This window comes from Ruegeria sp. CL3, assembly GCF_056536505.1.
Genome location: NZ_JBQFPT010000009.1, coordinates 109,348 through 165,882 on the forward strand (window position 1 = coordinate 109,348; position 56,535 = coordinate 165,882).

53 protein-coding genes (2 of these 53 cut by a window edge) are annotated in these 56,535 nt (G+C 58.1%); 29 read left to right on the forward strand and 24 right to left on the reverse strand.

Going from position 1 to position 56,535, the window contains the following annotated elements:
- The 3 genes from ACR0NO_RS14745 to yaaA all read left to right on the forward strand — a co-directional run.
- A protein-coding gene (locus ACR0NO_RS14745) for a YggT family protein (protein WP_170472916.1) crosses the window boundary here: on the forward strand, positions 1–272 show its 3' portion. The gene continues 16 nt to the left of window position 1, outside the view; 272 of the gene's 288 nt are visible here — the last part of the coding sequence; its start codon lies beyond the left edge, outside the window; the stop codon is at positions 270–272.
- Positions 273–350: 78 nt separating this feature from the next.
- Complete coding sequence (gene recQ / locus ACR0NO_RS14750) at positions 351–2,390, forward strand: DNA helicase RecQ (RefSeq protein WP_480724489.1); 2,040 nt, start codon at positions 351–353, stop codon at positions 2,388–2,390.
- A gap of 33 nt (positions 2,391–2,423) precedes the next feature.
- On the forward strand, positions 2,424–3,194 hold the full coding sequence (gene yaaA / locus ACR0NO_RS14755; protein WP_480724490.1) for a peroxide stress protein YaaA: 771 nt from the start codon (positions 2,424–2,426) through the stop codon (positions 3,192–3,194).
- A gap of 73 nt (positions 3,195–3,267) precedes the next feature.
- Here the strand turns inward: yaaA and ACR0NO_RS14760 are convergent, their stop codons facing one another.
- Positions 3,268–5,475: a response regulator gene (locus ACR0NO_RS14760; protein WP_480724491.1), complete on the reverse strand. Its 2,208-nt coding sequence runs from the start codon at positions 5,473–5,475 to the stop codon at positions 3,268–3,270.
- A 116-nt stretch (positions 5,476–5,591) separates the two neighbouring features.
- On the opposite strand from ACR0NO_RS14760, the gene ACR0NO_RS14765 reads away from it, so the two are divergent.
- A complete protein-coding gene (locus tag ACR0NO_RS14765) occupies positions 5,592–11,015 on the forward strand; it encodes an alpha-2-macroglobulin family protein (protein ID WP_480724492.1) in 5,424 nt (1,807 codons plus the stop codon).
- On the forward strand, positions 11,012–13,072 hold the full coding sequence (gene pbpC, locus ACR0NO_RS14770) for a penicillin-binding protein 1C (protein ID WP_480724493.1): 2,061 nt from the start codon (positions 11,012–11,014) through the stop codon (positions 13,070–13,072). The genes ACR0NO_RS14765 and pbpC overlap by 4 nt, the downstream gene beginning before the upstream one ends.
- Before the next feature lie 84 nt (positions 13,073–13,156).
- On the opposite strand, the gene ACR0NO_RS14775 is transcribed toward pbpC, so the two are convergent.
- Genes ACR0NO_RS14775 through ACR0NO_RS14790 form a run of 4 tightly spaced genes read right to left on the reverse strand, consistent with a single transcriptional unit; the run spans position 13,157 to position 19,834 of the window.
- Positions 13,157–15,199 (reverse strand): hypothetical protein, encoded by a 2,043-nt coding sequence (locus ACR0NO_RS14775; RefSeq protein ID WP_480724494.1) that lies wholly within the window; start codon positions 15,197–15,199, stop codon positions 13,157–13,159.
- Positions 15,196–17,958: a DUF4159 domain-containing protein gene (locus ACR0NO_RS14780; RefSeq protein ID WP_480724495.1), complete on the reverse strand. Its 2,763-nt coding sequence runs from the start codon at positions 17,956–17,958 to the stop codon at positions 15,196–15,198. Before ACR0NO_RS14780 ends, ACR0NO_RS14775 begins: the two co-directional genes overlap by 4 nt.
- Complete coding sequence (locus tag ACR0NO_RS14785) at positions 17,955–18,830, reverse strand: DUF58 domain-containing protein (protein WP_480541985.1); 876 nt, start codon at positions 18,828–18,830, stop codon at positions 17,955–17,957. The genes ACR0NO_RS14780 and ACR0NO_RS14785 overlap by 4 nt, the downstream gene beginning before the upstream one ends.
- Complete coding sequence (locus ACR0NO_RS14790) at positions 18,827–19,834, reverse strand: AAA family ATPase (protein WP_170379521.1); 1,008 nt, start codon at positions 19,832–19,834, stop codon at positions 18,827–18,829. The genes ACR0NO_RS14785 and ACR0NO_RS14790 overlap by 4 nt, the downstream gene beginning before the upstream one ends.
- 64 nt (positions 19,835–19,898) lie before the next feature.
- Between ACR0NO_RS14790 and ACR0NO_RS14795 the strand changes: the two genes are divergently transcribed.
- Positions 19,899–20,477, forward strand: coding sequence for a DUF1285 domain-containing protein (locus ACR0NO_RS14795; RefSeq protein WP_480724496.1), 579 nt, complete (start codon positions 19,899–19,901; stop codon positions 20,475–20,477).
- Here the strand turns inward: ACR0NO_RS14795 and ACR0NO_RS14800 are convergent.
- Positions 20,474–21,409 carry a DMT family transporter gene (locus ACR0NO_RS14800; RefSeq protein ID WP_480724497.1) on the reverse strand — a complete coding sequence of 312 codons (936 nt, stop codon included), beginning with the start codon at positions 21,407–21,409 and terminating at the stop codon, positions 20,474–20,476. The two genes, ACR0NO_RS14795 and ACR0NO_RS14800, sit on opposite strands and share 4 nt — an antisense overlap.
- Positions 21,410–21,590: 181 nt before the next feature.
- Between ACR0NO_RS14800 and ACR0NO_RS14805 the strand changes: the two genes are divergently transcribed.
- Positions 21,591–22,370, forward strand: coding sequence for a hydroxypyruvate isomerase family protein (locus tag ACR0NO_RS14805; protein WP_419740218.1), 780 nt, complete (start codon positions 21,591–21,593; stop codon positions 22,368–22,370).
- Between the two features lie 49 nt (positions 22,371–22,419).
- Positions 22,420–22,650, forward strand: coding sequence for a DUF2798 domain-containing protein (locus tag ACR0NO_RS14810; protein ID WP_170379529.1), 231 nt, complete (start codon positions 22,420–22,422; stop codon positions 22,648–22,650).
- 43 nt (positions 22,651–22,693) lie between these two features.
- Here the strand turns inward: ACR0NO_RS14810 and polA are convergent, their stop codons facing one another.
- The 4 genes from polA to ACR0NO_RS14830 all read right to left on the reverse strand — a co-directional run bounded on the left by polA (position 22,694) and on the right by ACR0NO_RS14830 (position 27,120).
- A complete protein-coding gene (gene polA, locus ACR0NO_RS14815; protein WP_480724498.1) occupies positions 22,694–25,492 on the reverse strand; it encodes a DNA polymerase I in 2,799 nt (932 codons plus the stop codon).
- 70 nt (positions 25,493–25,562) lie between these two features.
- Positions 25,563–26,033: a hypothetical protein gene (locus ACR0NO_RS14820; protein WP_480724499.1), complete on the reverse strand. Its 471-nt coding sequence runs from the start codon at positions 26,031–26,033 to the stop codon at positions 25,563–25,565.
- Between the two features lie 154 nt (positions 26,034–26,187).
- Positions 26,188–26,850, reverse strand: a complete 663-nt coding sequence (locus ACR0NO_RS14825; protein ID WP_170640614.1) for a YrbL family protein — start codon at positions 26,848–26,850, stop codon at positions 26,188–26,190.
- 90 nt (positions 26,851–26,940) lie between these two features.
- Positions 26,941–27,120 carry a zinc-finger domain-containing protein gene (locus ACR0NO_RS14830; protein ID WP_170379537.1) on the reverse strand — a complete coding sequence of 60 codons (180 nt, stop codon included), beginning with the start codon at positions 27,118–27,120 and terminating at the stop codon, positions 26,941–26,943.
- A gap of 87 nt (positions 27,121–27,207) precedes the next feature.
- On the opposite strand from ACR0NO_RS14830, the gene ACR0NO_RS14835 reads away from it, so the two are divergent.
- Positions 27,208–28,200 carry an ABC transporter ATP-binding protein gene (locus ACR0NO_RS14835; RefSeq protein ID WP_480676462.1) on the forward strand — a complete coding sequence of 331 codons (993 nt, stop codon included), beginning with the start codon at positions 27,208–27,210 and terminating at the stop codon, positions 28,198–28,200.
- On the opposite strand, the gene ACR0NO_RS14840 is transcribed toward ACR0NO_RS14835, so the two are convergent.
- Positions 28,197–28,661, reverse strand: coding sequence for a DUF1203 domain-containing protein (locus tag ACR0NO_RS14840; RefSeq protein ID WP_480724500.1), 465 nt, complete (start codon positions 28,659–28,661; stop codon positions 28,197–28,199). The two genes, ACR0NO_RS14835 and ACR0NO_RS14840, sit on opposite strands and share 4 nt — an antisense overlap.
- A gap of 111 nt (positions 28,662–28,772) precedes the next feature.
- On the opposite strand from ACR0NO_RS14840, the gene ACR0NO_RS14845 reads away from it, so the two are divergent.
- From ACR0NO_RS14845 to ACR0NO_RS14855, 3 genes are all read left to right on the forward strand, one after another.
- A complete protein-coding gene (locus ACR0NO_RS14845; RefSeq protein ID WP_480724501.1) occupies positions 28,773–31,691 on the forward strand; it encodes an error-prone DNA polymerase in 2,919 nt (972 codons plus the stop codon).
- Positions 31,692–31,739: 48 nt separating this feature from the next.
- A complete protein-coding gene (locus tag ACR0NO_RS14850; protein WP_480724502.1) occupies positions 31,740–32,153 on the forward strand; it encodes a group III truncated hemoglobin in 414 nt (137 codons plus the stop codon).
- A 142-nt stretch (positions 32,154–32,295) separates the two neighbouring features.
- Complete coding sequence (locus ACR0NO_RS14855) at positions 32,296–33,234, forward strand: DMT family transporter (protein WP_480724503.1); 939 nt, start codon at positions 32,296–32,298, stop codon at positions 33,232–33,234.
- A gap of 54 nt (positions 33,235–33,288) precedes the next feature.
- Here the strand turns inward: ACR0NO_RS14855 and ACR0NO_RS14860 are convergent, their stop codons facing one another.
- Positions 33,289–34,401, reverse strand: a complete 1,113-nt coding sequence (locus ACR0NO_RS14860) for an S-(hydroxymethyl)glutathione dehydrogenase/class III alcohol dehydrogenase (RefSeq protein ID WP_170379545.1) — start codon at positions 34,399–34,401, stop codon at positions 33,289–33,291.
- A gap of 130 nt (positions 34,402–34,531) precedes the next feature.
- Here ACR0NO_RS14860 and ACR0NO_RS14865 point away from each other — a divergent pair, with 130 nt between their 5' ends.
- On the forward strand, positions 34,532–34,819 hold the full coding sequence (locus ACR0NO_RS14865; protein WP_419740210.1) for an I78 family peptidase inhibitor: 288 nt from the start codon (positions 34,532–34,534) through the stop codon (positions 34,817–34,819).
- A 61-nt stretch (positions 34,820–34,880) separates the two neighbouring features.
- On the forward strand, positions 34,881–36,533 hold the full coding sequence (locus ACR0NO_RS14870) for a DUF6504 family protein (RefSeq protein ID WP_480724504.1): 1,653 nt from the start codon (positions 34,881–34,883) through the stop codon (positions 36,531–36,533).
- A gap of 16 nt (positions 36,534–36,549) precedes the next feature.
- On the opposite strand, the gene ACR0NO_RS14875 is transcribed toward ACR0NO_RS14870, so the two are convergent.
- Complete coding sequence (locus ACR0NO_RS14875) at positions 36,550–37,275, reverse strand: SDR family NAD(P)-dependent oxidoreductase (protein WP_480724505.1); 726 nt, start codon at positions 37,273–37,275, stop codon at positions 36,550–36,552.
- A 228-nt stretch (positions 37,276–37,503) separates the two neighbouring features.
- Here ACR0NO_RS14875 and ACR0NO_RS14880 point away from each other — a divergent pair, with 228 nt between their 5' ends.
- The 5 genes from ACR0NO_RS14880 to ACR0NO_RS14900 all read left to right on the forward strand — a co-directional run bounded on the left by ACR0NO_RS14880 (position 37,504) and on the right by ACR0NO_RS14900 (position 41,710).
- The gene (locus tag ACR0NO_RS14880; RefSeq protein WP_480724506.1) at positions 37,504–38,835 is read left to right on the forward strand and encodes an NAD(P)/FAD-dependent oxidoreductase; all 1,332 of its coding nucleotides are present in this window, start codon (positions 37,504–37,506) and stop codon (positions 38,833–38,835) included.
- 121 nt (positions 38,836–38,956) lie between these two features.
- Positions 38,957–39,334, forward strand: coding sequence for a hypothetical protein (locus tag ACR0NO_RS14885; RefSeq protein WP_480676247.1), 378 nt, complete (start codon positions 38,957–38,959; stop codon positions 39,332–39,334).
- On the forward strand, positions 39,334–40,557 hold the full coding sequence (locus ACR0NO_RS14890; RefSeq protein ID WP_480676245.1) for an MFS transporter: 1,224 nt from the start codon (positions 39,334–39,336) through the stop codon (positions 40,555–40,557). Before ACR0NO_RS14885 ends, ACR0NO_RS14890 begins: the two co-directional genes overlap by 1 nt.
- Positions 40,554–41,171 (forward strand): DUF3833 domain-containing protein, encoded by a 618-nt coding sequence (locus ACR0NO_RS14895; RefSeq protein WP_480676243.1) that lies wholly within the window; start codon positions 40,554–40,556, stop codon positions 41,169–41,171. Before ACR0NO_RS14890 ends, ACR0NO_RS14895 begins: the two co-directional genes overlap by 4 nt.
- Entirely contained in the window at positions 41,168–41,710 is a 543-nt protein-coding gene (locus ACR0NO_RS14900; RefSeq protein ID WP_480676241.1) for a DUF3833 domain-containing protein, read from the forward strand. Before ACR0NO_RS14895 ends, ACR0NO_RS14900 begins: the two co-directional genes overlap by 4 nt.
- On the opposite strand, the gene ACR0NO_RS14905 is transcribed toward ACR0NO_RS14900, so the two are convergent.
- The 5 genes from ACR0NO_RS14905 to ACR0NO_RS14925 all read right to left on the reverse strand — a co-directional run bounded on the left by ACR0NO_RS14905 (position 41,650) and on the right by ACR0NO_RS14925 (position 44,808).
- Positions 41,650–42,081, reverse strand: a complete 432-nt coding sequence (locus tag ACR0NO_RS14905) for a hypothetical protein (protein ID WP_480724507.1) — start codon at positions 42,079–42,081, stop codon at positions 41,650–41,652. The two genes, ACR0NO_RS14900 and ACR0NO_RS14905, sit on opposite strands and share 61 nt — an antisense overlap.
- Before the next feature lie 647 nt (positions 42,082–42,728).
- Positions 42,729–43,109 carry a hypothetical protein gene (locus tag ACR0NO_RS14910; RefSeq protein ID WP_480724508.1) on the reverse strand — a complete coding sequence of 127 codons (381 nt, stop codon included), beginning with the start codon at positions 43,107–43,109 and terminating at the stop codon, positions 42,729–42,731.
- Between the two features lie 52 nt (positions 43,110–43,161).
- Positions 43,162–43,839, reverse strand: coding sequence for a hypothetical protein (locus tag ACR0NO_RS14915; RefSeq protein WP_480724509.1), 678 nt, complete (start codon positions 43,837–43,839; stop codon positions 43,162–43,164).
- A gap of 269 nt (positions 43,840–44,108) precedes the next feature.
- Positions 44,109–44,351: a glycine zipper 2TM domain-containing protein gene (locus ACR0NO_RS14920; protein ID WP_480724510.1), complete on the reverse strand. Its 243-nt coding sequence runs from the start codon at positions 44,349–44,351 to the stop codon at positions 44,109–44,111.
- A gap of 202 nt (positions 44,352–44,553) precedes the next feature.
- Positions 44,554–44,808, reverse strand: a complete 255-nt coding sequence (locus tag ACR0NO_RS14925; protein ID WP_170555276.1) for a helix-turn-helix domain-containing protein — start codon at positions 44,806–44,808, stop codon at positions 44,554–44,556.
- A gap of 228 nt (positions 44,809–45,036) precedes the next feature.
- Between ACR0NO_RS14925 and ACR0NO_RS14930 the strand changes: the two genes are divergently transcribed.
- From ACR0NO_RS14930 to ACR0NO_RS14945, 4 genes are all read left to right on the forward strand, one after another.
- A complete protein-coding gene (locus ACR0NO_RS14930) occupies positions 45,037–45,294 on the forward strand; it encodes a hypothetical protein (RefSeq protein ID WP_170555274.1) in 258 nt (85 codons plus the stop codon).
- 1,491 nt (positions 45,295–46,785) lie between these two features.
- On the forward strand, positions 46,786–47,130 hold the full coding sequence (locus ACR0NO_RS14935; protein WP_480724511.1) for a hypothetical protein: 345 nt from the start codon (positions 46,786–46,788) through the stop codon (positions 47,128–47,130).
- Positions 47,131–47,153: 23 nt separating this feature from the next.
- The gene (locus tag ACR0NO_RS14940) at positions 47,154–47,456 is read left to right on the forward strand and encodes a hypothetical protein (RefSeq protein ID WP_480724512.1); all 303 of its coding nucleotides are present in this window, start codon (positions 47,154–47,156) and stop codon (positions 47,454–47,456) included.
- Between the two features lie 37 nt (positions 47,457–47,493).
- Complete coding sequence (locus tag ACR0NO_RS14945; protein ID WP_480724513.1) at positions 47,494–47,814, forward strand: hypothetical protein; 321 nt, start codon at positions 47,494–47,496, stop codon at positions 47,812–47,814.
- Positions 47,815–47,832: 18 nt separating this feature from the next.
- Here the strand turns inward: ACR0NO_RS14945 and ACR0NO_RS14950 are convergent, their stop codons facing one another.
- The 3 genes from ACR0NO_RS14950 to ACR0NO_RS14960 form a co-directional block, all read right to left on the reverse strand.
- Positions 47,833–47,982 (reverse strand): hypothetical protein, encoded by a 150-nt coding sequence (locus ACR0NO_RS14950; protein WP_480724514.1) that lies wholly within the window; start codon positions 47,980–47,982, stop codon positions 47,833–47,835.
- Positions 47,983–48,029: 47 nt separating this feature from the next.
- Positions 48,030–48,191, reverse strand: coding sequence for a hypothetical protein (locus ACR0NO_RS14955; protein ID WP_480724515.1), 162 nt, complete (start codon positions 48,189–48,191; stop codon positions 48,030–48,032).
- 198 nt (positions 48,192–48,389) lie between these two features.
- Positions 48,390–48,635 carry a hypothetical protein gene (locus ACR0NO_RS14960; protein ID WP_480724516.1) on the reverse strand — a complete coding sequence of 82 codons (246 nt, stop codon included), beginning with the start codon at positions 48,633–48,635 and terminating at the stop codon, positions 48,390–48,392.
- Between the two features lie 315 nt (positions 48,636–48,950).
- On the opposite strand from ACR0NO_RS14960, the gene ACR0NO_RS14965 reads away from it, so the two are divergent.
- From ACR0NO_RS14965 to ACR0NO_RS14985, 5 genes are all read left to right on the forward strand, one after another.
- Positions 48,951–49,358 (forward strand): plasmid mobilization protein, encoded by a 408-nt coding sequence (locus tag ACR0NO_RS14965; protein WP_480724517.1) that lies wholly within the window; start codon positions 48,951–48,953, stop codon positions 49,356–49,358.
- A complete protein-coding gene (locus tag ACR0NO_RS14970) occupies positions 49,355–50,608 on the forward strand; it encodes a hypothetical protein (RefSeq protein WP_480724518.1) in 1,254 nt (417 codons plus the stop codon). The genes ACR0NO_RS14965 and ACR0NO_RS14970 overlap by 4 nt, the downstream gene beginning before the upstream one ends.
- A 135-nt stretch (positions 50,609–50,743) precedes the next feature.
- On the forward strand, positions 50,744–50,992 hold the full coding sequence (locus ACR0NO_RS14975; RefSeq protein ID WP_480724519.1) for a helix-turn-helix domain-containing protein: 249 nt from the start codon (positions 50,744–50,746) through the stop codon (positions 50,990–50,992).
- 1 nt (position 50,993) lies between these two features.
- A complete protein-coding gene (locus tag ACR0NO_RS14980) occupies positions 50,994–52,706 on the forward strand; it encodes a hypothetical protein (protein WP_480724520.1) in 1,713 nt (570 codons plus the stop codon).
- Complete coding sequence (locus tag ACR0NO_RS14985) at positions 52,699–53,733, forward strand: 4Fe-4S dicluster domain-containing protein (RefSeq protein WP_480724521.1); 1,035 nt, start codon at positions 52,699–52,701, stop codon at positions 53,731–53,733. The genes ACR0NO_RS14980 and ACR0NO_RS14985 overlap by 8 nt, the downstream gene beginning before the upstream one ends.
- Here ACR0NO_RS14985 and ACR0NO_RS14990 read toward each other — a convergent pair.
- From ACR0NO_RS14990 to ACR0NO_RS15000, 3 genes are read right to left on the reverse strand one after another with little or no spacing between them, the layout of a single operon-like run.
- Positions 53,726–54,505 carry a DNA-methyltransferase gene (locus ACR0NO_RS14990; RefSeq protein ID WP_480724522.1) on the reverse strand — a complete coding sequence of 260 codons (780 nt, stop codon included), beginning with the start codon at positions 54,503–54,505 and terminating at the stop codon, positions 53,726–53,728. The genes ACR0NO_RS14985 and ACR0NO_RS14990 overlap by 8 nt on opposite strands.
- Positions 54,505–55,482: a DNA methyltransferase gene (locus ACR0NO_RS14995; RefSeq protein ID WP_480724523.1), complete on the reverse strand. Its 978-nt coding sequence runs from the start codon at positions 55,480–55,482 to the stop codon at positions 54,505–54,507. The genes ACR0NO_RS14990 and ACR0NO_RS14995 overlap by 1 nt, the downstream gene beginning before the upstream one ends.
- Positions 55,482–55,700: a hypothetical protein gene (locus ACR0NO_RS15000; protein ID WP_480724524.1), complete on the reverse strand. Its 219-nt coding sequence runs from the start codon at positions 55,698–55,700 to the stop codon at positions 55,482–55,484. The genes ACR0NO_RS14995 and ACR0NO_RS15000 overlap by 1 nt, the downstream gene beginning before the upstream one ends.
- A gap of 735 nt (positions 55,701–56,435) precedes the next feature.
- Between ACR0NO_RS15000 and ACR0NO_RS15005 the strand changes: the two genes are divergently transcribed.
- Positions 56,436–56,535, forward strand: partial view of a recombinase family protein gene (locus tag ACR0NO_RS15005; protein ID WP_480724525.1) — the beginning only. 473 nt of this gene lie beyond the right edge of the window; only the first 100 of its 573 coding nucleotides appear in the window; it begins with the start codon at positions 56,436–56,438; the stop codon falls past the right edge of the window.

Below are 56,535 nucleotides of genomic sequence, written 5' to 3' on the forward strand. Positions count from 1 at the left end.
AAATCCTGCTGCTGATCCTGGACATTGTCTGGTTCATCATCCTCGCCCACGTGATCATGAGCTGGCTGATCAATTTCCAGGTGCTGAATCTGCACCAACAGCTGGTCGCGCAAATCTGGTACGGCCTGAACCGCATACTCGAACCGATCTACGGCCCGATCCGCCGTATCCTGCCGAATATGGGCGGGCTGGATCTGACCCCTCTGGTCGTGCTGATCGGGGTCTATGCGGCGCGGATCATCCTGATCAACAATGCAGGCTATTTTGTCTGACCTCTTGTTCACCGAATCTTAGTATGTGATTGTCCTGTCTTAAGAGCAGATAAACCTTAAAACAGGGCAACCCCGCACATGTTCGACGCCGCACCCCTGCTGCGAGATGTCTTTGGATTCGACGACTTCCGTCCCGGTCAGGAAGAGATCGTCGATGCTGTAACTGCAGGTGAAAACGTATTGGCAATCATGCCAACGGGCGGCGGTAAATCTCTGTGTTTTCAATTGCCTGCGTTGCTGCGCGATGGTGTGACGGTAGTGATCTCCCCTTTGATCGCTTTGATGCGCGATCAGGTCCGAGGCCTGCAAGAGGCCGGGGTTGAAGCCGGCGCGTTGACCTCGGGCAATACACCCGAAGAAACCGACGCGGTGTGGGAGGCGTTGGAGTCCGGACGGCTCAAACTCCTCTACATGGCGCCCGAGCGTCTGGCGGCCGGATCCGCGCTGGGCATGTTGCGCCGGATCAATGTCAGCCTGATCGCTGTGGACGAGGCGCATTGCGTCAGCCAATGGGGCCATGATTTCCGACCCGACTATCTGCGGATCGGAGAGCTGCGGCGCGCTCTGAACGTGCCTCTGGCAGCGTTCACCGCCACGGCGGATGCCGAAACGCAAGATGAGATCGTCGAGAAACTGTTCGACGGCACAACCCCGCGCAAATTCCTGCGCGGCTTTGATCGGCCCAACATCCATCTGGCCTTTGCCGCCAAAGATGGTCCGCGCAAGCAGATCCTCGATTTCGCCGCCGCGCGTAAAACCCAATCCGGCATCGTCTATTGTGGCACCCGCAACAAGACCGAAGTTCTGGCCAAGGCTCTGCGCGACGAAGGACATTCAGCCTGTCACTATCACGGCGGCATGGACCCCGAGGACCGGCGCATCGTCGAAACGCGGTTTGCCCGCGAGGACGGGCTGATCGTCGTCGCCACCGTGGCCTTCGGGATGGGCATAGACAAACCCGATATCCGCTGGGTCGCCCATGCGGACCTGCCGAAATCCATCGAAGCCTATTATCAAGAGATCGGCCGCGCCGGGCGCGACGGCGGCCCGGCTGAAACCCTGACTCTATTCGGCCCCGATGACATTCGATTGCGTCGATCGCAGGTGGATGAAGGGCTCGCCCCGCCCGAACGGCGCATGGCGGATCATGCGCGTCTGAACGCTCTGCTGGGTCTGGCCGAGGCGCTGGTGTGCCGTCGCCAGACTCTGCTGGGCTATTTCGGAGAAACGGCCGAGCCCTGTGGCAAGTGCGATCTCTGCGACACCCCGCCCGAGGTTTTTGATGGCACAACCCCCGTCCGCATGGCGCTGTCGGCGATCCTGCGGACCGAGGAATGGTTTGGCAGTGGCCATCTGATCGACATCCTGCTCGCCAATGAAACCGACAAGATCCGCGCGCGCCGCCATGATACGCTGTCGACCTGGGGTATCGGCAAAGACTGGTCGCGCCCGCAATGGCAGGCGATCTTTCGGCAGATGATGGGCCATGATCTGGTCCGCCCCGACCCCGAACGCCATGGTGCCCTGCGCATGACTGAGGCTGCTAAGCCTATCCTCAAGGGTGAGGCGCAGATCAACCTGCGCAAGGATACGATCCGCAAAGCCACGCGCCGCCCCGCAGTCAAGGCGATGGTAGCCGAAGAAGACGCGCCGCTGCTCTCTGCCCTCAAGGCCAAGCGCCGCGCTTTGGCCGAAGCCGCGCGTGTGCCTGCCTATGTCATCTTCCCGGACCGCACCCTGATCGAAATGGCCGAGAAACGTCCACATACGCTGGACGACATGGCCCGCATCGGAGGGGTCGGGGCCAAGAAGCTTGAACGCTATGGCGACACCTTCCTTGAGGTCATTGCTGGGGCCGTAGAAGCGGTCCACCCTGCGCGGCGCAAGCTGGCCGGGCGCGGGCAGGGCGAGATCTATGATCGCCTGCTTGAGGTGCAGTCACAATTGTCCCGCGGGCCAGAGGGGATCGACAAACCGCTTAGCTGCACGGCCTCGCAACTAGCGAAGGTGGCGCAGTTGCGACCCGATGACTCGCGCGGGGTCGAACAGGTGTTGGGCGATCGTCGTCACGAGAGGTTTGGTGCAGCCTTTCTGGACGTGCTGCGGCAAGAGGGCTAAATACGCCCTATCAGGCAAGGAACGAGGGCGGATATGCTGGTAGTGATTTCCCCGGCCAAGCGGCTGGACTGGGCAGAGCGGGATGTTGAGGCCACGCAACCCGACTTTCAGGACGATGCGATCCGCCTGTCTAAGACCGCGCGCAACCTGACGCTGGGCGACCTCAAGAAACTGATGGACCTCAGCGATGATCTGGCCCGGCTGAACCGCGACCGCTATCGCGCTTTCGCCGACGCGCCCAAGCTTGAGGCGACACGCCCCGCCGCACTGGCCTTTGCCGGTGACACCTATCAGGGGCTGGAGGCAACCTCACTGGACGCTGATGAGATGGCATGGGCGCAGGACCATCTGCGCATTCTGTCCGGTCTTTACGGTGTGCTGCGCCCTCTGGACGCGATTCAGCCCTATCGGTTGGAAATGGGCAGCAAGCTAAAAACCCGGCGCGGCAAGAACCTGTATGAATATTGGCGCGATCAGCTTAGCAAAGCACTGAACGCGCAAGGGGCTGAGGTTGGTAGCGAGGTCCTGGTGAACTGCGCCAGTCAGGAGTACTTCGGGGCGGTCGACCTGAAAGCACTGAACCTGAAGGTCATCACTCCGGTCTTCATGGAAGACAAAGCAGGCACGCCCAAAATCGTCAGCTTTTTCGCCAAGAAAGCGCGTGGCGCGATGGCACGGTACATTATTCAGCATCGCCTGACAGGTTCGGCCGGGTTGCTGGATTTTGACAGCGGCGGCTATGAATACCGCCCCGATCTGTCCGAGGACGACAAGCCCGTTTTCGTACGCCCTTACGCAGCATAGAGGGCAGGAAGCGAGGGGCCAGCCCCTCGCGCTCCCCGAGATATTTTTGGCCAGATGAAGGTGGGATCCCTTTTCAAGGTTCTTGTACCTGATCACTGCCTCCAGGCGTGATAGGTTTGGCGTCCTCGGGGCAATGGTCCAAGATCATTTGCTGGATGAGGGTCTTGTGCAACGGTTTGGTCAGGTAGTGATCCAGACCGGCCTCCAGAATGCCTTGATCATCCCCCGCCATGGCATGCGCCGTCAAAGCGACGATTGGTACGTGACGACCGGTTTCAACCTCGCGGCGGCGGATTTCGGCGGTGGCTTGTTTGCCATCCATCCGGGGCATCGAAATGTCCATGAAGATCAAATCGGGTGAAAACTCCTGATAGAGGTCGACTGCCTCTTGCCCGTTGCCGGCGAAACGCATGTCGATGTTCAGATCCTTGACCATTTTATTCAGGATCAACTGGTTGGTCCGGTTGTCCTCAGCCGCCAGAACGCGCATCACGCGGTTCCCGATTGGGTGGGTCTCAGGCGTAGGTTGAGGCGAGGTATCTGGCTGAGATACGGGATCCCCCAAAGCGATCAGTCGACTGTAAAGCTCGGACCGGGGGATAGGCTTTTGCAAGACGCCTTCGATCAAATGCCGCGCGGGGCTGGCGTGAATGACGCCCGGATTGGTGGACATGATGACCACTGGCAATTCAGTCCAGCCGCGGTCGTGCAGGATGGTCGCAAGCTCCATCCCGTCCATGTCGGGCAGGTCATGATCGCATAGCAACAGATCAATCGAGGGGTCTAGTTTCGACAGCGCTTCGCCTCCGGAAGCGCAGACCGTGACCTTTGCCCCAAGGCGCCCCAGTTGCTTGGCGAGGATGGCCCGGTTGGCGGCCATATCCTCGACCAGCATCACGTGTTTCAGGCACCCTTGCGGGTCAGGCGGAGAGGGTTGCGGCCCCTCGGCGGTGGGCAGAGACACCCGGAAGCCAAAGCACGACCCTTGCCCAACTTCGCTTTCGACCCAAACATTGCCCCCCATCATGGTGATCAGGCGTTTGGTGATCGCGAGGCCCAACCCCGTCCCTTCGAATTGGCGATTGCGTTCATCTTCGACCTGATTGAACTCACCAAAGATGTGGTTGATCTTGTCGTCCTCAATCCCGATGCCGGTGTCTTCGATGGCGATGTGGACATCGCAATTCTGTCGGTCCGGGTGGGGTACACCGGTCACCCGAATCAATACATGTCCCTCGCTGGTGAACTTGACGGCGTTGCCCACAAGATTGGTCAAAACCTGCCGCACACGGCCCGGATCCCCCACGAACAGCGTCGGCAGGAAGAGGTCATAATCCACTAGCAGGGTCAGGCCCTTGTCGCGCACGCTGGGCTGCAGCGACATCGCAACCTCAAGGATGCAGCGTTCGAGGTCAAATTGCTCGGGGTGCAGGATCAGCTTGTCCGCTTCGATTTTGGAATAGTCCAGCACGTCGTTGATGATGACCAGAAGCGCCTCACCCGAGTTGCGGATCGTATTGACATAGAGGCGCTGTTCTTCGTCCATCGGCGTTTCGGACAGCAGTTCGGTCATGCCGACGATGCCATTCATGGGCGTCCGGATTTCATGGCTCATATTCGCGAGAAAGGCCGATTTGGCGCGGTTTGCGGCCTCGGCCCGGTCGCGTGCCGCCTGCAATTCCGCCTCATGCCGGACGGATGCGGTGATGTTCAGGGCGAGGCTGACCATATCGCCGCCGCTGCCACGCTGGTCGATCAGGCGGACGTATTGACCATTCCACAATTGGATCACTTCGGGTGGCGGATTGGCCCGTGCCCAGCGTCTTTGCATGCGGGCCTGCCAGTCCCCAGCCTTTTCCACGCCGGTGTCGACGATGCCTTCGTTGGTCAGCAATTCAAGAATGCGCGTATACGAGATACCCGGCGCGACCTCATCGAGACCCTTAAACACGCTCAGATAGGCGGTATTGGCCCCGATCAGTCGGCTGTCACCGTCGAAAAAGGCAAAGCCGTCCTGAATGGTCTGGATCGAATGCCACAGCCGACGCTCGGCCACTTCGACCTTGGCATGGGCCTCGGTCAGATCGGATTTGACCTTTTCATTCTCGTCCCGGACGGTCTCAACTTCAGCTTGGGTTTCGCCAATGCGCTTGGTCAACGCCATCGCATGGCGGCCCAATTTGCGGTTGGCCGAGGACAGTTCAGCCTGTTTCAGCGCCAACATCCGTTCCGCCGCCAGGCGCGCGCGCCGTTCCTGTGCCAATTTTTGTGCAAGGCTCATGATGAGTAATTCCGGTCTGCTCTGCCGTCAGCATCCGGGCAATCGGTGAAAAAGTGTTTAAGCCGTTGCCTGACGGGCACCGCACGTGTCAAATTGACCCCAAACAGGAGGTCACAATGCACCGCTTTGTATTTTTTTCAATAACTTACATCATTTCCACTTTCGCCCTGACCTTGGGCGCTCTGGCCCAGACTGCCGTGCCCGAGTTCCGCTATATCACGACCCGAGATGCGGATTTTTATGGCTCGGATCTGGATGCGCTGTTCGATACGGATCTGAAGTCCTGTATCCGCGCGTGTTCGGCCAATCAAAGCTGCACGGCCTTTACCTACAACACCCGCTCAGATGCCTGTTTTCCCAAAAGCGGTGTGAACCGGCAGGAGCCATATCAAGGCGCGGTGTCGGCACAAAAAGTGTTCACGCCGGAACAGACCCTATTACTGGGGAAAACGCGCGCTAAGTCCCTCATATTCCTTCGCCAGAAAGACCTGAACGAAGCGTTTCAACAAGCGCGCGATCTTGGGTTTCGTCACTCTGCCGGAGGGCGTGACCTGCAGACTTTGCTGGAGTCAGCACGGAACGCAGATACAGACCGGCTTGCAATGTTGTGGACTGGGGCGGCCGTGACCCTCAGCGATGCGTCCGACCTATGGGTTGAATATGCCCGGCTGCTGCTGCGCCTGAACCCGAATGGATATCAGGAGCAGCAGGAATTCCGCACTCGCGCGTTGAACGCCGCCATCAACGGATATCTACGCGCGGACACACCGGGGGCGCAAATCGCGGCGCTGATAGTGATGTCGGACGCGCTGGAAGCGGTCGAACGCGGGCGAGACATGGTGTCGGCACTGCGGCTGGCCGAACAGGTCCAACCGCGTGAGGATGTCCTGGCGGCTTTGGATGATGCCATCGGAAAATACGGCTTCCGCATCATCGACAGCACGGTGGAAAGCAACGCCGCTGCGCCGCGTATCTGCGTTGAGTTCTCGGAACCCTTGGTCAAGGCGGGGGTCGATTACGACCCGTTTGTGCAACGCAGTGACGATGGGCTGGTGGTACAGGTCGATGGCAAAAGCATTTGCCTGGACGGCGTTGCGCATGGTCAACGCTATCGCTTTTCCCTGCGCGAAGGGCTTCCGGCGGCCTCGGGTGAGGCCCTGAATCGTACTGTCGAGCTGACGCACTACGTGCGTGATCGTGCTCCGTCGGTCCGGTTTCCGGGGCGCAGCTATGTGCTACCGAAATCGGCAGATGCGGCCTTGCCGGTTGAGACGGTCAATACCGGCTCTCTGGAGCTGACCTTGCGACGCGTCAGCGACCGCAACCTGATCAGGGCCGTCCAGCAGGATTTCTTTGGCCGCCCCCTCAGCGAGTGGCAGGAACGTGAATTCTCGGACGAGATTGCCGAGGATGTCTGGATCGGTACCGCCGAGATCGCAAACGAATTGAACCAGAGCATGACCGCCCGCCTGCCCATGGCGGAGGCGATTGCCGATCAACCCGCTGGGATCTACGCCCTGACTGCGCGCGTCCCCGGTGCAGATCCCTATGATGATCCAGGCGCAACTCAGTGGTTTGTGCTGACCGATCTGGGGATCAGCACGGCCCTTGGCACCGACGGGCTGCATGTCACCGTACGCGGTCTGCACGACGCAACCCCTCGCGAGGGGATCGAGGTCTCGCTGGTTTCAAACGCCAACGCGGTGATTGCCAAGGCGCAGACAGATGCCAGCGGCTATGCGCAGTTCGAAGCGGGCCTGACCCGCGGCAAGGGGGCAAGCGCACCTGCTTTGGTGATGGTGGCGGACGGGGATTCCGATTTCAGCTTCCTCTCTCTGACCGACCCCGCCTTTGACCTCTCGGATCGCGGGGTCGAAGGGCGTGCGCCAGCGGGTCCTGTGGATGTATTCCTGACCACCGACCGAGGCGCCTATCGCGCCGGAGAGGTCATTCACATCACAGCTCTATCCCGCGACAACACAGCTCAGGCCATCGAAGGTCTACCCCTGACCGCCGTTCTCTATCGCCCCGATGGGGTGGAATATCGCCGCGCGGTCTCGGATGGCGGTGTTGCGGGCGGCCATGTCTTCAGCCTGCCCGTCGCCCCGGATGTGCCGCGCGGAACGTGGAAGATCGAGATCAAGTCCGACCCCAAGGCCGACGCTCTGGCCCGTCAAACCGTGCTGGTGGAGGATTTCCTGCCCGAGCGCATCGACTTTGACCTCAGCCTGCCAGACGCCCCTCTGCGCCCCGGCGATACGCCGCCCTTGCAGATCGACGCGCGCTACCTTTTCGGCGCGCCGGGGTCAGACCTGAGCATTGATGGTCAGGTCATCGCCCGCCCAAGTGACGCCGTTCCAGGCTTTGAAACCTATCGCTTTGGGCGCTACGACGCCGAGACTTCAACGAAAAGCACATATTTTGGCGATGCGCTGACGGATGCTTCTGGACAGGCCTCGATTGCCATCGAAATCCCCGAGTTAGAGACGAATGGCAAACCTCTTGAAGCCGAAGTTGTCGCCCGACTGACGGACGGATCAGGCCGCCCTGTCGAACGCCGCCTGACGGCTCCTGTCCGATCCGCAAAGGCGATGATCGGTATCCGGCCCTTGGTCGAGGATGTGATCCCCGAAGGCACCGAGGCCGCGTTCCAAATCATCGGCCTGTCTTCGGACTTGATCATTGAACCCATGCGCCTGCGCTGGACGTTGAACAGGCTGGAAACCCGCTATCAATGGTATCAGCTCTACGGCGATTGGAATTGGGAGCCGACCACGCGCCGTACCCGAATTGCCGCCGGTGAGGTTGAGACAGGCGCAGAGCCGCTGAACCTGTCGCAACCGGTCGACTGGGGACAGTATGAACTGGTCGTCGAACGCCTCGATGGCACATACGCGGAAACCGCCGTGGAATTCAGCGCGGGCTGGTATCAGGCGGCAGACGCCTCAACCTCGCCCGACCGGCTGGAGATGTCGCTGGACCGCGACAGCTATCGCCCGGGTGAGACGGCGCAACTGCGGATCGTGCCGCGCATGGCAGGCGTGGCGCAGATCGAGGTCCTCTCGAACCGTCTGATCCACCGCCAGATGGTCGACGTGCCAGAGGGCGAAACCGTGATCCCGATCGACGTGACCGAGGATTGGGGCGCCGGAGCCTATGTCACCGCCACCGTGATCCGCCCCATGGATGTCGCAGCCGGTCAGAACCCGGCACGGGCGATGGGCGTGGCCCATGCAACGGTTGAGCCTGTCGGGCGTCTGTTGGATGTGAGCATTGACGTGCCGCAGGTGACCTCTCCCAGAACGACACAGAAAGCCCTTGTTAGGGTCGAGAATGCGCCCGAAGGTGAGCCTGTTTGGCTGACGCTGGCCGCCGTGGATGTGGGTATTCTGAACCTGACCGGTTTCGACAGCCCCGATCCGCAGAGTTACTATTTCGGCCAGCGCCGTCTGGGTGTGGACCTGCGTGACGTCTATGGCCGCCTGATCGACGGCATGAACGGTGCAATGAGCACGATCCGATCTGGTGGAGACAATTCGGGGATGCAGAGGCAATCCCCTCCGCCTACGCAAGACCTGATGGCCGTTTTCAGCGGCCCGGTTCAGGTGGATGCAAACGGAGAGGTCAAGGTCGACATCCCTCTGCCCGCCTTCAACGGAACCGTACGGCTGATGGCGGTCGCCTGGTCGGCGGCAGCCGTAGGACAGGCCGAGGCCGAGATGATCGTGCGCGACCCCGTGGTCGTCACAGCCAGCCTGCCCCGTTTTCTGGCCCCAGGCGACCAAAGCAGGATGTTGCTTGAAGTCGTCCACGCCGATGGCCCGTCAGGTGAGATGGGACTGGGACTGACCACCTCAACCGGGTTGGAGTTGGGAACAGCACCCGCCAGCTTTGTTCTGGAGGATGGCGGTAAGGCGGTGTTCGACATCCCGCTGCGCGCGCTTTCCGTCGGAGACCCGGAAATCAGCGTGGCGATCACGACGCCGGATGGCCGTGACTTGTCGCAAACCCTCCGGATGCCGGTACGCGCAAACGACCCTATTGTGGCTCAAACACGGCGGTTTTCGCTGGGTACAGGCGACAATTTCCTGTTCACCCAGGACGTGTTCGATGGCTTCCAGCCCGGCACCGCAAAGGCGATCCTGTCTGCGGGCGTTTTGGCAAAGTTCGACACGCCCGCCCTTCTGGATCAGTTGAACCGCTACCCCTATGGCTGCACTGAGCAGATCACCAGCAAGGCGCTGCCGCTGCTGTACCTGTCGTCCGTGGCGCAAGCGTCGGGGCTGGGTGACGGCCCGATTGTGGATCAACGCATCAGCGACTCGATCCGCAGTATCCTGACCCGGCAGGCTCCGAACGGAGCGTTTGGCCTCTGGCGGGCGGAGAGCGGAGATTTCTGGTTGGACGCCTATGTCACCGACTTCCTCTCGCGCGCCCGAGCGCAAGGCCACCCGGTGTCGGACCGCGCCTTTGCGCAGGCCATGGACAACCTCCGAAACCGCGTGAACTATGCCCCGGATTTCGACGAAGGCGGTGAAGATATCGCCTATGCTCTGATGGTGTTGGCGCGCGAAGGCGCAGCCTCGATGGGCGATCTGCGCTATTACACGGATACCAAGGGTGACGCTTTCGACACCCCTCTGGCCGCAGCGCAACTTGGGGCAGCCCTGGCGTCCTACGGAGATCAAACCCGTGCCGATGCCATGTTCGCCCGTGCGGCCCAGCTGCTGCAGCGCCGACCCGCGCAGGAGCGCTACCTGTGGCGAGTCGACTACGGCACAGATCTGCGGGATGCCGCCGGTCTTCTGACCCTTGCGGTCGATGCGGGCAGTCAGGCAGTGGATCGCGACGCGCTTGTCCAACGTGTCACCTCAGGCCGCGCGCATTTGTCGACGCAGGAGGCTTCATGGTCTCTGCTGGCCGCGCATGCGCTTGTATCCGACCCATCCGACTCGGGGTTGATGGTGAACGGCGCGCCGGTCTCTGGCCCTTTCGTTCAAGTGCGTGAGACACGGTTTACGGATGACCTGAACATCTCGGCCACCTCGGCCAACTCAACCAATATCACACTGACAGTGACGGGCATCCCAACCACTCCGCCCGAAGCCGGAGGCACCGGATACGCCATAAACAGAGCCTACTACTCTCTGGACGGCGACCCTCTGGACCCGTCCACCTTCACTGCCGGCGACCGCTTTGTAACCGTCCTGACCGTCACACCGTTCGAAAACGGTGGAGCGCGTCTAATGATCGATGACCCTCTGGCAGCGGGGATCGAAATCGACAACCCCAACCTGTTGCGATCAGGCGATGTGCGCGCGTTGGATTGGCTGGACCTGTCCGACGCGACACATACCGAGTTCCGCTCAGACCGCTTTCTGGCGGCGGTCGATCTGTCCGGGGGCGAGACGGTGACGCTGGCCTATGTGGCCCGCGCGGTCACGCCGGGTGCGTTCCACCACCCGGCCGCCTCGGTCGAGGATATGTATCGCCCGCAAAACCGCGCGCGGACGGAAACCGGGCGAGTTGAGGTGCGGTGATTCCGCGCCATCCATATCGGCGCAGCGGGTTCGCCCCGGCGCTGCTGGCGCTGGCCTCTGCGCTCTACCTGACCGCCTTCGCGCGAGACCGGTTGGATGGGTGGGTAGACGCGACCGTCCTGCCACCTGTTCTGGCCGAAATCTCGGTCGAAATGAGGGACCGGGACGGAGCCCTTTTGCGGGCCTTCCCGGTCGAAGATGGTATCTGGCGGATGCGCCCCGGCCCGGTGGACCCGGCGTTCATCGAAATGCTGGTTCGGTATGAGGATAAACGGTTCTGGACACATTCCGGCGTCGACCCCGTCGCGTTCCTCCGCGCTGCCGGGCAAGCCCTATGGAATGGGCGTACCGTTTCGGGTGGCTCAACCCTAACCATGCAGGTCGCGCGACTGATCGAAGACGGCTCAACCGGGCGTTGGAGTGGCAAGATTCGCCAAGTTAGGGTCTCATTGGCGCTGGAACGGCGGCTGAGCAAGCAGCAGATTCTAGACCTCTATCTGACCCACGCGCCCTATGGTGGCAATCTGGAAGGACTTCGCGCAGGTAGCAGTGCGTGGTTTGGAAAAGATCCAGCGCGGTTGACCCCCGCGCAGGCCGCTCTGCTGATTGCCCTTCCTCAATCGCCCGAGGTTCGACGCCCTGACCGCGCGCCGTCGACCGCCCGAGATGCGCGCGACCGGGTACTGAAGCGGATGCAGTCCTATGGGGTTCTGACTGAATCCGAGACGCACAGCGCACTGATCGAAGATATCCCGCATCAGATGCGCCCATTTCCCCGTTTGGCCCCTCACCTGACGGACCGAGCGCGGCGTGAAAACCCGGAAGCGGAGGCTTTGGACCTGACACTGGATGCCGGGCTGCAGAAGCGGCTGGAACCTCTTGTAGCGCAGGCAGCGGCAAGAGCGGGGCCGCGTATTTCGGGGGCTTTAATCGTGGCTGATCACCGCAGCGGAGAGATTCTGGCCTCGGTCGGTTCTTCGGGCTACCAGGACGCGCGGCAAGGGTTCGTGGATATGACCCAAGCGCTACGGTCTCCGGGGTCGACGCTGAAGCCTCTGGTCTATGGGTTGGCCTTCGATCAGGGGCTTGCCCATCCCGAAACGCTGATCAGCGACAGCCCGGTGATGTTTGGTCGCTACGCGCCACGCAACTTCGATGGCATATTTCGCGGCGATGTGCGGGTTCGGGACGCGCTGCAAATGTCGCTTAATATTCCAGTTGTACGCCTGACGGATGAGCTTGGGCCTGCGCGCGTGATGGCCGCCCTTAAGCAGGCCGGAGCCCACCCGAAACTGAAAGGAGGCACCCCAGGCCTTGCCATCTCACTGGGGGGTGTCGGGCTGAGCCTGCGCGATCTGGTGCAACTCTACGCCACGTTGGCCGCAGGTGGGCAGGGGCCATGGTTGCGCCATGAGGCCTTGGCGGATCGCGCTAAGTCGCCTCGGGTTCTGTCAGATGACGCGGCATGGCAGGTGAGCGATATTCTGGTCGGTCTTGCCCCTCCACCAGGGGCCGCTGCATTTGGCTTGGCGTATAAGACCGGCACGTCCTACGGGCACCGGGACGCCTGGGCGATCGGCTTTGACGGCCAGCATGTCATCGGTGTGTGGCTCGGGCGCGCGGATGGAACTCCGGTCCCCGGCGCCTTTGGTGGAGAGTTGGCGGCCCCCCTGTTGTTTGAAGCCTTCGGTCATCTGAAACCGGCTGCTACCCCGCTGCGCCCACCACCGCCATCGACTTTGATCGTGGGGGCCGCCGAACTGCCGCAACCTTTGCAACGCTTTCGGCCCCGAGGGGCAGCGTTCGACGATGACCCAAGCGCCCCGGACCTGATCTTTCCGCCCAATAACTCTGTGTTAGAGACGGATGGAGGCCCGGTGACCGTCAAACTGCGCGGCGGCGTTGAACCATTCTCGCTTTTGGCGGATGGCGTTCCGGTATTGACTGGGCAACGACATCGCGAGTTCGACATCCCGAACCCGGGTCGCGGGTATTCCGCACTGGTGGTGGTAGACGCCCATGGCGCGTCAGATCGGGTGTCAGTTCGGATCGACTAAAGCGGTTCCATCAAGTGACTCGAATGTCCGAGAACGCTGATAGCGTGGCAGGGTATTTGTGTCGCAAGTCAAACCCTAGGCGATCTAGCGACGGCCTTCGCGAAGCCAGCCGCCCAGCAGGAAGCCACCAGCCAGCAGCAGTACCAGCCACGGCGGCAGCAACCCGGCTTGAGTAACGTCCCGCGTCTCATAGGCCTCGCGCGGGGTAAGACCGATCCAGCCACGCCCCGCCGCCGGACGCCCAGCGCGGACGTTGCGGATTGAAGGTAAACCCTCTTCCAGCCGGATCACACCACCGCGCATGGCGGCGATCACAGGCTCCAGCACTTCACCTGTTGCGATGGTACGCTCAAACTCTTTCGGAGCCGCAGGACCGAGGCCGATCACGGCCATCAAATCGCCCTCCTGCAGGCGATAGAGGCCAATCTCGGGCCCAAAATACTGCGCCTCGAACCGTCCGGGCGAAACCTCTTCAAGGATGATCTCAAGCGTTTCGCCATTGGGCCGGGTGATCGTCACCGGACCGACCTCTTCTTCGAGGGTCTGGCGAATGATACGCATCGACTGGCCATTGGCCTCGGCCCAAAGCGCTTCTTCTTCAAGCTCGGGCTCTTTCATCATCCAATGTGCCAGACGTCGCAACAATTCCAGCTGAGGCCCGCCGCCTTCAAAACCACGGCTCCACAGCCAGGCGTGGTCTGACGCCAACAGGGCCACCCGTCCCTCACCGACCCGGTCCAATACCAACAGCGGCCGGTCATCAAGGCCGGTCATCAACACCTGCCCCGAGCGTTCATTCACATCGATCTGCCGAAGCCACGCGCCCCAATCCTCGGAATCGCCAAGATTGGTGGTCACAGGGTGCCGATGCCCCAGATCACTGACCATGGGAACGTAGCGCTCTTCGATCACCCTTGCCGTCGGTTGCGCTGGCAGGCTACCCGCAAGTGGTGAGCGGAAGATGCTGTCTGCGGTGGCGAAATCGGGGCCAGCGGCAATCAGCACAGCGCCGCCGCTGTCGATATAATCGGCGACGTTATCCAGATAGATCGCAGGCAGGATGCCCCGGCGTTTGTAGCGATCAAAGATGATCAGGTCGAAATCGTTGATCTTCTCCAGAAACAGCTCGCGCGTCGGGAAGGCGATCAGCGAAAGCTCATCCACCGGGACACCGTCCTGTTTCTCAGGCGGGCGCAAAATGGTGAAATGCACCAAATCGACCGAGCTGTCGGATTTCAGCAGATTGCGCCAGGTGCGCCCGCCGGGATGCGGCTCGCCCGACACCAGCAAAACGCGCAGGCGGTCGCGCACGCCGTTCATCTGGATCAATGCGGTATTGTTGCGATCGGTCAGCTCACCTTCGGCCTCCGGAACCGTGAACTGGATGACGTTCCGACCCCCATGCGGCAGAGAAATCGGCAGTTCGACATCCACACCGATTGGAATACGAAATTCCTCCGGCTCGCCCCCATCGACCGAGATCTCAAGCGGCGCGCTGGTGGCCCCGCCCGGAGCCGCCCCGCTGTCTTCAACGCGCAGGGTCAGGGTTACGGGTTCACCGATGATGGCAAAGGCAGGCGCATTGCGGACGATGAGCCTGCGGTCCCAGTCGCTCTCACGCCCGGTCTGCAAAAGGTGCATCGGCGCGGGCAGGTCGGGCGCTTGATCAACGTCATGAACGATCCCGTCCGAGACAACAAGTATACCGGCCACCCGCGCGCGCGGCTCCTCGGCGAGGGCCGCATTCACCGCGGCCATCACTTGCGTGCCTTCGTCGCCATCGCCATCGCCCACGCGGATGCGGCGCAGTTCTGTATTGTCGCGCGACTCGATTTCGGCCGCCAAGGCCTCGACCGCTTGGGCGGTTTGATCGGCTCGGTCCGAGAGTGTCTGGCTGGCGCTTTCATCCTCGATCATCAGAACGATATCTGTCAGCGGCGCGCGGTCTTCGACCTGATAGACCGGACCGGAAAGCGCCGCGATCACCACCAAAACGGCCAACCCACGCAACGCCCATCCGGACAATCCCCGCCAGACCGCCAAGACCACGCCTGCAACGGCGATCGAGGCGACCACAAGTAGTATTGGCCACGGGATCAGCGGATCAAAGATAACAGTTCCGGTCATTGTCCCAACCTGTCCAGCAGAGCAGGCACATGGACCTGATCGGATTTGTAGTTCCCGGTCAGCACATGCATCACCAGATTGACCCCAAAGCGATTGGCCAGCTCGCGCTGACGTTCCCCCGCATAGCCACGCCCGACGGGCAGAAGCGCCTGCCCGTTACGATCCACCGCCCAGGCCCCGGCCCAGTCATTGCCGCCGATCACCACGGGCGTCACGTTGTCGTTGAGGTTACGGAAGGGCATCCCTTCGATCTGTTCGGCATCCAGCGGAGCGGCCTCAACCCAGACATCGGTTCCCGCGTAGCGACCGGGGAAATCCTGCAGAAGATAGAAGGTTCGCGTCAGCACGTGATCGTTCGGGATCGGCTCTAACGCGGGGATATTTAGCGGCGCCGCCAGTTGCTGCAGCTTGCGCCCATTGGGGCTGGAGGCACCGAAACCCGCGATATCCGCATCGCGCGTGTCAAACAGGATCATACCGCCCGAGCGCAGATAGGCATTCAGCTTGGCATAGGCCTCATCCGAGGGGCGCGGCTGATCCTGCGTGATGGGCCAGTAGAGCAGCGGGAAAAAGGCCAACTCGTCCCGTTCCAGATCAACGCCAATCGGCGCAGCGGGTTCGACCGAGGTGCGGTAGTTCAACGTCTGAGCCAATCCTCGCAACCCAGCCTGTGCGATGTCGTCCACCTGGCTGTCGCCAGTCAACACATGCGCCAAAACCAGTTCATGGGTCGCGGCGAGGGCAAAGTCGGTCTCATCGGGCGACTGCGCCTGCGCCTCGGGCGCCATCAGCACGGCCCCTAAAGCAACCGCCGCCGCCTTGGCCAGCCCCAAACGGCCCGACAAGGCCAGGGACGCGATGACATCCACGGTCAGCAGGACCAGCGCGAGACTCAACAATATTCCCCCGAGAGGTGTCTCGGTTGAAGCCTCCTGCCCGCGGATCGGAACATCTGCGGGCCAGACAACGGGGCTGAGCGTCGTCTCCTCGGACAAAACGTTCCGCGCCAGCTTTTGCTTCCCACTTTCATAGAGGCCAGGACGAAGGTCGGGCCCAATCTGTCCTGACACCAGCTCAACCCCATCCACACCCGCCAGCGTACCGGCATCGGACAACGCGCCGAATCCATCCATGATCTGGACCGGCTCCCACGTGGTGCCCTCCAATTGCGCGACCTGACGCGATTTCGCGGCCGAGGCAACGGCCAGACGGTCCAGCATTTCCACGAACAGGCCAGACAGCGGCAAGCTGGACCATTCCGCATCGGCGGTCACGTGGAACAGGACAACCTGCCCCAAACCCAGCGCCTTGCGGGTGACCAGAGGGGTGCCGTCCGACAGCGACGCAATCACGCGATCCGCCAAGTTAGGGTCTGGTTGCGCCATGACCTGAGTGGAAACGGTCACGTCATTCGGTATCTGCAAACCGTAGAAAGGCGAGTCCTCGGGGAATGGCGCCAGCGTCTTGGATTCCCCCCAGCTCATTGCGCCGCCAACGGTGCGACCGCCGCTGCGCAAGCGAACTGGCAGCAGCGTATCCTCTTCATCGCGACCCAGATCGCTCGCCGCCATGCGGGGCCCTGCAAATCGTAGCAACAGGCCGCCCTGTTCGACCCATTCGATCAGGGCAACCTCTTCCGGACCCGAGATCTGGGCGACATCCGAGAGCACAATTACATCGGGATTTGCAGGTAGAACCTCGGGCAGGCCGCCCTCAACAAAATCGGCGGTGGGGATCAGAACCTGCGTGAGGTAATGGAGCGGCGACAACAGCTCCAACCCCTCGCGGTTGAGGGTTCCGGCGATCAGCGCAACCTCGCGCCGCCGCAAACTGTCATCGGTTAGCGTCACCGCCCCGGCCGAGCGCTGGCCCTGCAGCTCAAACCGTGTGATCCGGGCGCGCAGCTCAGACGGTAGAGCGAGGTCGATCTGGGCCTGTGTTTCTCCGGTTGCGAAAGTCATCTCGGCCGATTGCAGTACCCGTGCCGTGCCTGCCGGGTCACGGCCTTGCGCCAGAACGGTCACACTCTCCTCCGGGCCCGGTTCGGCCCGCAATGCGGTCAATTGAATGACGCCGTCCTGATAAACGGCAGGCAAAAGCGCCAGCGCAGCCGCGTTCGAGCGGTAGACGGTGACTTGCCCGCGGGACTGCAGTTCCGACACTAACTCTGGGTGTTTTTCATATTCCAAGCGGTCGCTGAACCAATGCGTATCAAACCCGCCCTCGACCTGATCCAGCGCGGCGATGACCTGATCAACCTGATCTTCGGTCGGCTGCCACGGGTTCGGAACAAGGCCCGGCAAACGGTTGCGCCAAGCTTCAGCCGCCTGAAACACGGGCGGTTCCGGCTCGGTGAGGCGCAGGATCGAGACGGGGCGGCCCGCGCGTCCGGCTTCGGTCAATTGCGCGTCGATCTGGTCTAGCGTTGACGACCAGCGCGTGGCCCCGGCCCAGCTTGCATCCAGCACCAGCATCAGGGGGCCAGTGCCCGTCTGATCGCGCGACGGGTTCAATACGGGACCGGCCAGCCCGATGATGATCGCTGCTGCCGCCAGCATCCGCAGTAAAAGTAACCACCAGGGTGTCCGGTCCGATACGCTCTCATCATCTTTGAGGCCGAGTAGAAGTGTGACCGCCGGGAACATCCGACGGATCGGCGCAGGTGGGACCGCGCGCAGGATCAGCCACAGGATCGGAAGGGTCAGCAGACCCAATAACACCCACGGCGCGGTGAAGCCGATGCCCGCCAAAACGGTCATTGAACACCCCCGTCCAGCGCACGATAGAGCCACAATAGAGCCGATTGCGCACTATCTCCGGTGTGGTGCAGACCCAACTGCCAGCCGGTTGCGCGGCACAGATGCGTCAACGCATCCTTGCGTGCAGCGAGGCGGTCCAGATACCGATCGCGCAGCTCTCCGGCCTTCAGTGTTTCATGCCGAACGGTGCCGCCGACGCTTTCGAAAATGGTGCGGCCCGCGAAGGGAAACGTCTCTTCCCCCGGATCGAGGACTTGCAACAAAACGCCCCGAACGCCGCGATCTGCTGCTTTGGTCAGGGCCAGTTCAACCTCGTCCATTGGGCCAAGAAAGTCCGAGATGAACACCGCGCGGGCATGAGGGATCATAGCGCGGTGTTCGGGCGGAGCGTAGTCGACCTCGGAATCCTCGGACCATGCCTCGGCCAAACGTATGATCTGCGCATTCCCGCGTCGGGGCGGCAGGGTTGTACCTGTCAGGCCAACACGCTCGCCCCCGCGCACCAGAAGGATCGCAGTCGCCAGACCCAACAGTCGGGCGCGATCCGCCTTGGAGGGCAGCCCCTTATCCGACGAAAAGCGCATCGAGGCCCCCTGATCGACCCACAGCATGACCGATTGCGCGATCTGCCACTCGCGTTCGCGCACGAATTGCTGATCCCCGCGCGCTGATCGGCGATGGTCGATCATCCGGCGGCTGTCTCCTATCTGGGCGGGACGATATTGCCAGAAGTCGTCCCCCATGCCGGATCGCCGCCGACCATGGTCACCTAGTAGAACAGTGCCGGCCAGATGCTCGGCACGCGCCAAAAGCGGCGGCAGCCGGGACGCCTCGGCCTCGGATCGTTGACGAAGGGTCAGCGCAGCATTCACGCCGCAGCCTCAGTGCGGATCAGGCCAGCAGCTGTGCTGTCGATCAGGTCGGCAAGGCTGTCGCCCCGCGCACGTGCCGCAAAGTTCAGAGCCATCCGGTGGCTGAGAACCGGGCGGGCCATATCCAGAACGTCCTCGGCATTCGGGGCCAGACGCCCCTGCAACATCGCCCGCGCCCGCACGGTCATCATCAGCGCCTGCGCCGCACGCGGACCGGGACCCCAAGCAACGGTTTCAGCGACGCGATCCGAGACGCCCGCTTCCTCGGGGCGGAAGGCGCGGACCAGATCGAGGATCAGTTCCACAACCGAATCCCCCACAGGCATCCGGCGCAGCAGGACTTGGGCGGCCAACAGCTCTTCTTTGCTGAAGATCTGATGCGCCTCGTCCTCGGCCACGCCGGTGGTGGCCAGAAGGATATCCCGCTCAGTCTGGCGATCAGGGTATTCCACGTCGATCTGCACAAGGAAACGGTCTAGCTGAGCTTCGGGCAGCGGATAGGTGCCCTCTTGCTCAATCGGGTTCTGTGTTGCCAACACGTGGAACGGCGTACCCAGCACTCGGTCTTCGCCCGCCACGGTCACCGTGCGCTCCTGCATCGCCTGCAGCAATGCCGACTGCGTCCGAGGGCTGGCGCGGTTGATCTCATCCGCCATCAGCAGCTCACAAAAGATCGGCCCCGAAATAAACCGGAAATGACGGCTGCCATCATCGGCGGTATCCAGAACCTCGGACCCCAGAATATCGGCCGGCATCAGGTCAGGCGTGAATTGAATACGGTTGCCATGCAGGCCCATCACAGTCGAAAGCGTCTCGACCAGTCGGGTTTTGCCCAGACCTGGCAAGCCAATCAGCAGGGCATGCCCCCCGCACAGCAGCGCCGTCAGGGTCAGGTCCACGACCCTCTCCTGCCCGATGAAGCGGCGGGTGATCGAGGATTTCGCCTCTTGCAGCTTGTTTTCCAACGCTTCGATCTCGGACACGAGGTCGGCAGGTTCGGACATGACTTTCCCTTCCGTGGACTATTATAGATGAAGTCTATCGCGCTGAGAGGAAATGGCAAAAGCAATGAGCGGACAAAAACCTGTGAAACCTTCCCCTGACAGTCTTGCGGCTTCAATCAAAGCGACCAAAACCAAGGGTTTACCCCCCGTTCACCTCTGGAATCCCCCTTTTTGCGGTGATCTGGATATCCGGATCGCCAAAGATGGCACTTGGAGTTATTTAGGCTCGCCCATCACCCGTTTCGAGCTTGTGAAGCTTTTTTCCTCAATTCTTAAGCTGGAGGACGGGAAATACTACCTGGTGACCCCAGTCGAGAAGGTGGGAATCACCGTCGAGGATGCGCCGTTCATCGCGGTGGACGTCGATGCCTCGGGCGAGGGGCAGGCGCAGGCTCTGACTTTCACCACCAAGGTTGGCGATGTCGCGGTGGCCGGGCCAGATCATCCGATCCGCGTTGTCATGGACCCGCAGACCCAGGAACCCTCTCCATACATTGTGATCCGCGACGGCCTTGAGGCCCGGATTGACCGCAAGAGCTTTTACCGTTTGGTCGAGATGGGCACCCACCATGAGGGTTGGTTCGGAGTTTGGTCCGAACAGCGCTTCTTTCCGTTGATCAAGTCAGAACACCTGCCGGACTAGGCCGCTTTTACATCTTTTCGATCCTGCGCCAGCACGACGGCCACCGCAACGACACCTGCGCCCAAAGCGCGGGTCCAGTTCCACTCTTCCCCCAGCACCAGCATGATCAACATCACGTAGAACGGTGCGATATTGATGTGGAATGAGGCTAATGCAACGCCCAGTTTCCCGACGGATCCGACAAACAAAACCTGACTGAGGCCCATAGACACCAGAGCATAGATCCCAAGCATTCCGACCTGTTGAACATCAATCTGCGCCGTTGGCATGACGTCCATACCCACTTGGCGTGCCCCAAAGAACAGAAACAAAGCGACGACCAAGCCGCCGAAGAACGTAATAGTGCTGCGCCCGGTTTGGCTCAGCTCGGGGAAGTCCCTCGCCGTTGCCATTGTCGCCCAGCAGAACAACCCGGTGGACACGATGGCGCAAATCGCGCCCAAACCCAATTGCGCGGGCGCCACTGCACTAGTCGCGATCAGACCGCCGATGATAGACACCACAACGCCCAGCGCAAAATTCCAACGCAACCGCCGTGTCCCGGTTGCCAGTTCGATCAGGGTGGCAAACAATGGCGCGCAGGAGGCAATGATGGCGACGGTCACAGGATCTGTCAGTTTTTGCGCCACGATGATCAGGAACATACCGGCCCCGAGTGTCCCGCCAACAAGCATCGCATGACCCCAACGGGCGCGTAAAACCCGGCTTGGCCCGTCGATCAGAAACCACAAAGGCACCATGACCGCCACTGCTAGCGCCAGGCGCGCCACGAACAGCGCGACCGGAGGCCAGGTCTGCAGCAACACTTCGGCCGCAGGAAACCCCGCTGCCCAGGTCAGCATGGACGCCACAGCCAAACCGTTTCCAGACAAGGCCGAGCTGCGGCCAGTGGACATAGGAAGAGTGTTCCCGCGCACAGGATCAGGGCTCATCGCCATGGGATCGGACCTTCTGTTGGAACGGCGCAGAAAAATGATTCGCCGTGTTAGCCCAAACATCTCTGGACTTGAGCCTGCCTTCTTGTCGATTTTCGACAATCTGTCGTTTTCAATCCCTTTCCTCGAAAATCGGTGGAGACTAAGCTTGGGCGGATCACCGACCCAAAGGCCTCTCATGCCCAAATTCGCCGCCAATATCTCGCTGCTCTTTGCCGAACTCCCATATCTGGAGCGGTTCCAGGCTGCGGCCGAGGCGGGCTTCAAAGCCGTTGAAATTCTGTTCCCCTATGAGCTGGCCGCAAAAGAGACCCGCCGTGCCCTTCTGGCCAACGGGCTGGAGCTTGTGCTGATCAACGCGCCTCCGCCAAACTACACGGGGGGTGAGCCGGGCTATGCCGCCGTGCCCGGCGGTGAGGCGCGGTTCCAATCCGATATCCGCCGCGTCTTGCGCTATGCCGATGTGCTCAAACCCGGCCTGATCCACATCATGTCCGGCTATGCATCGGGGCCTGAGGCGCTGGATTGCTTTGTTCGCAACCTGCAATGGGCCGCCGATACAGCCCCCGGCCAGACCTTCACCATCGAGCCGCTGAACCAAGTGTCCCAACCCGACTATTTCCTTAACGACTACGATTTGGCCGCCGAGGTTCTGGACCGCGTGGATCGCCCCAACCTGGGCCTGCAATATGACAGCTTTCACGCACAGATGATCCACTCGGATCCGCTGGAGATTTGGGATCGTTTTCACAATCGCGTCATCCACGCCCAGATCGGCGCAGCGCCCCACAGGTCCGAACCGGGTAGCGGAGATCTGGATTTTCAGACCCTATTTAAGGCGATGGAGGTCTCTGGCTATGAAGGATGGGTCAGTGCGGAATATACTCCCTCAACAGCTTTGACGAGCTCATCCCTGGATTGGATGCATAAGGCAGTTCTTGCCAATGCAGATCTCTGATCCGCAAATAGCGCCGTTCGTCCTACCGTAGATACCAAGGAAACGCCTTATGATCCCTGCCCGCTATGCCCGCGCCGTGTTCAGCCTGATCATGTCCGGGTTGATGTCCTGCATCGTCACCGGGATCGCAACAGTCAAAGCCATCGGCTTTGGCCCGTCCACCCTCAGCGATTGGATGGCCTCATGGGCCTTTTGCTGGCCCATCGCCTTTACCGTAATCCTTCTGTTTGGCCCCAGCGTACAACGGTTCGTCAACCGTATGGTCAGGCCGCAGGACTGACCCGCTGCGAAGAGGGTCCGCCGGGCCTGATGAGCAGCGCCTCTTAATGCGCTTCGGCCCAGTTCGCCCCCTGGCCAGCATCCACAACCAGCTTCACGTCCAGCTTCACGGCAGGGTCCGAGGCCCCCTCCATCACGTCCCGCGCAACGCCGATCACCTCATCCACCGCATCTTCGGCGACTTCGAACAGCAATTCATCGTGGACCTGCAGCAGCATTTTGGCCGGCAACCCATTGATCGCCTCTGGCATCCGTACCATCGCGCGCCGGATCACATCCGCCGCTGTCCCTTGAATAGGGGCATTGATCGCCGCCCGACGCGAGAAACCGGCATGTGGCCCCTTCGCGTTGATCTCAGGCGTATGGATTTTTCGTCCGAACAAGGTCTGCACATAGCCATTCTCTTTAGCGAAGGCGACTGTGTCGTCCATATAGGCTCTAATACCAGGGAAACGCTCAAAATAGCGATCGATGAAGCCTTGTGCCTCGGCCCGTGGGATACGTAGATTGCGCGCCAGACCAAAGCCCGAGATGCCATAGATCACACCAAAGTTGATCGCCTTGGCCTGACGGCGGATATCCGGCGTCATCTCATCCAACGGCACATCGAACATCTCGGACGCCGTCATAGCGTGGATGTCCAGCCCGTCTGCAAAGGCCTGTTTCAACGCCGGTATCTCAGCGATATGCGCCAGAATACGCAACTCGATCTGGCTGTAGTCTAGGCTGACCATCACATTGCCCGGCTCAGCGATGAACGCCTCACGAATGCGACGGCCTTCCTCGGTGCGCACCGGGATGTTCTGCAGGTTCGGATCAGTCGAGGCCAAACGGCCTGTGTTCGCCCCGGTGATCGAATAAGACGTATGCACGCGGCCCGTATCGGGGTTGATATGGGTCTGCAGCGCATCCGTGTAGGTCGATTTCAACTTCGACAGCTGTCGCCAGTCCAGCACCCGGCGCGGCAACTCATACTCGGTCGCCAGATCCTCAAGAATATCCGCCCCGGTCGAGTACTTCCCGGTTTTCCCCTTCTTGCCGCCTTCCAGGCCCATCTTGTCGAACAGGATCTCACCCAACTGCGCGGGCGAACCGACATTGAAGTTCTCACCGGCCAATTCGTGAATTTCAGCCTCTAACCCGGCCATTTTCTGCGCGAAGGCGTTCGACATCCGGCTGAGAACATCGCGATCCACCTTGATGCCGTGCATCTCCATTTCTTTGAGAACCGGCACCAGCGGGCGTTCGAGCGTTTCATAAACCGTCGTCACCTGAACCTGATGCAGCTGCGGCTTGAACAACTGCCACAGGCGCAGCGTGATATCCGCATCCTCGGCGGCATAAGCTGTGGCCTCATCAATCGGCACCTTGTCGAACGTGATCGCAGACTTGCCCGAGCCCAGCAGAGGTTTGATCGGGATCGGCGTGTGGCCCAGGTAGCGCTCGGACAGAGTATCCATTCCATGCCCATGCTCACCGCCATGCATAGCGTAGGACATCAGCATCGTGTCATCGATCGGAGCCACCTCGATTCCGTAGCGCGCAAAGATCTTGGCGTCGTATTTCATGTTCTGCCCGATTTTGAGGATCGATGGGTCTTCGAACAGCGGTTTTAACAGAGTTAGAGCCTCATCCAGCGGCATCTGCCCCTCCGCCAGCGCATCCGAGCCGAACAGATCGTCCGCCGAGCCATCGCGATGGGTCAGCGGGATATAGCAGGCCTCCCCTGCTTCGATACAAAGCGAAATACCGACCAGATCGGCGATCATTTCGTTCAGCCCGGTAGTCTCGGTATCTACGGCAACCCAGCCGCGTTCATAAGCCTGATCAATCCACTTTTGCAAAGCGCCCGCGTCCCGCACGCATTCGTATTTCGACGAGTCAAACGGGATCGCCTCGACCACAACTTCTTCCGCGACTGGCGCGGGCGCGTCGGCGATGACCGGAGCCTCGGCCCCTAGCTTGTCGGCAATCCGTTTGGTGAGGGTGCGGAACTCCATTTCCGCCAGAAAGCCCAGCAAGGTATCGGGATCGGGGTCCTGTACTTCTAGGTCGTCGAGGGTGAAATCCAGCGGCGTGTTCTCATCCAGCTGTACCAACTTCTTCGATAGCTCGATCTGATCACGCTTTTCGATCAGCGTCTGGCGGCGCTTGGGCTGTTTGATCTCTTCCGCGCGGTCCAGCAGTGTTTCCAGATCACCATATTCGTTGATCAAAAGGGCCGCCGTCTTGACGCCGATCCCAGGGGCCCCCGGCACGTTGTCAACGCTATCCCCAGCCAGAGCCTGCACATCGACCACGCGATCTGGGCCGACGCCGAACTTCTCGAAAACGCCATCTGTATCGATGCGTTTGTTCTTCATGGCGTCCAGCATTTCAACGCCGCCGCCGACCAACTGCATCAGGTCCTTGTCCGAGCTGACGATGGTCACGCGCCCACCAGCCTCGCGCGCCTGAACGGCCAGCGTGGCAATGATGTCGTCTGCCTCATAGCCCTCAAGCTCTTTGCAAGCGATGTTGAAGGCCTTCGTCGCCTCACGGGTCAGCGGCATCTGCGGGCGCAAATCCTCGGGCATCGCCTCGCGGTTGGCTTTGTAGAGATCATAGAGATCGTTGCGGAACGTATGCGAGCCCTTGTCGAAAATCACCGCAACATGGGTCGGCGCATCGGGGCCGGCATTTCCTTCGACATATTTCTGCAGCATGTTGCAGAAGCCCGACACAGCGCCAATTGGTAAACCATCCGACTTGCGCGTCAGCGGAGGCAGCGCGTGATAGGCCCGAAAAATAAAGGCCGATCCGTCGATCAGATGCAGGTGACATCCTTTTCCGAAATTGCTCATACGCGTGCTCCCTGTCGGTCAGGGATGGTTCTGCCACAGGGGCGCGCAACTGACCAGTGAGGAACGTCAGTTAACCTCCAAAGAGGCCGCCAAACACATCCGAGAAACTATGCAACAGCGCCATGATGACCAGCGCACCGAGGAAGGCAAAGAAGGCCATCGCGAAGAACTGAAACAGGATTGCACCAACGCCAATGGCCACCCCGGCGATGGCAGGCCGCATCCGTTCATGGCGTAATATGCCAATAACAGAGACGACAATGGCCAAACCGCCCAGCATGGCGACACCGATTTGCAAGAAATCGTCCAGATCGCGGGTTTGGGCGACAGGTTCGGGCTGCTCGAGACCTGCAGCGGCGCGCAGGGTGGATTTCCCAAGCTCGGCTGCCAACTCCCCCAGTGACACGCCGGTGGGTTGCTGCGGCGCGAAAGGCCCGGCCCAAAACACTAGCAGCGCCGCAAACAACGCAACCGACGCCGTACAAAACCCGATCCATCCGAAAACTGGACGGGCAGTATCTGTAGCAGAAATGTCCGTCATCAGACTCACCTATGCTGACTGCACCACCTTAGTACCATCACAATCGCGGCAAGATTTGGGCAGAGGGCGGGTAAGGAGCCCTTCGGGATCGTTTTGTGCCTTGCTAACCATAGAAACGCCCGCACCCGCTACAGCGCCCTATTTATCGGGGCTGTCATGTAGTGCGGAAGACCCGCTGCGACTTGTCCCAGAGCAGCCCCGTGCGATCAGCGATATACTGCATCTGCTTGCTAAGCGAACGGTTGTTCAAACGACGGCTCAGCGTGCGCAAAGGAACCAGATTGCGCTCTCCGTACCCGTCAATCAGAACAAATATTCTGGTTTGATTGCGCAGCCCGTAGACAATGTTTTCCGGGTGGATGTCGCGCCCTACGATCTGAAGCTGAAACAACCGATGCACAAAACTGTTGAGTTCGCTCAGAACGTCGTCCGTCAACTGGCCCTGTTTGCACACCGATGACAGCTGCGGAGCAAGTTGCCCATCCTCAGACTGAATCCGCTCTACAATAATGCCCGGGCCGACATCAGTCTGAACAATTCCGAATGCGCGCGCGACAGGTAGTTTCGCTATGTCAGAGCCGCTTTTCAAGGCCGCCTTCAACTCGCATTCCATCTCTTTGAGGGCGTTACGATATTTTGCATCGGGAAACACCTGCTGGATCAGCCGCTTGGTGTACGACCGAATAGGGCGTTTACGCGGTCTGGTGATTTTGATCAGCAGCTCTGGCCGACCTGGGCACGCATATACGTTTCTTTGACCACCACGTGCCAAAAGATCCTGTTCTGACAGCTGTAAAGGCTGCGCTGGAAAGAGCATTTGGGTTCCGTTTCATACCGTAGACAAATGGCTGTACCGGCCATGAAAAGCCAAATCAACCACGGCCGCCGTTGATGTAACAGTTATGCGTCAGTTTTGTGAATGTCCATCCGCCAGCACATATTTACAATCACAATAAGGACATTCGACCCAGCCCGTGTCCTCTGGAATCTGCAGCCACACCCTCGGGTGTCCCAACGCGCCTTCGCCGCCATCACAGGCAACACGAGAAGTTTCCACGATCTTCGTCTCCGGCGCTTCGATTGTCACGGCTGGCGATCCTTCACTGGTTGTCGGCCTCGCGGGCATGCATTAGGTGCGTTTATGAGCGATGAGCAAACCGGGGGCAAGAGCCACATGAGCGATGCGGCAATCAGGATCGAGGGGCTGCGCAAGACCTATCGTGGCGGCAAAGGTCAGCCTGAGAAACACGCTTTGAAGGGCGTCGACCTGACCGTGCCGCGCGGGTCGGTCTTTGGTTTGCTGGGTCCGAACGGGGCGGGGAAATCGACACTCATCAACATTCTTGCCGGATTGGTGGTGAAATCCTCGGGCCATGTTTCGATTTGGGGATATGATCAGGACAAGAACCCACGCTCGTCCCGCGCCGCCATCGGTGTCATGCCGCAAGAGCTGAACCTTGATCCCTTTTTCACCCCCCGAGGCGCGTTGGAGGTTCAAGCCGGTCTCTACGGTGTCCCCAAGGCCGAACGCCGCAGTGATGAGATTCTGGAACTGGTGGGCCTGAGCGACAAGGCCGAGGCCTATGCCCGCACGCTATCCGGCGGGATGCGGCGTCGGCTGTTGCTGGCCAAGGCGCTGGTGCATCACCCCAAGATCCTTGTGCTGGACGAGCCGACGGCAGGCGTGGATATCGAGCTTCGCCAGATGCTCTGGGCCAATGTGCGCAAGCTGAACGAGCAAGGCATGACCATCATCCTCACCACGCATTACCTGGAAGAAGCGCAAGAGATGTGCGACGAGATCGCCATCATCAATCACGGTGAAAAGATCACCCAGGACAGCACGGCCAACCTACTGGGTCGCATGGACAGCCGGACGATGGTGATCGCACCTGACAGCCCCGTCACCGATTTGCCCATGACGGATGGTGTCGAGGCCACTCTGCGCGACGATGGCAGCCTTGTGCTGCAGTATCGCAGCGCCCAGACCAGCGCCGAACAGGTTCTGGAGTCGGTTCGTGCCGCCAATATCCGCATCCGCGACGTCCGGACCGAAGAAGCAGACCTCGAGGATGTGTTCCTTGCGCTGACCTCATCGCGCGCGGATGACACCCCGGCCGAGGATCAGGATCAGCCGCGCCGGGGTATGCACCGGGTCAAGCTCTAGGCCCGGTCGATCCGCGCCTGATAGCAATTGTTCCGCGCTGATCGGACGTGGATGTAGGCGATGTCCGGTTTGGCAAAGATATCGGCGATTTTGGCTCCGATCTGGTCGGTTGGCGTGATGGCACCCGTGCCATAGACGATCCGATCATCCTCACCATAGCCCTTGATCAGGTAGTCGGGGGAAGAGGTCAGTATCTCGGGCATTTCGTCGCCTTCGTAACGCTCGCATGGTTTAGCGCACAGGAAGATCGGGCCGGTTTCTGTATAGGGATGTGGCTCTAAAAAAGGTCTGTGCGCCAAAATCAGCATGTCCTGGCCTTCGGGGATATTTTGTAAACAATGACGACAGGGATTACCTGCGCCGGTGGAAACAGCCCGCTCTGGCGTGGCGCCGTAGGCATCTGGCCCGCCCGCCTGCAGGGCGCGGACTTCGTCAGTGGGAAGTGCGGTGATCTTGAACATTTCGGGTCTCCTTTTTTCCCAAACCATGCCCTCCTGATCAGCCGCAAGCGACCCAGTTCCTGCGCAAAGGACTCGAAAAAGAACAAAACGTGAATATAATAGTGACTCGCCATGTATGCCGAGCTGTCGATCACGTCAAACTTCACCTTCCTCACCGGGGCCTCTCACCCCGAGGAGTATATGGAGCGTGCCGTGACCCTGGGCCTGCCCGCCATCGCAATTGCCGATGACAACTCGGTCGCCGGGATCGTTCGCGCCCATACCCAAGCGCGCGAGATCGCCCGCAAGGTCCGCGAACGGCTGGAGTGGGAGGCGCAGAACACGAGCCTAGGCCCGCCCTGCCCCGATCACATCCCCAAACCGCCGTCCTATCCGATCCACGCGGTCCCCCGCCTGATCCCGGCAGCGCGGCTGATCTTCACCGACGCGCCCACCGTCACCGCTCTGCCCCTGAACCGACAAGGCTGGGGAAACCTGTGCCGCATCCTGTCCAAAGGCCGCCTGCGTGCGGAAAAAGGCGATTGCATCTTGCACCTGTCTGACCTGCTGGAGTTTTCCGACGGCCTCCACCTGCTGCTCTGGCCACAAGCAGACCGGTCAAAGGGCGGCGCGAGCGCATGGCGGACACAGGCGCAACAGTTGACGCGCCGCTTTGGTGGGCGGATGCATCTGCTGATGCACCCTCGATATGATGGCGCAGATAGTACACATTTCTCTTTGTTAGAGACTGAATCAAAGCAACTCGATATCCCCACCCTCGCCAGTGCCGCGCCGATGATCCACCACGGCGCGCGTCGCAAGTTGGCCGATGTGCTGACCGCCATCCGCCTACGCCGCAAGGTGGATGAGCTGGGCCGCGACGCGCTGGCCAATGGCGAACAGCGGCTGCGCTCCGAGGGGGAAATGCTGCGTATCTTCAAAGGTCATGAAGGGGCTGTCACCCGCGCCCATGACCTCAGCGAACAGCTCACCTTCTCGTTGGATGAGCTGCGCTATGAATACCCCAGCGAAGGCAGTGAACAGGAAACCCCGACAGAACGCCTGCACCGCCTGGCGCATGAGGGGTTGAAATGGCGCTATCCGGCAGGCGCGTCCGAGAAGGCCAAAAAGATGCTGGCCCATGAGCTGAGGCTGATCGGCAAGCTGAAATATGAACCCTATTTCCTCACCGTCCGCGATATCGTCCATTTCGCCCGCTCGCGCGACATCCTGTGTCAGGGGCGTGGCTCGGCGGCCAATTCGGTGGTCTGTTTCTGCCTCGGCATCACCGAGGTCAGCCCCGAGATGGGAACGATGGTCTTTGAGCGCTTCGTCTCCGAGGCCCGCAACGAGCCGCCCGATATCGACGTCGATTTCGAACACGAGCGCCGCGAGGAGGTGATCCAGCATATCTACGACCGCTACGGCCGCGAACGCGCGGGCCTCTGCGCCACGGTTGTTCACTATCGCGGCAAGCGTGCCATTCGTGAGGTCGGCCGCGCCATGGGTCTGACCGAGGACACGATCTCGGCCCTGTCCTCACAGCTCTGGGGCTTTTTCTCGACCAAAGGGCTTGAGGCGCATCGGATGCGTGAAATCGGCCTCGATCCTGAAGATCGACGGCTAAAACAGACTCTAATGTTGGTCTATGAGATCGATGGCTTCCCCCGCCATCTGTCACAACACGTGGGTGGCTTCATCATAACTGAGGGGCGGCTGGACGAGCTTGTTCCCATCGAGAACGCCACGATGGAGGGGCGCACGGTCATCTGCTGGGACAAGGACGATATCGACTCCTTAGGTATCCTGAAGGTCGATGTCCTCAGCCTCGGGATGCTCACCTGTATCCGCAAGGCATTCGACCTGATCGGGCAGAATCATCAGACCGGCTATACCCTCGCCACCCTGCCGCCCGAGGACCCCGAGGTCTACGATATGCTGTGCAAAGCAGACTCTATTGGGGTGTTTCAGGTGGAAAGCCGGGCGCAGATGAACTTCCTCCCCCGGATGCGGCCGCGTAATTTCTACGATCTGGTAATCGAGGTCGCTATCATCCGCCCCGGCCCGATTCAGGGCGACATGGTCCACCCCTACATCCGCCGCCGGAACGGAGAGGAGGAGGTCAGCTTCCCCTCGGACGCATTGGGGGATGTGTTGGGCAAAACACTAGGCGTGCCGCTATTTCAGGAACAGGCGATGCAGATCGCCATTGTCGGCGCGGGCTTCACCCCGGAACAGGCGGACCGGCTGCGGCGGTCTCTGGCGACCTTCAAAAAACATGGCAATGTCAGCGAGTTCCGCGCTCTCTTTTTACGCGGGATGAAACGCAACGGTTACGAACAGGATTTCGCGGAGCGCTGTTTTTCCCAGATCGAAGGGTTCGGATCTTATGGTTTTCCCGAAAGCCACGCGGCCAGCTTTGCGCTGCTGGTCTATGCCTCGGCTTGGATCAAATGCCACCATCCGGGCATCTTCGCCTGCGCGCTGCTGAACTCGCAACCGATGGGCTTCTATGCCCCTGCCCAGATCGTGCGGGATGCCCGCGAACACGGCGTTCAGGTGCGGCCGGTCTGCATCAATGCCAGTTTCTGGGACAATGTAATGGAACCTGATGGCCATGGTGGGCTGGCCCTGCGGCTGGGGTTCCGCCAGATCAAAGGCCTCAGCGAGGAAGACGCCAGCTGGCTGACCGCTGCACGGGGCAATGGTTACACTCAGGTGGATGACGTCTGGCGTCGCGCAGGCTTGGGGCCGTCGGTGATTGAACGTCTGGCCGAGGCCGATGCCTTCGCTGCCTGCGACCTGACCCGGCGCGAGGCTCTGTGGCAGGCCAAGGCGATTGCGACCGCGAAACCTCTACCGCTGTTTTCACAGGATCTGGAAGGCGAGACGTTGGATGAACCCGAAGCCTACCTGCCGCAGATGACATTGGGCGAACAGGTGGTTGAGGATTACGTCGCCACACGCCTCAGCCTGAAGGCGCATCCGGTGGCCTTGATCCGGCACCTGCTGACGCCCGAGCCGCGCGACAAAACCACACCTGTTGCCTGACCTCCGCCCCGGATATGTCCCGGGCTAGAGTCGAAACCCGAGACCACCATGACCAGACCCACCTTGCCCCCGCGTTTTCCCGCAACACCGGCCCAGATCAACGCGCAGGTCCACGCCTTCTATGCCCGCGTGCGTGAGGATGCCGTTCTGGGACCGGTGTTCAACAAGCACGTCCATGACTGGCCCACGCATGAGGACAAGATCGCCGCCTTCTGGCGCAACGCCATCCTTTTTGAGCGCAGCTACAACGGCAATCCGCAACGGATACATAGCGAAAGACCTGACGTGCAGCCCGAAATGTTCGCCCACTGGCTGGACCTGTTCGAGGAGGTCGCCACCCAAACCCTACCTCAGGAAACGGCCACCCCCTGGGTCGCGCTGGCCCGACGGATCGGTGTGGGGATGAAGGCGGGCGTGCAATCCTCCCGACAGCCCAAGGACGCGCCGCCGATCCTGCGTTGATCTCACAACATGACGGCTTTGCTGTGTTAGCGGTAAAATAGGGGCTATGCGGTCCGGGAAAATGCGTCTACTCAGGGAAAAGACAGCCCATTTAGCTGCGCCGGCTTAAAGCCACCACACCGACATCACCTGAGGCCAGATCATGAGCACTCAAAACACCACCCTCCGGGGACTTGGTTTCGCGTTTCTGGGATTCGCGGTTTTTGCCAGCCATGACGCGCTGATCAAAGTGCTGGGCGGCACCTACTCGGTGATGCAGATCATCTTCTTCGCCACGTTGTTTTCCTTTGTGCCCATGGCAGTGACGATCCTGACAGACCGCACGACCGGGAATTTCCTGCCACACCACCCATGGCTGGTCTTGCTCCGGTCGGCGCTGATGGTCACATCCATGGTCTGCGCTTTCTATGCCTTTTCGGTCCTGCCTCTTGCCGAGGTCTATTCGCTGCTATTTGCCTTCCCCCTGTTCGTCACAGTCTTGTCGATTCCGATTCTAGGAGAGGTCGTGCGTTTCCAACGTTGGGCCGCGGTTGGCGTCGGGTTGATCGGTGTTCTGATCGTCCTGCGCCCCGGAGCAACGGATATCACGCTAGGCCACATGGCCGCCCTGACAGCCGCGTTTTGCAGCGCGTTAGGCTCTGTTCTGGTGCGCAAGATCGGGAATGAGGAGCGCTCGGCCGTGCTGATCCTCTACCCGATGCTGCTGGCCATCGTAGTCATGAGCTTGATGCAACCGGCAGTCTACCAGCCGCCTTCGCTGCTACATCTGGCGATGATGGCACTGGTCGGCGTGTTCTCGGTGATCGCACAACATCTGATCATCCTGGCCTATCGCGCGGCCCCGGCCGGTGTCGTGGCCCCCAGCCAGTACAGCCAGATCATCTGGGCCACCTTGTTCGGCATGATCTTCTTTGGCGAACGACCCGACGGTTGGGTCGTGGTCGGCGCAAGCGTCATCATCGCCTCGGGCATTTTCGTTGTCTGGCGCGAAAGCCGGTCGAACACCACCTCGACCAACACGCCGGTTCTGCGCGTGCGATCACCAAGGTCAGATACGGGCGCATCGCGACCCGGCGAATGAGAAACGGCGCGCCAGACAGCGCGCCGATTAGGCGAATTCAAGTGGTTTAGAGCCTTAGTAGACCACCACCGAGCGGATGCTCTCGCCTTTATGCATCAGGTCGAAACCGTGGTTGATGTCGTCCAGACCCATGGTGTGGGTGATCATCGGGTCGATCTCGATCTTCCCTTCCATGTACCAGTCGACGATCTTGGGCACATCGGTCCGGCCCCGCGCGCCGCCAAAGGCGGTGCCGCGCCAGGAACGTCCGGTCACCAGCTGGAACGGACGGGTGGAGATCTCGGCACCGGCAGGTGCAACGCCGATGATGATCGACTCACCCCAGCCCTTATGCGCTGATTCCAGTGCGTCGCGCATCACGCCGACGTTGCCAGTCGCGTCGAACGTATAGTCTGCTCCGCCTTTGGTCAGGTTGACCAGATAGGGCACCAGATCGCCTTCGACCTCTTTCGGGTTAACGAAATCGGTCATCCCGAACTTGGTGGCCATTTCGACCTTTGATGGGTTCAGGTCGACACCGACGATCTGATCGGCCCCGGCCAGACGTAGGCCCTGGATCACGTTCAGGCCGATACCACCCAGACCGAACACGATGGCACGGCTGCCGATTTCCACTTTGGCGGTGTTGATCACAGCGCCGATGCCGGTGGTGACGCCGCAGCCGATGTAGCAGATCTTATCAAAGGGTGCGTCCTCACGCACTTTGGCCAACGCGATCTCAGGCAGGACTGTGTGGTTGGCGAAGGTCGAGCAGCCCATGTAGTGCAGGATCGGGTCGCCATCCAAAGTCGAGAAGCGCGAAGTGCCATCGGGCATCAGGCCCTTGCCCTGAGTCTCACGGATCGCCTGGCACAGGTTGGTCTTCGGATGCAGACAATATTCACACTCACGACATTCGGGCGTGTAGAGCGGGATCACATGGTCGCCCGGCTTCAGGCTGGTAACGCCTGGGCCCACCTCGACCACGACGCCTGCGCCTTCGTGGCCCAGAATGGCCGGAAACAGGCCTTCGGGATCTGCGCCGGATAGGGTGAATTCATCGGTATGGCAGATGCCGGTGGCCTTTACTTCGACCAAAACCTCGCCCGCCTTGGGGCCTTCGAGGTTCACCTCCATCACTTCCAAAGGTTTGCCAGCCTGAACGGCGACGGCTGCACGGGTGCGCATGGTGCTTGTCTCCCAGTCTTGTTTGACCCGACCCTGCGTCAAATGCAGGGTGTTTTCAACTGCACTTTCATGGCAGATTGGCTAAACATTTGATATTGCAGAAACGACATTGTCATACTGGGGAACGCCAATGCACCGATTTATCCCGATCCTGATCCTTCTGGCCGCCTGCGCCGAAACCTCTGCCCCGCAAGGTGCAGACCTTGAGCCCGAGGCTGCGCCTGTCGATCTAGCCTTCTGCAAAGGCGATCCGTTTGCGGATTCCATCGGCCAGCCGGTTTCGACCATTCAGGCCAGCCTGCCCGAGCGCGCGCGGGTGTTGGGACCCAATGACATTGCGACACAGGATTACCGTATCGACCGGCTGAATGTCTTCGTGAACGGTGCGGGCATCATTCAGCGCCTGACTTGCGGGTAGGGGTGGACTCGAGCGCTGATTCTCGGGCAAGAACAAAGTGGGAACATTTTGATGTCTGCCGATGCCAAAACGCCGAATACTCTCACTCTGGTTTCCCCGTCTGGGGGCTGAACGGCTGATCCGCGCCGCGCGGGGGCTGCATGTCGGGCCTTTGGCTGTAGTGGCCGAGCAGTCGAACATGCAGGTGATCACCTCTCTGAACGCCGAAGCTCAGGCCGCCGGGCTGCAGGTGGGTCAGCCGGTGCGCGATGCCCATGCCATGTGTGCGTCCCTGATCACGCGGCACCGCAACGCCCCGGCCGAAGCCGCGTTCCTGACCGCGTTGCGCCGCTGGGCAGGCAAGTTCAGCCCTTGGGTCGCCGAAGAGGCTCCGGACGGGCTGATCGTTGACCTCTCGGGCTGCGCGCATCTGTTTGGCGGGGAAGAGGCCTTGCTGCGCGTGCTTGAGGTCGACTGCGCCGATATGGGCCTGAGCGTGCAGATGGGCATTGCAGACACATTGGGCGCGGCCTGGGCGCTGGCGCGCTATGCCGGGCAAGAGGCCATATCCGACCGCAACGGCGACGCCATCAGCCAAGAGGCCCGCGCCACCCGTGCCCGGGCCAGCAAGCGACGACACTGGACCAAGGGCGGGGCCGCGCCGCAGGTGGTGGCCTTGGGCGGCGGGGCGCGGATCGCAGCCCCGGGGCAGTCTTATGGGGCGCTCAGCCCGCTGCCCATCGCGGCGCTGCGGCTCGAGGATCAGGTGGTCGCGCAGCTGAACCGTCTCGGCCTGCGCCGGATTGGGGATCTGCTGGGCCAACCCCGCGCCTCCCTCGCCCGCAGGTTCGGACGTGGGCTGGTCTTGCGGCTGGATCAGGCGATGGGCAGCGCACCCGAGCCGGTTTCTCCGGCCCGCCCGCCGCATCACTTCGCGGTTCGGATGACTCTGCCCAATCCGATTGGGCTGGTCGAGGATGTGATGGCCGCCATCGACCGGGTTCTGCCGACGCTCTGCACCAAGCTGGAAGAAAAGGGCCGCGGCGTCCGCACCCTGCGGCTGGAGGCCCATCGTGTAGATCAGGCGGCCGAGGTCATCGAGGTTGGGCTGGCCCGCCCGACCTATGACAAATACCGCATTCGCCCTTTGTTAGAGATGAAAATCGACAAGATCGACGCGGGCTATGGCATTGACATGCTACGGCTTGAGGCGGTGCAGACCGAACCCATCCACGCCCGCACCATCGCCGGTCATGCTGAGGCCCGCCGTGTGGCCCGCAACCGGCTGGAGGGCAACACCGCCGTCGAAGACCTTATGGCCAAACTGGGCGCACGGGTGGGGCTAGAGGTCATCACTCGGCGTCACCCTGCGGCATCGCATATCCCCGAGAAAACCGCGCAGGTGCTAGCGGCGGCGTGGTCCGAACCGGCGCGAGACTGGCCTGCGCCGCCACGCCCGCGCCCCCTGCAGATGTGGCAGCCCGAGCCGGTAATGGCCCCGGAAACCCCGGATGTGCCCTCCGCCTTTCGCTGGCGCGGGCGTGATTGGCAATTGGCACAAGCCACCGGCCCGGAACGGATCGCGCCGGAATGGTGGCTGGATGACCCCAACTGGCGCAGCGGTGTGCGCGATTACTGGGTTGTGGTGACCGAACAGGGGGAGAGGCTCTGGCTGTTTTATGGCCACGGCGGCACCATGTCCGCAGGCTGGTTCTGCCAGGGGCAATTTGGCTAGAAGCCCAAATTAGGGTCTATTTTCCGCGATAGATCAGGATGTCGGGCAGATAGTCCAGCAACCGGATCACCCAGGAAAACGGGGCCGGAAAATCAGTACGGAACCGGCGGCGCGACATCGCTTTGATCACACGCTCTGCCGCGTCTTCAGCCGACATCAGCATGGGCATCTTGAAATTGTTCTTCTCGGTCAGGCGGGTTTTGATAAAGCCAGGATTGACGATCCGAACCGTCACGCCAGTACCCGCCAGATCAAACCGCATGGTCTCGGCCAGCGAGACCAAGGCCGCCTTGCTAGCTGCATAGCCCACCGCCGCAGGCAAGCCGCGATAGCCGGACAAAGAGCCGATCAGAGTGATATCCCCGCGTCCGGCGCTCACGAAGCCCGGCACGGTTTCACCCAACACCCGAAGGGCACCGGTGTAGTTCACGTCGGTCATCGACAAGACCGCCTCGGTATCCCAATCACCGGTCCGCATCGGCTCATAGGCTCCGGCGTTGTAGACAAGACCATCGACCTCTCCGACTTCAGCCACGGCACGGCGCACGGCCTCAAGGTCGGTCACGTCAAAAGGCACCGCGCGCGCACTGGGAAGGGTTGCGCAAATCTCGGCCAGCCGATCCGCATTGCGCGCCGACAGGACAAGACGCGCACCGCGCTCGCTTAGCCCTTGCGCCAAAGCGCGCCCGAGCCCTTCGCTCGCGCCTACAATCCAATACGTCTTTCCTTCGAAACCGGTCATGCCTGCCCTATCGTGGAACCATGAAACAACGCCCCATGCGCGGTTTCGGTTCTGCTTCAGCTATCATGTATATTTTACGACCAAGCCAACCGGTCGGATCATCCCCAGCTGAGTGAATTTTGCCACGAAGTCACAATATAGTGCGTTGGGAAATATAATCTAACCTGATTGATCCGCGTCAGAACCTGCTACGTATCCCTAGATAAATGTCGCACTTAAGGGGATCACATGTTCGACGAAACGCGAGGCGAGCGCAAGAAAATCGCAGTCATAGGTGCAGGCATTTCAGGACTTTCCGCAGCTTACTACCTTTCAGAACAGCACAACATTACCGTTTACGAGGCCGAACCGCGCCTTGGCGGGCATGCCCGAACGGTGATGGCGGGTAAGAACGGAGACCAACCGGTCGATACCGGCTTTATCGTCTTCAACTACGCCACCTACCCCCACCTGACCAAGCTGTTTGATAAGCTGAACGTGCCCGTCGAGAAAAGCGAGATGAGCTTTGGCGCTACCATCGACAATGGCCGCATTGAATACGGGTTGAACACGCTGCGCACTCTGACAGCCCAGAAACGCAACCTATTGCGACCGTCTTATTACAAGATGATCTCGGACATCCTGCGCTTTAGTAAAGAAGCCCCGGATGCGGCGAAGGATGATGACACAACCATCGGAGAACTGGTGGACCAGATGCGTCTGGGTCATTGGTTCCGCCACAACTACCTAATGCCGATGTGCGGCGCGATCTGGTCCACGCCGGTTGAGTTTGTGGATCAGTTTCCGGCCCGCTCGCTGGTGCAGTTCTTCCGCAACCATGCACTGCTGGCCAGCGGCCGCGCCAACCAGCATCAGTGGTACACGGTCAAAGGCGGAAGTATCGAGTATGTGCGCCGAATTGATGCCGCGCTGCGGTTGCGCGGATGCGACATCCGTCTGGCGGCTCCGGTAGATCACGTACAGCGTCATGAGACCGGCGTCACGGTCACCAGCCAGGGCCACGCCGATCAGTTTGACGAGATCATCCTTGCGACCCACTCGGACCAATCGCTGGCCATTCTGGGCGACAACGCCACGGCGGGTGAAGCCGCGGCCCTTGGCGCGATCCGTTATCAGCCCAATCACGCGATCCTGCATTGTGACGAAAGCCAGATGCCAAAGCGGCGCGCCTGCTGGTCCAGCTGGACCTATCGCTCGCAAGCCGGGGATGTCGGCGTGACCTATTGGATGAACCGCTTGCAGAACATCCCGGACAGCGATCCGCTCTTTGTATCGTTGAACGCGTCTTCGCAAATTGACGAGGACAAGATTTATGACCAAGTCGAGTTCGCCCACCCGGTTTTCGACAAAGCCGCGCTGAAAGCTCAGGGGCAAATTCGCGACATGCAGGGACAAAATCACACCTGGTACGCCGGAGCTTATAACCGGCACGGGTTCCACGAAGACGGGATCGCCAGCGCGATGCATGTCGTCGACCGCTTGCGCGGCGCCCCGCAGATAACCGGAGCTGACAATGGCATTCTTGAAAAAGATCCGGCCATCCATGTGGCCGCCGAATAGACCTAGTTTCCGCGCAGCACTGCTGTCTCTCGCCTTGCTTTCGTCAGGTGAGGCAGTGGCGTCGCCTCTGTCCAGCGAACTGAGTGATCCCAAGCTTTTGGGCAGCTCGACATTTAGGTTCTTGGGCCTGCCTGTCTATGACGCCAAGCTTTTCACGCCTGCTGGAGCGGCATTCAATTGGACCGAGGATTTCGGGTTGCAACTGACTTATCGAAAAAACCTCGCACAAAAGGCTCTTGTAGAGTCGACGCTGGATGAGATGGCGAGGCAAGGCAATCCCGCGCCGACAAAGGCCCAGCTAGAGACCTGTTTTCAAGCAGTCAGCAAAGGTGACAGCTATCTCGCCATATCCGAAGGACCTAACAAAGTTGGGTTTTGGCGCAATGGTGTACAAACCTGCACACTAACCAACACCGGCATCAAGAAATCGTTCATGTCGATTTTTCTTGGCGACAACACTCGGTCCGCCAGTTTTACACGGCAATTGAAGGGGCAGTGATGCTGTATCCCCGGGTCAGCCTCTATGCGCTGATGCTCGCTGCGGCGGGTATCCCGCTCTATATTCACCTGCCGCGTTTTGCGGCGGTGAATTTGGGCATTGGCCTTGGGGTGATCGGAACCGTGCTGCTGGTGATCCGGCTGGTCGATCTGGTGCAAGACCCGCTGATCGGCTGGGCCATCGACCGCTGGCCGGGCGCGCAGCTGCTGTTTGCAGCTCTGGCGGCGCTGGGGCTGGCGGTCGGGTTTCCGCTGCTGTTCGGCCTGCCGGATGGGGCAAGCGTTGGCGCGCTGGTCGCCATCCTCGTGCTTCTGTTTTCGGCCTACAGCCTAGGCACCATCCTGCTTTACGGGCGCAGTGCAACTTTGGCCAAACAGGCCGACCCGCAAGAGCTGATGCGCCTCGCCGCCTTCCGCGAAGGCGGGCAACTGACCGGAGTCGTTCTGGCTGCCAGTGCCCCGGCCCTGTTCGTTGCCTTCGGCGCGCAGGGGCAAGGCTACCCCGCTTTTGGCCTGTTTCTGGGCGCGCTGGCGTTGCTCACCCTGATCGTCACCATACCAATGTGGCGACGCAAACCGATCACGGGCGAGGGCATCTCGTTCACCGCGCTCGGACAATCCGGCGCCCTCCGGCTGTTGTTTCTGGCGCTGATCAACAGCCTGCCGGTCGCCCTGACCGCCACGCTGTTTCTGTTCTTCGTCGAGGACAAACTGCAACTTTCCGGAATGGCCGGCCCATTGCTGATCCTGTTTTTCCTAAGCGCTGGGGCTAGCGTGCCCCTCTGGGCACGGCTCAGCAATCGGATCGGCCCGAAACAGACCCTTATGATCGCAATGCCGCTGGGCATCGCCTCCTTCATAGGCGCGGCCACCCTCTCAGCCGGAGAGCTGACCGCCTTTGCCCTGATCTGCCTAGCCTCCGGCGCAGCCGCAGGGGCGGATATCGTGATCCTGCCCGCCATGTTTTCCGTGGTGCTGACACGCGCGGGGCTGAATGCCTCCGCCGCGTTTGGCATCTGGTCTTTTGCTGGCAAGCTGGGCCTCGCGCTCGCTGCCTTTTTCACCCTGCCCCTGCTGGAACGCAGCGGCTTTTCACCCGGTCAAGCCAACTCGGCACAGGCTCTAAACACACTCACATTCGCCTATGCCCTGCTGCCCTGCATCCTAAAGCTGGGCGCTTTCGGGATGGTCTTGACCCTGCCTACGGAGGTCCCAGCCAAATGAATACGCTTGTTGTGATTTTGCTCGCCATCCTCGTTGTCGTGGCGATCAAAAGACGGTTCCTGAGCTTTCGCTCACAATCCCCGGCTGACTATTCGGGAACGGGACCAGAGTTTTCCCTGACCAAGCACTTGAACGGAGATATCCTGTCCGAGGGGCTGATCTATGGCCCCAACGGCAAGATGTCGAACAGCTTTGTCGCGCGCATGGTCGGTGAATGGGATGGAAACACTGGCACTCTGGCCGAGTGGTTTACCTATTCCAACGGCAAACAGATGACCCGAAAGTGGTATCTGACACTGGGCACCGGCAACACGTTCACAGCCACAGCAGACGACATTGTCGGTGAAGGCAAAGGCGTGATCTCGGGCTCGACTGTCAAGCTGTCCTACCGGATCATCCTGCCAGAAGACGCCGGAGGGCACACGCTGGACGTGACCGACTGGATGTACCTGACCGAGAACGGGGCGATCATGAACCGCTCAGAGATGCGCAAATTCGGCCTCAAGGTGGCGGAACTGGTGGCAACCATGCGACCCGCGCCCGAGGTGCAGACCGCTCATGTACCCGGAGCAAACGGGTATGATGCGGATGCGGAAAACAGGCCGCTGCAATGACCCGGTTGCGCTTTCTGATCTCACTGGTCGCAATCACCAGCCTGACGCTGCTCGCGGCCTGCTCGGCTAAACCGCGGGTGCCCAAAAGCTTTCTGTCCGACCGGCAGCTGAACCTCGAAGAGTTCTTCGAAGGCAAAACCGTGGCTTATGGTCAGTTCCAGGACATTCTGGGCAACGTGCCACGCCGTTTCACGGTTGAGATTGACGGCACATGGGACGGAGAAACCCTGACCCTGGTCGAGGATTTCGTTTACGATGACGGCGCAACCGAACAGCGCATCTGGACTCTGACCAAAACCGGCGAAGACACTTGGACCGGCACCGCGCCGGGCGTTCTTGGTGTGGCCGAAGGGATCGAGCGTGGCGATACCTTCAACTGGAAATACAAGATCGACCTGCCGATCAAAGATGGCACCATGCGTGTAAACTTCGACGATTGGATGTGGCTTCTGGAAGACGACCGCCTGCTGAACCGCGCCTATGTTTCGCGTTTTGGCGTCCGTATAGGCGAGGTCATCCTGTTCTTCGAGAAACTGTGACGGCCCGACGGGGCCTCGGCGCGCTGATCCGGCTGCTCCGCCCTGTCGCGTTCATAGAAGATAAACTCATCAACCCAACCGAATATCTTGTTCGACTCGGGCTGACGCGGCTCAGAGGGCGGTGGCGCGGCCTTGGCCTCCACCTGAGCACGCTCGACCTCGGCCCACAAGAAAAACAACCCGCGTCGGGTGCCGTTGAGATGTTCAGGTATTTTTACCCACACCACCTGTGAGGAATTTCCGGATTTCTGCTCGATTTTTGCCCCCGGGTTTCTAACGCCCTTTAGCCAAACGATAGCAAATGTTGCTGAATCTGCCAATTTTTTCGAATCGCGCAAGCGGAAATCCACTCGAAAGTCGCCATTGAACACGCTTGAATATAAATGGAAATTTCACAAGCAACCAAAGGTGGTGTCACTGACCGGCACCTCTACCTCAAGCGCTTCCCGTTTTGGCGGAATCAAAACCGATCCACAAAAACCTGGCATTGACGCACAAGTGTTTCGCTTGGATACAAGTCTCCCACCATTAGCGAAAAGCACTCTTATCCATTCCTTCGATCTCTCTGAATGTCAGTAACCCGCCTATGAATGCCAAATAGAGGGAGTTCTAGACATGCCAGGACCAGAACCCGGAATCGTTTGGATAGAGGAATGGGACGGGCGGCTGCTCGCCATGTTTTAATGCTACTTTTGGAGCGGAAAAGCCCGTTAAAGAGCTTTCCCTTTGATATCCGCGTGAGTCTCAAAACACCAAATATTGATGGAAGTCGCCAGCAACAAAGGCCGAAAATGCGACCACAAAACCCGATACATAGTCTGTCAGCTTAATCTGGCGCTTCTTTGGGTGGAGGGTCCACTCTGCTCACTTCTTGTAGTCGTCATTCAGTTCAACATACGCGCCACGCTTCATCGTTACCACCATTCTCACTGTCAAAGCTGTACTGTTATTGGTTTGGAAACATTGTCAGAACGAGCCTTAATCAAGCAGAAACGTCTTGTTCATGCAGCGTTAATATTCACCGACTTAGTGGACCAGTCGAACTTGCCGATTGACGCAACCTAAGCCGAGTAAAGTCCCAACCAAACACGACAAAAGGCCCGCCAGCGCGAACGATGTCAGCGACATGCTCTGCCTGCTTTGTCGCGGGTAGCTTCTTCAACTCATCCAGAACCACACCCTTGTCATGCTCTGTGCCTCTGATGGCGTCTCTGGCTTCCTGTGTGACGCCCTCTGCGCGGGAAACAGCGCGCTGAACTGTACGTGCGTCTACGCCCGCCACATCAGCCGTTTCCGAGGCAAATTCGCTCGGGCGACCACCCTGGGGTTTTGCGACAACTTGTCGTGAAACGGATTGCTCCTCCCAAAGTTCTTTCCTTTTGGCTAGATGCTCAGCCATCTGCGTCAGGGTTAAGGTAGCGCGAACCTCCCGCAATTGTTGATATTTTCGGTTAAAAGGTTTGCCTACTCAAATCATTCAGTTCATCAACGACGAGACTTAGCGCTTTAAGAAGTTGATACTTCAGTGTCACCTGAGCACTGAGAATCTTCTTGGTTTCTTCCAAAGCTGAAATCAGTGCATCAGCTCTAAGTTCTTCTTCCTTATATATTTTTGTGAACTTCGATTTCAGCCCTTCCACATCTTTCTGTGACTGTTTGAAGACGCTCTCGCAGTGTCCGAACAGATTGGCAAGAGAGACTTTTGACGTCTCCCGTTTGCATTTTGCCTGAGCCTTTTCGAGCTTCATGGAATCCGTGATGTACAAATGGTTTATCTTCGCCGTTCCGTTTAGTGCTTCCTTCTTTCTTGCCTTCGCTTCTTTGATGTCGGCCTCAACACTTTTTAGCAGTTCTTGTGTAGTATTGAGAGACGCATCAGCCGCAAAGTTCATGTCCAAAAAAAGCGAATGCACAGGTCGAAGGTCTTTCTTTGTGACAAGGGGCAGAAAAATTTCGTCTCCTGCTGTCACGTCCGTGTACTTCTTGCGGGTCTTCCGAATTTTGGCGTTGAATGCTGCTTTGAAAATCTTTTCGACGTCCGCGCCGGGAAATTTGTGTTTGGTAACTGCGGAGAGCATCGTCTCTCCTTTGCCGAGCTTGTATTTTTTCACGGGTAGCTTCATGGTCACAATTCTCTCTTTTTTTAATTTTTTCAATAAATTATGAAGGGACCCGAACAATAAGGGCACCTGGATCTTGCTTTTCTTCAAAGGAAGGAGGCGCGCCCAGCCACAAGCGCGCCCCAGTCCAACAGGGAGGAGAAAAACTCGCGTTCTCAAATACACCAACGCTAGTTCATCAATGTGTTAGTTATGGATGGATCTGTCGAGGAGTGCAGTGAAGTTGGTCACGCAAGCCATAAATTTCCGTAGCGCAGGTCCCCTCTGGCTGCTCGTTGCTAGTTGCAAGCTGATTGACCAGCATACATCCCTAGTCCAGCACCTGCTGCTGTTGCTAGCGTCTTGCCTGATCCACCACCAAACCGATTTCCAACTACCCCGCCAAGGGCCGCGCCGCCAAGGACACCCGCCGCGCAGAGTGCGTCATGCTGTGCTTGGGCCTGCGTTGGAGTTGTCGGCGCTCCGCAAGCAGCCACGAGTGGAGAGCCGCCAAGAACGCACGCCATCAATGTCTTCTTCATCTCGATTGCCTCTCAAACTATCGAATTGGTTGTCTGAGTAGGTGGCTCCTTGTCGTCTGTCGTACAAGGCTTCAAAGTTGGTGTGACTACGAGTTAACCAAATCTCAACAAATAGACCTGAAGGAAACTCCTCGACCGACAAGCTGCCTGCTTCGAGTTTTAATTCTCATTTGGAAAGGCTGTCTGAGGGCTAAACCGCCAACTATTCCTTCACCAACACCACACCGACCCCGTTGGCCGTATCGCCCTCGTCGACGAATTGGATGCCTTGGGCTTCGAATGCAGCTCGAATTGCTTGCGCAGTTACCTTTCTACCGCCTATCGGACCGTCGCTTGTCTCAAGTCTGGCTATAGTGGGGTAGGACACACCTGACCTTTCTGCCAAGTCCACTTGAGACCAAGCTAAAAGAGCCCTAGCGGCTTTGATTTGCCTAATTGATAGAATTACTATTGACATTTGATCTGTCCGTTATGATATGATTTCTATCAATATCATAACCGGAGGAAACAGCAATGACTGAACAACGCGTTTGCGCGAACGATAGCGCTCAACCTGAATTCTTCACGGCTGACCATGGAGACTTGGCTACAAGCTGCGTTTAGTCTCTGAGGTTCGCTAAGAGCTTTGGCTCGATCCCAAAAGGTTTGAGCGCGCGCGTGTGTGTCAGCGTTTTGAGGTTGCGCAATGGATGGCAAAAGAGAAAACGCTAGCAAGCTAGCCAAAACAATACGCTTCAATGCAAGGCTCCGTTTAAAACACGCCATCCTTCGCATGCTTAAGCGGAACTTGGAAAATGTATTCCGAATTTATCTTTTGGATGCTCTATTCGTGGAATTTGAAGCAGACTGGTGGACGGTTCAAAAAGCTTTTGTTTGGATTTCTACTGAAAAAAACGGGCCTCTTGCCGTTGGCGTCTCCGAAGCAAAGCGAGCCAACCGGTAGGGCCAAATTTGGTACTGTTGCACTTCACGGAGAGCCAGATTGAAATCGCGCCGTTTGTTAGTCCAACCAAAAGTCATCCAGGTTTTCCCTACTCTCCAACTTGCATTTGAGGTCGAACGGAATTGTTCTGGGCCATTTGTTCATGAACTAATGTTCTACCCTTGTTCTCATGTGGTTCAAGGCAAGAATTTAGAGCTTTGTCCCCCATATGTCCCCTAGCACGGCAACGCAGCACCAATTGGCTCGCGTACACCTGCTAAACGCCAGCTTCAATCTACTGTTTTAAAACGAAAAAAAGTGGTGAGCCGTGCAGGAATGCAACCGCCTTTGTTTTTAAAGGATTATTCTTGGCGAACCCCCCCAAAAGGTTCGTTGATCCATTTACAGAATTTCTAGGTCTGACGAACCACTTGTGCATTAAAATTGGTTCGGCGACGTGTGCTCAGAGTGCAGGGTGTTCGACGACAATGAGAACGTTTGCCCGCTTCGAAGCGGGCACAAAAAACAGGCTCAGATCTTCGGCTGCCATGCTGGGCGGGTACGCCAGACCGCCAGACTGGGAAATTGTAAAGAACGGCCTGAAGTGTGTTCTTCGCGGGAGACGCATGAGAGCCGAAAAGGGCGATTTACGGACACCCCCCTATAATAGGGATCGCGCGTATCATTTTTCGTATGGTTCCCGTTTGGGTTCCCAACAATTTGGAGGTAAACAACAACTCCCTTATTGTTTGGTCGATCAAGTGGCGGCTGCTAAGACGTCCACCGAGCTGCCAACAAGGACCCAGTCTCGGTTCATCTCGGCGGCCTATCTCGGGTTTAAAAACGGATATCCCCTAAATGCAATCTTGACTGTCAACTGGTCCAAGCTTCTTGAGAACTCTGACACTTCTTGGTCAACTCTGCACCCGTTTGATCGCGCAAAATCTCTGGTCGAAAGAATCAGGAAATTCTTGACCAGGGCAAAACGTAAGTGCCCGGTTGCATATATCTGGGTTAGGGAATCCACCGCAAAGTCTGGGGAGCATTTCCACCTAGCTTTACACCTTCCAAGTGAGCATAGAGGAGCCTTCATTGCCTTTATCGGAGGGTCATTGGGTGAACCCGCCGCAAAGCACCGAAGGCCACCCAAAGAGCGTACTAAGGGCGAAATTGCTTGTAGCTTAGATGGTGGATGGCACTTAGGCGTTGAGGTGCAGGGCGCCTCACCTGAATTCAGCGGCTACTGGCTCGCTGCATATCTTGCGAAGGCTGAGCCTTCTCAGAGGCAGTTTCGTGGGAATCTGGTCGAAAATACTCTCAAAATGGAACGCGGACGAGCGTTTGGAGGCCGGATCAAAACCGACAAATATGATGCCCCGCAAGGAGCCATCGAAGGCAACTCACACCGAAGGGGGCGCCATTCGATTTCCAGAATCCTTATGCAGTGACCCACTGCACAAGGCACTCTCTTGGCCCATCAACTCAATTCTTGCCCACGTAAGGACACCCAACATGAACAAGCTTTCTATCGGCGTTCCAGCACTGCCGGGAAATTCTCATGACCCCGGCGCACTGATCGAGGCCATAAACAATCACAGCCCCGAACACATCGGTGAGTCCATCGCCGCCAGTTACGTCAGGCCTGCTGGAGTAATCTACAACTGGGAGGCCTGGCTATACGACCGCAAGCGCGAGTTCCCCACCACCGACGATAATTGGAGCTGGCAGCATGAATACGCCTGGGAAATGCTCGAAAGAGCTGAGCGGAAGATTGCTGAGGTGAAACAGCTCATGCAGATCAAGGCACCACATGCGCGGCAAAAACCAACGAAGCCAGTAACAAAGCGCGCAAAATAGCGAAATAGAGAACGCGGTAGAACATGAGCGACATCGATCAAACTAAAAAAGAAGCTCTGGGCGCTGTTACAGACCTTTCAAATGACCAACTACAAGAGCCAATCAACCGGGCAAAGCAAGCACAGCGGATCGTGGCTCAAGGGCCGGACAACCCTGCCCGATCCTTGAGCCCCGCCTCCGACATGCGCTTACGATTGCACTCATCAAGTGTCAGTCAACTTGCAAAATGCAATACTGAGCTGCTCCTGCCGCTCGGAGCAGCAGACCCTTTGACTTCTGTACCTCACTTTCATTCTGCCTGCCTATTTTCGGGATATGTCTACTAATTCAGATTCAGCCGGCGAACATTTCAGATATTTGGTGATGAAAGACGCACTGGCCCAGCTCAGCGCCAGCAAGCGCAATATACGCCTGATCAGGAAAGACAACATTGCGACAGGCAAGCACCCGCTAGGCCGTGAAGAGGCTGAGGTCATTGTTAGCGAACACCTTGAGCGCGAGTCTGACAGCTGGATAAGAGCTGTAGGCTGGCTACATGGGCAGGGCTATTCAGCCAGCCGCCACTACTACAAAAAAGAGCTACCCCAGTTCATCGAAGCCGCCGAGGACGAAGGCGGTAGCGGGATCGACGTTGACTCTATCATTGCAGCCGAGCTTGGCGACGATCCTGACTTGTCCATTTAAAAAACGAAATAACGAAAGCTACATGCGCAGCAGCCGCGAAATGTCATTCTTTGCTTTGTTCTGCGTCGCAAACGCAAGCAGCAGCGCCTTGCCAACACCCACGGTCATTTTGTTCTTGCGATAGCCAGAACCGCCGAAACCGCTAGCTTTCTTGATCGCCTTTTTCATTTCCAAGCTTGCCAACAAAGCAGAGTTGAACACCATCGCAAGAAAGCTCATTTGTCCAGCTCCTTTGCAGCAGCTCCGAAAATCGCCAACAAAGCGCGTTGCTGTCTTTCGATGTTTTGCAAGTGTTTCACAATCTCACCTTGCAGCTCAAACTGGCTGCAAAAATAACTGTCCAAGGCCCGCTTAGTCTCAAAATCTGAATCGTTCATGGTCGCACTCCAAAAAACAGGAAGTGCGCAGACCACGGCCATTCGCAAGCAAGCATTAACCTTGTGTTAATATCGCCACACGGGAGAGATTCCATATTTCGCGCCTCGCCTGGTCAAAGCGTAGCTTGAACGAGCGAACCCTTACCCCGTTCGCCACCGGGCCGGGGCAGCTGTCGAACGCCCCGGCTCATTTCATGTCTAAGGCCATACTCCGATCCGCTCGTGATCGTTCTCAAGAGGCGTCGGACGTGGCGGAACTGATGACGGCAGCTCGAAGCTACCCAAACACGCCGCAAGCTCTTTGCCAGCCAGTTTCAGGCCAGCTTGCGCAGCTTTAAGCTCTTGCTTGGCAGCCGTGATTTTCGCGTAAGCGGCGCGAGCTGTGGCAATATCAGCCGCCGCTTTTTTAGCTCTGTTAATGTTGACACCTTCCTTGCCGATCAAGCGCTGAAATAACCAAACTCTGAACTGTTCGCGCAGCGTCCCAAGTTCTTCTTTTTCATTCTGTGGCCCCCTGCCCCCTCTGGTCCCAGTGGCCCGCGTTCATTTCGGATGGCTCCTGCGGTCCCACATCTTCAAAAGAAATTTGCATTCTGAAGTTTCTCGACAATTTACAAATCAGACCGCTCGAAAGTGGGGAGTGAGGAAACAGCAAGTGGGATCGCCCGGTCCCTGCGGGACCTTCCGAACACTTGCAAATGGGAGGCTACGCCATCCCCCTTGACCCCCACCGGGCCACACAAAAATGAGGACTTTATGATGACCAAATCGACCCCGCAGACCCCGGAGGGACTACCGGGCCACTACCCGCGCCGATCACGCATGTTCAAAATGAGACTGACCAACAGCGAAGCCGATAAACTGAAATCGTGGGCGCACGAAAACGAGCTGAGCCAAGCTGACTTCGTACGATTTATGACCTATGGCCGCACAACGTTTGCGCCGCCGAACAGTTCGAAGCTCGAAGGTATTTGCCGCCAGCTTAGCGGCATCGCTACCAACATCAACCAGTGCCAGAAATCGATCAACGAGGCGCGGGCCAGCGGCACCCTATCGTCCGCTCAGTTCGAGGCCATGCACGCCGCCATTTCTGCGGGCCTCAAGGCGTGGGCCGATCCGTTAGCCGAGCTACGCAACGAACTGAAAAAGCTGAAGTCCACCGGATGATCATTAAAACGGGCGGCATAAGCGCGGGGGATGGCCCCCGCGTCACTGCCTATGCCGTGAGGCTGGGTGACAACGAGCGCGTTGACGTTCTTCAGGACGAAAACTACCAGCTCTTGATCAGTGACGAATTTGCCGAAACCAAAGGACGCAAAAACGGCCTTTTGCATATCATCATTTCGCCGGATCAGGAGCTGGTGCCGGACGAGCTCGACCGCACCCTTGAAGCAATCCGCGAGGAATTCAGTTTCAGCAAGAAAGATCCTGAAACACTTACACGCCACCAGAGCCGACGAACTGACGGCAGGGTGTTAGATCATTACCACTTGGTCAGGCCCGCCGCCGATAGCGAGACAGGGCGCACATACAAGCTATTTAGGAGCAAGGCGAAAGACGAAGCCATTTCACGCCGCATGGAGTTGGAGCTAGGCCACCAGCTCACGAGCGGGCTGCGAAACGACTTCTCCGAGCTAAGACTGCGCGAAATGGGCAAGGACCAACTGGCCGACCGCCTAGCCGCCGAGCTGGGCGACGAGGAAAAGCCTAGCGCCGCCTACAGCCACAACGACCATCAACAGGCCAAGCGCCAAGGCTTCGACCTGCCTGCTCTGCGGCAAACCCTAAAGGAGCTGACCGAACTGCCTCGCGATCAGCAACCGCAAGCACTGGCCGAGATGATCCACAGCAACGGCCTAGGGCTGCAAGCCGCCGTGACCGAGGGCAGAGGCCGCAGCCGAATCAATATCGAGCTACCGAGCGACCTCAGGGCTCACAACGCAAACAGAACTTTGAAGATCCGCGCCGCTCAGGTGGTCCAATTTATTGAAGAAACACAGGAGAAATTGCATGAAATCAGATCCGGCACCCCAGAGACCAGACCAGACTCCTCTGCGAGATCTGCTATCGCAGATTATTCAGGGTCAGGAGCGGATTCACGAGTCGAACCAAGCTATGATTCAGCGTATGAACGCGTTGCTGAAGATCATTCAAGCCATCAGCAAGAGCTGAAGGAGGCCGACGAGCTCGCAGCAGCAGCCGAGACTTTGCAGTCGCAGGCAAAGAATTTCGCCAGCAATCGGGTTGGTGACTTCAACACAGCCGATCTTGAGCCGAATCCGGATATTGACGATCCAAACCTTTTGTTAAAACTTGCTCGAATCCTGCGAAACCAAATGAGAAGAGCAAATGAGGCAGCAAAAGCTGCAATAGCGCGATCTAAGCCGCCTGCTACTGGAGCCACTACGGGCCAATAGAAAAACCGACCGGAAATCCGCCTGCATTGGCTCAGCTCTAGAAAAACTGACGATGGCCGCACAATCTTATTCAGTCACCTAAAAGATACTCAAAGTCCGTGGACTCATTGACGTCAACTCAGGCAATTTCACCTGATGGACGATCAAAATTTTATACTGCAATTACAAAAACTTGGATCTAGGATTAGAAGGCTTCGAAGCGCCAGAGGCTTTTCTCAAGAAAGCTTCGCGGACGCCTGCGGCCTTGACCGAACTTATGTGGGCGGCGTCGAACGCGGTGAGCGCAATCTGGGCTTTAAGAACCTTCTGCGAATTTCCGAAACACTTGAAGTAGAGCCATCTGAACTGCTGGTTAATATTTCGGCAAACGGCGGGGGCAAGTGAAATGCTCCGCTTCCCCAACCCTGGCTCCACTCTTTCAAACTTCGTTGCGGTCTATGCCGCTGCTTTCAATCGTTTCCGAGGTCAGGTTGTTAATTTAGACAACATTGTACAAGCTACCGTCGAGGCAAACCTAGCCACGTCATCCGGACACATGGGCGGTGAGGCAATCGCTCGGTCAACACGCCAAGATCGCAGCCGCGACCCGCTCTACAACCAGCTAAAGATGTATGCGGAACTCTTCCGCTCATTGGGGTGGCTTAGGTCAACAGAAGCATCTGCGCTGAACTACACATTCACACTTCTTGGTGAACAAGTCGTCGCTGCCGGTCGCCAATGGCAACCCTTACTCGAAGAGACTGTCCTCGGTATTGCTTACCCGAGTCACGTACTTGACCTCCGTGGTGAACACCACATCCGACCATTCGCTACGATCCTCAAGACCATGCTTACTTGCAACGACGGCCTCTCAAGAGACGAAATGATTGTGGCGCCACTTAGCGCTGCAACAGATCGCTCTCCAGACGCCCTTGCCGCTCTTGCAGCAACGGTTAATGCACTGCGCGAAACTCCTGATCACATAAAATCCGCTCTCGAACAACTCAAAGAAGAGCGCGGAATTCAGATCAACACCTTGCGCAACTACACTAGGTGGCCACTCGCTGTTCTCCGCGATCTTGGCTGGACAGAAAAATACAAAGAGCCCTACCGAAGCAGCAAAAAGACGTTCGAAATTCATCGCTTAACCCCTCATGGGAAAGCCCGTGCATTAAGTCTTTTGGATGCTGTTGATCTCAGAGCAGACCAAGTTGACAGTCTCGACTTCGATCAAAAAAGGGCGCTTTCTCGCCAGGCACATTTCTCCATGATGGAACGCTCTGGCTTTGATCTGTCGTCTGTAGAAGCTGAATTGCATGCGGATCGAGAGCTCGTGCATAGCGCATTGAATGCGCTTCAGGTTCCCATCGACAAGCCAATACTGTTCTCGCCTTTCCAGTCTCTATCTGTCGCGGACTCATCCTCAATCTTTCCGACCCCTGATGCTTCGCCTGCGGAACGGCACGCTCAAGAAAAACTGGACGGTATCGAAGTTGGCCGTGGCTCAAGAGAGCACTTGTTCGTTGCCCCGAAATATGTCGAAGCCCAAACCGACGACCAAGATGAGGATCTTGTGGGGTTGCGCGACGAACTTGAAGGTTTTGTGCAGTCCACACCTACCCTAGACGCCGCAGCGACCGCGTTCGCAAAATCTCGCCGTCAAAACACTCAAACGCTGTTCTACCCACTGGTTACACAGCTTTTTCGATTAATGGGCTTTCCAAGCGATTACTCCCGTGCAGGCGTCAACTATCAACGCTGGGACGCCTGCGTTTGGCTTCACGATTTAGCGCTCCCCATTGAGATTAAGTCCCCGACTGAAGAGCAGTTCCTGTCAACAAAGGCCATACGCCAAGCTATTGAAAACAAAGTGATACTATTATCGAGAGGTGGGCTCGAAACCCGTCATGAACTCTCCACTCTTGTTGTTGGCTATCAAATACCAAACGAACGAGGCGATATGTCTATGCTTATCGACGATGTTCATGCTGCATTTGGATTCAAAATCGGAGTTCTCGACCTGAAAACCCTTTCTTTTCTTGCCCTCAAAGCAGTTGTTGAAGATGTGTCGGTCGCCGAGGACCAGCTTTCAGAATTGAAAGGATTCCTCAATGTCTGATGTTCTTCGCCACAAGAGAGAACTCGGACGCCAAGGACGGTTGCTTTCACCAGGTGGCAAACTGGAATTCATTCACGTTTCACCCAATACCCGATCTGTTTGGCACATGGATGGTGGAAAAGCCGGAAACGCCACATGTCTGGGATGTCACGATGCGCCATGCATCGAGCTAAAGGAACAAAATTTCGATCTTGGCGGTGAACTCAGTGCATTTCCGGGTGATCCTTCCCAAGAAGTTTGCCCAGTAAACGCCATTAACTGGAAAGAAGGTGGTGAAACCGTCGAAATCGACAATGAGCGATGCGTCGGTTGTGGCCTTTGTGCATTGCAATGCCCATATGGTGCTATCACACTCAAAGTGGATGGCACAGCTAAGGTCGAAACCGACGATCTCAATCACGTCACAGTTCCGGCCGAAGCTGGCACAACACACACTCAAGCGAAGAAACAAGGCTCTCTTTCTGCTTCAGGTGGCCACTTCTTAAAGAACCTTCCAGAAATTATCGCCGCCCTGAACGATACCCAAACGACTCGGCTTGTTAGGAACATTTTCTTATCCTGTGGAGTAGCCGCAAACATAAGAAGAAAGGGCGACACCAATGTGAGAATGGACGGGTTGCTGAGGTTCCCATCCGACCAAATTGGTGTGGTTGAAATTGAGACCAGCCCCAACGTACTGGAATCACCAAGAGCTTTGCTAGAAGATATAGCTGTTCTTCATAATCGGTTTGGTGTTCCCATGGCCGAAATTGTGCCGGTTTCGGTGATCAGCTCATTTCCAAATGTGAGAGCGGAGTATTACCAAGTAATTGACGACATCGAGAACGTCCTCGGTATACAGTGCCGATCCCTAACTCTCGCTTCGCTGTTCGTTCTCGGATGGCATTTTCGATCCCTTGAGACAATGCCGGAAGATCTGTTTACAACCACATCTGGATCAACAGACCTTCTGCCATCCCTCAAGGAACTAATACCAGAAATGCCAGACGTAGAGCCCCATCTTGGAGCCTATCGCCCGTTTAAGTAGCCGCTGTAGCGAGGTCTAGGTCAACCTCGCGCAAACGCCCATTGGCGATTTCAACATAACCGCTATTAAGCTCGAAACCGACATGGCCTCGGCCTTCGAGTTTCGCCGCTACACACTCGCTGCCGCTACCTACAAACGGAACAAGCACCGTGTCGCCAGGATTGGAAAAATGCTTAACTAGCCGTCGAGAAATCGATAGCGGTTTTTGTGTCGGATGATCTACTTTTTCATCTCTGAACCTACGGCCAGCTAGCACCGGATAATTCCAGACATCGCCTGCCATCCTACCGTCAGGATGTGGTGTCCAGACCTTACCATTCTTAGTAATCTTGTGCTTCAATCTATCCTGGCTCTTATATGGCTCTCTAACTTCATGATAAATATAGTCCTTCTTGGTTTTCGAGAACCAGAGAAGAGGTTCGTAGCACGCATTCAAAGAACGCTTTCCATAGCCAGCAAATCCATTCTCATAGTGCCAAATGATTTGCCTCCGATAAACATATCCGAGCTCATACATGATGCATTGAATCCAGCACTGATGGTGATGGATTCCGTAGACAAAAATATTCCCTTGATCAGAAAGCACACGGTGCGCCGATGCTAACCACTCTCGCGACCAATCCTTCCACTCAGCCTTCTTTTCGTCCTCTTTGTATACTCCGAAATCTTTGCTCAAGTTGTAAGGTGGGTCGGCGATGATAAGGTTGAACGAGCCTTCATCCAGTGCGTTCATGCCTTCTATGCAATCGCCGTTTACGATCTTTTCTTCCATCATTTCGCCTCAGCCTTGGCCCCAACGTCCTTCTTCGCGGCTGCTTTCCTGGTCTTTTTAGATTTCGGTTCAGCCTTCTTTGGTTTTTGGAGAATCAAGATGTATTGGTTGTGGATGTTGGGGACGTAAGAATATGGGTAGCCGTACGGGAAAACTTTCTTGTGTCGCTGATAAAGTACTTTGAGCCCCCGCATCTCCAGCCCGACATGTTCAAGAGAACGAGCAAGATCAGCATGGAACATGATGTAGCGAGATTTATCTCTGAAGTCGCTGACAATTATTGCCATGTACTTTCCAGATTTTAGAGTTCTGGCGCATTCCCCGAAGAGGCGCGTGAGCTCTTCAAGAAATTCTTCATAATCTTCGATCATCGCCAAATCTCGGGGATCGTCCCCATAGTCTTTTGACAACCCGTTGGCTATTCTCTCTTGGCGAACCTTGTGATCTTCTTTCTTCAGGATCGACCAATAGGGTGGAGATGTGACAACAAAATCCACGCTTTCATCTGCGATGGTCGGAAGAACATCCCGGGCATCTCCTTCAAGAATCCGCTGATCCTCTACCGTCGAAAGCAAATCCCCGATTTCAGTGTCCAAACGCTCACGAGAAAGCTCAGCGAACTGCGGGTTCAGCTCAATCCCTATGCCCTTTCGGCGATCAACTGCACACGCCTTCAGCGTCGAGCCAACTCCCACAAAAGGGTCAAGGACAGTCTGGCCGCTTTTCGTAAAGTAGCGGATTAATCGCCCTACATCCGTAAATGAAAATGGTGCGGGGTGCTGGCGTTCAATCTTGGCATCGGGGTGCCCTGCTCCCAAGCCTCTTTGATTCCAAACTGAAATTGTCTCGACGATCCATTCTTTCGCCGTCAATTCGTTAAGCTTGTTTCGAGGATCGACTTTAGGCTGATTTTCCTTTTCAAGCTCTGCATCGAGAGCCTCAATAACGTCTTCTTGCGCAGCGTTTGCGGTTTTCATTATTGTCCTTTCTGCGCTTCGCGAAGTGGAAGAAGCGTCGGTTTTTTGTTGTCCTGGTAGGCGGCAAGAAATTCTGAAATAGCTTGTCGCCCTACCCAAGCTAGAGACACACGATGTGTCTCTGCGATCCTTTGCAGATCGTCGAACTCTTGGTCGGTAAGACCGATGGATATGCGATGATTTTTGCTCATTTTGAACTCTGCTTCACTATGCAGCATTTTGCAGCATTTTGATTCATGTTCATGACATGTTCCCATCATTAGGTCAAACTGTCTTTACCGGTTTTTCACTTAATATTCTCTCCCCTGTATTTGCCTTACACCTCAAAGGCGTCGATGCGGCGCTTGTTAAAAGTATGATTGCATGCAAATCGCCTTTCGACAGAATCTCGACGAGACGAAGCTGATTGGTTTTCGGAGCTGTCCATTGCTTGATCCCAAAAAAGAACAGCAAGGTTCCTGGCTAAAGGGCGCGAAGCGAGAGCTGAGCCACGCACAGGATGCGTAAGCATCTGAGAATGGTGAGCAACCACCCTTTGAAGCTTGGTTATTAATGGTCTTGAGGCTTAATCAAAGTAAGGAGGGTCACTCCGATTTGCGCATCTGCTTTAGGTGAGTCCTGAAGCCTCTTTTTGTGATGGGGGCACGGGTTCGTTCCAGAGGTGCGATTGGGCGCATAGCGAACCACAACAACATTTCTTTTGTAAGACAAAAGACATCCTTGCTTTTGCCATACTCCCTACGGAGTCAAAGCTCCGTCTGTCGAAGTCATGTTCGCATGTAAGATGGGAACCACTCCTTTCTTAGTAGCTTTCCTATTTGAGTAGAGCCATCCACGAAGGTTGTCGGCCATAAAATTCTGCGAGAAAATTTCGCTTTTGGGTCCAATTTAATCTGAGAACAACCTTTCGCGTTTATCTCTTTAGCTCAAACGCGAATAGGAGTGCCCACTCAATGGCGAAGCTAGGCTACCGAAGAGTCTCAACCGCAGAACAGAATACTGACCGTCAGGAACTCCCGCCAGACATCGGTAAAGAGGACATCTACGAAGAAA

Excerpts from the sequence above, each read along its gene's own strand:
- recQ (WP_480724489.1), top strand. The coding sequence starts at position 351 with ATGTTCGACGCCGCACCCCTGCTGCGAGATGTCTTTGGATTCGACGAC.
- yaaA (WP_480724490.1), top strand. The coding sequence starts at position 2,424 with ATGCTGGTAGTGATTTCCCCGGCCAAGCGGCTGGACTGGGCAGAGCGG.
- ACR0NO_RS14760 (WP_480724491.1), bottom strand. The coding sequence starts at position 5,475 with ATGAGCCTTGCACAAAAATTGGCACAGGAACGGCGCGCGCGCCTGGCG.
- ACR0NO_RS14765 (WP_480724492.1), top strand. The coding sequence starts at position 5,592 with ATGCACCGCTTTGTATTTTTTTCAATAACTTACATCATTTCCACTTTC.
- ACR0NO_RS14775 (WP_480724494.1), bottom strand. The coding sequence starts at position 15,199 with ATGACCGGAACTGTTATCTTTGATCCGCTGATCCCGTGGCCAATACTA.
- ACR0NO_RS14780 (WP_480724495.1), bottom strand. The coding sequence starts at position 17,958 with ATGACCGTTTTGGCGGGCATCGGCTTCACCGCGCCGTGGGTGTTATTG.
- ACR0NO_RS14790 (WP_170379521.1), bottom strand. The coding sequence starts at position 19,834 with ATGTCCGAACCTGCCGACCTCGTGTCCGAGATCGAAGCGTTGGAAAAC.
- ACR0NO_RS14795 (WP_480724496.1), top strand. The coding sequence starts at position 19,899 with ATGAGCGGACAAAAACCTGTGAAACCTTCCCCTGACAGTCTTGCGGCT.
- ACR0NO_RS14800 (WP_480724497.1), bottom strand. The coding sequence starts at position 21,409 with ATGAGCCCTGATCCTGTGCGCGGGAACACTCTTCCTATGTCCACTGGC.
- ACR0NO_RS14805 (WP_419740218.1), top strand. The coding sequence starts at position 21,591 with ATGCCCAAATTCGCCGCCAATATCTCGCTGCTCTTTGCCGAACTCCCA.
- ACR0NO_RS14810 (WP_170379529.1), top strand. The coding sequence starts at position 22,420 with ATGATCCCTGCCCGCTATGCCCGCGCCGTGTTCAGCCTGATCATGTCC.
- polA (WP_480724498.1), bottom strand. The coding sequence starts at position 25,492 with ATGAGCAATTTCGGAAAAGGATGTCACCTGCATCTGATCGACGGATCG.
- ACR0NO_RS14820 (WP_480724499.1), bottom strand. The coding sequence starts at position 26,033 with ATGACGGACATTTCTGCTACAGATACTGCCCGTCCAGTTTTCGGATGG.
- ACR0NO_RS14825 (WP_170640614.1), bottom strand. The coding sequence starts at position 26,850 with ATGCTCTTTCCAGCGCAGCCTTTACAGCTGTCAGAACAGGATCTTTTG.
- ACR0NO_RS14835 (WP_480676462.1), top strand. The coding sequence starts at position 27,208 with ATGAGCGATGCGGCAATCAGGATCGAGGGGCTGCGCAAGACCTATCGT.
- ACR0NO_RS14840 (WP_480724500.1), bottom strand. The coding sequence starts at position 28,661 with ATGTTCAAGATCACCGCACTTCCCACTGACGAAGTCCGCGCCCTGCAG.
- ACR0NO_RS14845 (WP_480724501.1), top strand. The coding sequence starts at position 28,773 with ATGTATGCCGAGCTGTCGATCACGTCAAACTTCACCTTCCTCACCGGG.
- ACR0NO_RS14850 (WP_480724502.1), top strand. The coding sequence starts at position 31,740 with ATGACCAGACCCACCTTGCCCCCGCGTTTTCCCGCAACACCGGCCCAG.
- ACR0NO_RS14855 (WP_480724503.1), top strand. The coding sequence starts at position 32,296 with ATGAGCACTCAAAACACCACCCTCCGGGGACTTGGTTTCGCGTTTCTG.
- ACR0NO_RS14860 (WP_170379545.1), bottom strand. The coding sequence starts at position 34,401 with ATGCGCACCCGTGCAGCCGTCGCCGTTCAGGCTGGCAAACCTTTGGAA.
- ACR0NO_RS14865 (WP_419740210.1), top strand. The coding sequence starts at position 34,532 with ATGCACCGATTTATCCCGATCCTGATCCTTCTGGCCGCCTGCGCCGAA.
- ACR0NO_RS14870 (WP_480724504.1), top strand. The coding sequence starts at position 34,881 with ATGCCAAAACGCCGAATACTCTCACTCTGGTTTCCCCGTCTGGGGGCT.
- ACR0NO_RS14875 (WP_480724505.1), bottom strand. The coding sequence starts at position 37,275 with ATGACCGGTTTCGAAGGAAAGACGTATTGGATTGTAGGCGCGAGCGAA.
- ACR0NO_RS14880 (WP_480724506.1), top strand. The coding sequence starts at position 37,504 with ATGTTCGACGAAACGCGAGGCGAGCGCAAGAAAATCGCAGTCATAGGT.
- ACR0NO_RS14890 (WP_480676245.1), top strand. The coding sequence starts at position 39,334 with ATGCTGTATCCCCGGGTCAGCCTCTATGCGCTGATGCTCGCTGCGGCG.
- ACR0NO_RS14895 (WP_480676243.1), top strand. The coding sequence starts at position 40,554 with ATGAATACGCTTGTTGTGATTTTGCTCGCCATCCTCGTTGTCGTGGCG.
- ACR0NO_RS14900 (WP_480676241.1), top strand. The coding sequence starts at position 41,168 with ATGACCCGGTTGCGCTTTCTGATCTCACTGGTCGCAATCACCAGCCTG.
- ACR0NO_RS14910 (WP_480724508.1), bottom strand. The coding sequence starts at position 43,109 with ATGGCTGAGCATCTAGCCAAAAGGAAAGAACTTTGGGAGGAGCAATCC.
- ACR0NO_RS14920 (WP_480724510.1), bottom strand. The coding sequence starts at position 44,351 with ATGAAGAAGACATTGATGGCGTGCGTTCTTGGCGGCTCTCCACTCGTG.
- ACR0NO_RS14925 (WP_170555276.1), bottom strand. The coding sequence starts at position 44,808 with ATGTCAATAGTAATTCTATCAATTAGGCAAATCAAAGCCGCTAGGGCT.
- ACR0NO_RS14930 (WP_170555274.1), top strand. The coding sequence starts at position 45,037 with ATGGATGGCAAAAGAGAAAACGCTAGCAAGCTAGCCAAAACAATACGC.
- ACR0NO_RS14935 (WP_480724511.1), top strand. The coding sequence starts at position 46,786 with ATGAACAAGCTTTCTATCGGCGTTCCAGCACTGCCGGGAAATTCTCAT.
- ACR0NO_RS14940 (WP_480724512.1), top strand. The coding sequence starts at position 47,154 with ATGAGCGACATCGATCAAACTAAAAAAGAAGCTCTGGGCGCTGTTACA.
- ACR0NO_RS14945 (WP_480724513.1), top strand. The coding sequence starts at position 47,494 with ATGAAAGACGCACTGGCCCAGCTCAGCGCCAGCAAGCGCAATATACGC.
- ACR0NO_RS14950 (WP_480724514.1), bottom strand. The coding sequence starts at position 47,982 with ATGAAAAAGGCGATCAAGAAAGCTAGCGGTTTCGGCGGTTCTGGCTAT.
- ACR0NO_RS14955 (WP_480724515.1), bottom strand. The coding sequence starts at position 48,191 with ATGAACGATTCAGATTTTGAGACTAAGCGGGCCTTGGACAGTTATTTT.
- ACR0NO_RS14965 (WP_480724517.1), top strand. The coding sequence starts at position 48,951 with ATGACCAAATCGACCCCGCAGACCCCGGAGGGACTACCGGGCCACTAC.
- ACR0NO_RS14970 (WP_480724518.1), top strand. The coding sequence starts at position 49,355 with ATGATCATTAAAACGGGCGGCATAAGCGCGGGGGATGGCCCCCGCGTC.
- ACR0NO_RS14975 (WP_480724519.1), top strand. The coding sequence starts at position 50,744 with ATGGACGATCAAAATTTTATACTGCAATTACAAAAACTTGGATCTAGG.
- ACR0NO_RS14980 (WP_480724520.1), top strand. The coding sequence starts at position 50,994 with ATGCTCCGCTTCCCCAACCCTGGCTCCACTCTTTCAAACTTCGTTGCG.
- ACR0NO_RS14985 (WP_480724521.1), top strand. The coding sequence starts at position 52,699 with ATGTCTGATGTTCTTCGCCACAAGAGAGAACTCGGACGCCAAGGACGG.
- ACR0NO_RS14990 (WP_480724522.1), bottom strand. The coding sequence starts at position 54,505 with ATGGAAGAAAAGATCGTAAACGGCGATTGCATAGAAGGCATGAACGCA.
- ACR0NO_RS14995 (WP_480724523.1), bottom strand. The coding sequence starts at position 55,482 with ATGAAAACCGCAAACGCTGCGCAAGAAGACGTTATTGAGGCTCTCGAT.
- ACR0NO_RS15000 (WP_480724524.1), bottom strand. The coding sequence starts at position 55,700 with ATGCTGCATAGTGAAGCAGAGTTCAAAATGAGCAAAAATCATCGCATA.